This is a genomic window from Veillonella parvula DSM 2008, from assembly GCF_000024945.1.
Classification (GTDB): Bacteria; Bacillota; Negativicutes; order Veillonellales; family Veillonellaceae; genus Veillonella; species Veillonella parvula.
This window is the reverse complement of the sequence record NC_013520.1, coordinates 1332230-1389900: the sequence shown is the minus strand read 5'-3', so window position 1 is coordinate 1389900 and position 57671 is coordinate 1332230. Positions and strand designations below refer to the sequence as shown.

Genomic DNA, 57671 nt, shown 5'->3' with positions numbered 1-57671 from the left:
AGGACAACCGCGATTTGTCTCAAATTTATGATTTGCTTGCCGTTCGTGTAATCGTTGATAGCATTCCTGATTGTTATGCGGTACTTGGCATTGCACATAGCTTGTGGAAGCCATTGCCTTATCGGTTCAAAGATTATATTTCCATGCCGAAGTCTAATATGTATCAATCTTTACATACAACCGTTATCGGCACGATGGGGCAACCGGTAGAGATTCAAATTCGTACCTGGGAAATGCACCGCGTATCTGAATATGGTGTGGCTGCTCACTGGCGATATAAAGAAGGAAATAAAAACGGCGATAAAGAATTTGATCAAAAGGTTGCATGGCTACGCCAGGTTCTTGAATGGCAAGATACTAGTAATCCAACGGAACTCGTTAACGCTTTAAAATTGGACGTTTTCTCTGGTGAGGTATTTGTATTCACGCCAAAGGGTGACGTTGTTAAGTTGCCAATAGGCTCTGTACCGCTTGACTTTGCCTATCGAGTTCATACCGATGTAGGTCATCATTGTGTTGGTGCTAAGGTAAACGGCAAAATTGTGCCGTTGGATTATACCTTGCAAAATGGTGATATTGTTGATATCATCACATCCAAAACAGGTCGTCCTAGCCTTGATTGGTTGAATATCGTAGGTTCTTCTGAAAGTAAGAGTAAAATTCGCAATTGGTTCAAGCGTGAAAATAAAGCTGAAAATATTGAAAAAGGCTTAGAAGCTCTTGAAAAAGAAGCAAAACGATTGAATCATAATTGGAAAGAATTATGTGCAGACAACCGTTTACAACATGTAACGAAACAACTTAAAGCCGGTACAGAAGAGGAAATGTTTGCAGCCTGTGGCTATGGCGGCATTCCTGTAAGCACGGTTCTCTTGCGTTTGATTGAACTTTATAAAAAGTCTAAAGAGGTAGAGGAATCTAAGCGCAGTACAGAGCAAATTATTGAGAAATTAAAATCTCAAGGACAAAAGAAAACTAAAAATGGCACTGGTGTTCTCGTAAAAGGTGAAGCTGGTGTGATGGTGCGTATGGCAAAATGCTGTAATCCTGTACCTGGTGATGATATTATAGGTTACATAACCCGTGGTCGTGGCGTTTCTATTCATCGCTGTGATTGCCCTAGCATGGGCCATTCTCCTGAAGACTTAGAGCGGATGATAGAAGTCTCTTGGGACGGTTCTTCTGGCGAATCTTTCCACGTAGGCATTGATATTCAAGCTTATGATCGAGCTGGTATTCTCATGGAAGTTATGGCGGTGCTTTCAGAATTGAAAATCACCATTACTAACATCAATGCTAAGGTTCAAGAGGATACAAAAAATGTAAGCATCAATTTGGTGGTTGATATCCGCGATATTTCACAACTAGATTTCGTAATGACTAAATTGCGTCGTATTCGTGAAGTTTATACTGTTCAACGTAGTAAAGGAGGGGCTTAATGAGCGAACAACAATTAGTACTTATGCGCATGCCTTTAGGTCCATTAGGAACAAATTGCTATGTTATCGGTGATAAAGCGATAGGTGAAGCTTTCATTATCGATCCTGCAACAGCTGAAGTACTAGATGCGCTAAAAAAACATGACTTAAAGCCTAAGGCGGTTGTACTGACACATGGTCATGGAGATCATATTGGTGGTATTCAAGAGATTGTGAATACCTATCACGTACCTGTATATATTCATAAGGGCGATGTACCGTATTTATCTGATCCTGAACTTAATCTTAGTGCTTATAGCAATCCAACGCCAATTATGGTAAAAGCGGAAATCATCGAGGTTAAACAAGGTGATCACATTACATGTGGTGATATTGATCTTGAGGTGCTTGAAACACCAGGTCATACGCCAGGAGGTGTGTGTTATTACATGGAAGGTCTTGTGTTTGTAGGGGATACTTTATTCAGAGATTCCGTAGGCCGTACAGATTTTCCAAATGGCTCTTATGAGACTCTGATATCATCTATTAAGACTCAGCTTTATACATTGCCTGATAATACAATGGTTTATCCTGGTCATGGACCGGAAACAAATATAGGGTATGAAAAACAATACAACCCATTCGTTGGTCAGTAGGTTTAAACGAATTATTTTTTACAGTCGAGGGGAAATTTATCATGAACACAACATTAGAAAAATTAAAAGAACGCATTAAAGACAAAAAGTACAAATTGACAACTCAACGTCAAACAATCTTGCAAGCATTTATCGATGCTGAAGAAAATCATTTGAGTGCTGAAGATGTATATGTTCTTGTAAAAGAGGTGGCACCTGATATCGGGTTGGCAACAATTTACAGAACTCTTGATCTCTTCACTGAACTTGATTTGTTAAAACGTCTTGATTTTGGTGATGGCCGTAATCGTTATGAATTAAATGACGAAGAGTTCGCTCATTTCCATCATCATTTGATTTGCGTAAAATGTGGTAAAGTATCCGAGTTTGAAGATGACATGCTTGAAACATTGGAGTCTATCATCGCTAAGAAATTAAACTTCCGTACCATTGATCATCAATTGAAAGTATATGGTTACTGTAGTGATTGCCAAAATCATATGACTGAAGCAGAATTAGAAAAGCTTGAGCGTATGTCCCATCATGGTTAATGGATATCTATATACGGGTCCATTACCACTTGGCTCCGTAGTAGCTCATAACTGTGGCGCGGCAGGACTCTTTTCTGATAAGGTACATCCAGAGGTTATCCTTGAAGCGCATGAAGTGGAAGGAATATATACATTAACTGTTACTATTGGTGATACAATTAAGATTTTTGAAGGCCCTGTTTCCTCTATGGGGCGTCGTCAAATTGGACAAGCCTTGTTGCGCTATTTGCGTGAATATCAAGGCTTACCTGCTGAGGCTCCATGGGGAACCATGGTAGGTGTGCGCCCTACAAAGCTACTACATAAATATATAGATACATATGGCTCTGTCCACGCAGCAACTCGTCACATTAGGGACGAGTTTTCTGTGTCTATGGAAAAGCTTGCTACTTTGGGGGCCATTGGCGAATATCAACGTCCGTTTCTATCTGATACAGACGATAAAAAGGTAAGTCTCTATTGTGGTATTCCTTTCTGCGATACGCGTTGCGTATATTGCTCGTTTCCATATGGTCTTTATCAGGATTATGCTGGTAAAAGTCAATTTCTAAGGGCTTTAAACCGTGATATAGAAGATATGAAATCTATCGTTGATTCCTATGGCCTAACAGTCGATACTCTCTATATGGGCGGTGGTACTCCGACAGTGCTAGAGGATGAAGACTTTCACCAGGTCCTAAAACAGTTATCTCTACTCGTATCTGAAGGACATGAATTCACTGTAGAGGCCGGGCGGCCAGATTCTGTTAATCCTACTAAGCTACGTTCCATGCTTGAGCTAGGTGTGAATCGCATTAGCATTAACCCGCAAACGATGCAAGATGATATTTTGCGTCGTATTGGACGCGGTCATAGCGTACGGGATGTTGATGAACTTTTACAATATGTAAAAAACAATACATCATTAGCCGTAAATATGGATTTTATCGCAGGTTTGCCTAACCAAACGATGTCAAACATGATAGAGAATATGGATTATGTATGTCAAAATCTGCCGGAAAATGTTACAATTCATACGTTAGCATTAAAACGTGGTAGCCCGTTGTACGATTTACATATGGAAGATGATATTCCTGAAGAAAATCTCGTAGCGGAAATGGTACAATATGGTAAAGAGCGTCTTGAAGCGGCTGGTTATATGCCATATTATTTATATCGCCAACAATATATGAGAGGGCAGTTAGAGAATATCGGCTATACCTTGCCTGGCAAAGCATGCGAATACAATATTCAGATCATGGAAGAACGCCAAAGTATTCTATCCATGGGGCCCGGTAGCTCGTCTAAGTGGATGCGAGCCCCTGAATATCGTCAGCTTAAACAGCATATGCCAAAAGACGTAGATGTTTATCACGTAACGATAGATGCACTTTTAGAGAAACGACATAAAATTTGTGAAAGATTTTGGGAGGTTGTGTAATGGCTATAAGAAAACCAAGAGGTACACAAGACTTTTTGCCAGAACAGATGATAAATTGGCACTATATTGAACAACGTATGCGCGAAATTTGTAAAGTATACGGCTTCAATGAAATTCGCACACCTGCCTTTGAAGAAACTAAATTATTTTTGCGAGGTATCGGTGAAACTACAGATGTAGTACAAAAAGAGATGTACACCTTTACCACTGGTGATGACGGTGGTTCTAGCTTTACCTTACGCCCTGAAAATACGGCGTCTGCTGTGCGCGCATACTTAGAAAATAAAGTATATGGTAAAGAAGGTCTCACAAAATGGTATTATATGGGCCCTATGTTCCGTCATGATAAACCGCAAGCAGGCCGTTACCGTCAATTTCACCAATTTGGTGCTGAGGTATTAGGCTCTCAATCTCCAGTGGTAGATAGCGAAGTTATCTGCATGGTTGTACAGTTGTTAAAAGATTTTGGCCTTAAAGATCTCAATGTAGAGGTAAACTCTGTAGGTTGTCCGACATGTCGTCCTGTATATCGTGAAAAATTAATCGCCTTCTTTGAACCTAAAAAGGAACAATTATGTAGCGATTGCCAAGAGCGTTTGTACAAAAATCCTTTGCGTATACTGGATTGTAAAAATGAAACATGTAAATCCTTGTCTATAGGTGCTCCTGAAATTCACGAACATTTATGTGAAGAGTGTCATGATCACTTTGAAGAATTAAAGACTTATTTAACAGCTGCTAATGTACAATATACTTTAAATCCTCGTCTCGTACGTGGCCTTGATTACTATACAAAAACAGCCTTTGAGGTACAATATACTCCTTTAGGTGCTCAAAGTGCCGTAGCCGGTGGTGGTCGTTATGATGGTCTCGTAGAAGAGCTCGATGGACCGCATACCCCAGCTATCGGTTTTGCTATGGGCATGGAGCGCTTATTATTAGCTCTTGAAAAACAAAACCTATTGCCTGAACCAACTGTAGAACCATCTGCATTTGTAGTAGCTCTTGGTGATGCGGCTAAGGTAGAGGCTTTCAAAATTTGCCAAAAACTTCGTAGTCTTGATATTCCTGTTGAAATGGACGGGCAGGGCAAAAGTATGAAGGCACAATTAAAATACGCTAACAAAATTAATGCGAAATATGTTATTATATTGGGTGATGATGAATTGGTTCGTAAAGAAGCCATAATTCGATTCATGGATACTAGTGAACAAGAGACTGTATCTCTTGATACAGTGGCTGAACGTATAACTTCTTTGGTGAAAGGATGACAATTAGAATGGAAACAATGCAAGGCTTACACCGTACGCACGGTTGTGGCACCATCTCTGAACAAGAGGTAGGTAAAGAGGTCGTATTATGTGGTTGGGTTGAACGCCGTCGTGACCATGGTGGTTTGATATTCTTAGATTTACGCGATCGTTCTGGCGTAGTACAAGTAGTAGCGTCCCCAGATCACAACGTAGAATCGTTCCACAAAGCAGAGGATGTTCGTAATGAATATGTTCTTTGCGTGCGTGGTACTATCACAAAACGTGATGATTCTGCCATTAATCCAAACCTTCCTACAGGTGCATACGAAATGTTCTGTGAAGAGTTGCGCGTATTGAACTCCGCTAAGACTCCTCCATTCTATATCCAAGATGATATTGATGTAGATGAAAATATCCGTTTAAAATATCGTTACCTTGACTTGCGTCGTCCAGAAATGCAACGCAACTTGATTTTGCGTCACAAGGTAACTAAAGCAATGCGCGACTTTTTTGATAGCCGCGATTTCTTGGAAATTGAAACGCCAATGCTTACTAAATCTACGCCAGAGGGCGCTCGTGATTATCTAGTGCCTTCCCGTGTAAATGCTGGTACATTCTACGCGTTGCCACAATCTCCACAAATTTTCAAACAAATCTTGATGGTTGCTGGTTACGAAAAATATTTCCAAATCGTTCGTTGCTTCCGCGATGAAGATTTGCGTGCAGACCGTCAACCTGAGTTCACTCAGCTTGACTTAGAAATGTCCTTCGTTGATGAAGAAGATATTTATGCATTGCTTGAAGAAATGATTGCTCATGTATTTAAAACTGCATTAGGTAAAGAAATTTCTTTGCCTATGCCTCGTATTACATGGGACGAAGCAATGGATAAATACGGCTCTGATAAGCCGGATCTTCGTTTTGATATGGCGTTTACTGATGTAACTGATCTTGTAAAAGATACAGAATTCAAAGTCTTCCGCTCTGTTATCGACAATGGTGGCGTAGTTAAAGGTATCGTTGTGCCTGGTGACGCTGGCATTCCTCGCCGTGAACTTGATGATCTTGTTGAGTATGTAAACCGTTACGGCGCTAAAGGCCTTGCGTGGGCTTGCTTCAATGAAGATGGTTCTATTAAGTCTCAAATCATGAAGTTCTTAGGTGAAGATACAATCCGCAATATTGGTGAAAAAATGGGCGCTAAAGGTGGTGACCTTGTATTGATGATTGCTGATAAACCTGCAACTGTGGCACGTGCATTAGGCGAATTACGCCTTGAAATGGCACGCCGTATGAACATGATTGACCAAGATAAATTGGCATTCACATGGGTAACTGATTTCCCTATGTTCGAATATAACGAAGACGAAAAACGTTATGTTGCAATGCATCATCCGTTCACAATGCCACGCCATGCGGATCTTGATAAATTAGAATCCGATCCTGGCAGTGTAAAAGCGATTGCTTACGACATGGTATTGAATGGCGTAGAAATCGGTGGCGGTTCCTTGCGTATCTACCAAGCTGACGTACAAGAAAAAGTATTCAAAGCAATTGGTTTGTCTATTGAAGAAGCAAGATCTAAATTTGGCTTCATGCTTGATGCATTCCAATACGGTGCACCTCCTCATGCAGGTTGTGCATTTGGCCTTGATCGTCTTGTTATGTTGATGGCAAAACGTCAATCTATCCGCGACGTAATCGCATTCCCTAAAACCCAATCTGCTTCTGATATCATGAGCCAAGCTCCATCTGAAGTAGAACCTAAGCAATTAAAAGAGTTGCATATTAAACCAGATGTAGAAGAAGAACAAGAGCAATCTTTAGTGTAAAAACATAGGCAAGAATTGATTGAAATCGAAATGTCAAGACTTGTTAATTGCTAATCTTTCTGATACTATTTAAGTATAAGATATCCCTGCCATGTGCGTGTGATATCGCAGTTTTGAGCCAACACATTTACTTTGGGAGTCTGACTCTCGTCTGAACGTTACGCCCTTACGGGACAATTGCAGGATGAGGAGGACACCCACCTGCCCTTGCAGGATCAAAACGCGGTACATTACGGCATGGTGGGGCTTTTTTGCGTGTAAAAATAGACTGAAATATCATATACTATAAATATATCTTTTGTAAGAACTAAAATTTTTTAAAGTCTTAAAAGTCCTAAATGTCATAAATGTCTTATAAATATTATTAGTGATACCAAGTTACTGATATCATTGGGCTTTTATGACGAGTAAGACATTGTTTTTTGATTGAATAGTTATAGATATTAAAATACGATAGTTAAACTGGGTGCGAATTGAGGTGATAGAATGGATAGTTTATTTGATATGACACCTACAAATACATACGAGCCCCTTCCTGTACGAATGCGTCCTACTAAACTGGATCATTTATATGGTCAAGAGAAGGCCATAGGGAAGGGGACTTTCTTGCGTGCTATGGTAGAGAAGGATACAATACCATCTATGCTTTTTTATGGGCCTTGTGGAACAGGTAAGACGACGTTAGCCGGAATCATAGCTAAGGTGAGCAATAGTCATTTTGTAAACCTGAATGCTACTAACGCTGGTATTGGTGAGTTGAGAACCATCATTGAAGACGCTCGTAAACGGGTTCGTTCTTTACAGCAACGAACAATTCTATTCCTTGATGAAATTCATCGCTTTAATAAAAGCCAACAAGATGTGTTGTTACCCTGTGTAGAGGATGGAACTATCATCCTTATTGGTGCTACTACAGAGAATCCGTTCTTTGAAGTTAATAGACCACTTTTGTCTCGTTTGCGTCTTATTACATTAGAAGCACTTACTCCAAAGGCTATTGGTCAAATTTTACGTCGCGCCATTACTGATGAAGCGGTAGGCCTTGGCAAGCGTCATCTGCAGGTAACCGATGAAGTTTTGGAAGATGTGGGGATTTTCGTCAATGGTGATGGACGTATGGCCCTTAATATTCTTGAACAAGCCGCAGCTATGGTTCCCGATGAGGGAACGATTACTATTGAGGTTCTCGAAAAGGTCGTAGGTCGTCGCATATATACATATGATAAAAAAGGCGATAGTCATTACGATACAATTTCAGCTTTTATTAAAAGTATGCGTGGTTCTGATGTGCAAGCAACGGTACATTATTTAGCGCGTATGATTGAAGCTGGAGAGGATCCTAATTTCATTGCTCGTCGTATTGTTATTTGTGCAGCAGAGGATGTTGGCCTTGCGGATCCACAAGCTCTTATACTCGCCAATGCAGCGGCTCAAGCGGCTCATATGGTAGGCTTTCCTGAGGCGCGTATTATATTATCCGAAGCTGCGTGTTATGTTGCTCTTGCACCTAAAAGTAATTCTGCTTATGTAGCTATTGATGCAGCTATATCTGATGTGCGACATAAGGATTGTGGACAAGTACCTGATCATTTGAAAGATAGTCACTATAGCGGGGCTAGTAAATTAGGTCATGGAAAAGCTTATAAGTATGCTCATAACTATCCTAATGGGTATGTAAAACAGCAGTATTTACCAACGCCTCTAATCGATGCAACTTACTATAAGGGTATAAAGAGAGGGACTGAGGAACAGTTACTTCACGACTGGGAGAAACGTAGTAAAAATTAACTTAATATTACGATATATGCTATAATATAATGATAAGTTAATTTACTGTAATGTTATATAAGTAAGGGGTTTGTATAGATTTATGGCAGAAGAAAATACTTCCACCAAAAGACGCACCACACGCCGTAAGCGAACAAGTACAAAACAGCAATCAAAGTCTCAAAGCTTTTCTTTGCGCAGCGAAGTGAAAGGTCTTATTGTCATTGCCTTTGCTGTGATTTCTTTTCTCGGCTTTTTCGGCTTTGAACTCGGCCTTGTAGGGCAGATTTTAACAGGTGTATTCCGTTATGGCTTTGGCCTAGGCGGTATCATTCCTTGTTTATGCGTTTTCTGGTTAGGTTGGAGATTATTATATAAGGATACATTTATTTCCATTACAAAACGAGGCGTTGTAATGACCTTGTTTTTCCTATTTTTGTTAGCTCTTGTTCCTTTGTGGCGCGTTCCTGAGGGGCAGGAACTCATTACTACACAACTGGTTAATCAAGGTGGTGTCGTAGGTGGGGCAATTGCTACATTTCTTCGTACACTATTAGGCAACTTAGGGGCTATTATTCTTGATGTATTCTTACTCATAGCTTTTGGTCTTCTTGTGACACGTTTATCTTTGCGCAGTGGATTACAAAAGGCTGCGGACAAAACGCAAGTTGGTCTAGATGTAGCTAAAGAGGTAGCTGCTGAGAAGGTCGCTGTTGCAAAAGAAGTTTTTGATGACTGGAATGAACAGCGTAAAGAAGCGGCAGAACAGCGTAAAGCTTATAACAGGGAAAAAGACACACGCTTTGCTGACGCAGCAGATCAAGCATTAGATACATTGGAAAAACAAAGCATCGCTACTGGAAGAGATCTCTTTGACTCTAGCACGACTGTAGATGTTGATACTCCTGAAGATACAGTTACTACTGTGGAGTCGCCAAAACCTCCTACATCTTGGAAGGAATTGGCTGAGATAGAAGCACGTAATCGTGCGGCTGAGCAATTGGCTAATATTTCTGAAGCATCTGATGATGCTAAGTCTTATGAAGCTGATGACTTTGAACAATTCTCTGATACACATAGATCTACGAGTGATGATTATGTATATGTTCCCGATGAGGACTATGCATATACACCAGATGAAGAATATACGGATGAGTTTGGAACTGCAGCAAACTCTGATGACGAAGAACCAGAATTCTCCTATCAAAATACAACGATGGATCCATTGGAAACTAATCATGGTGCTATCGCTTCTGTTGTGCCAGGAACGGGTGCGGCTGCAAGTTCCGTAAGTGCTGGGGCCGGTATATCCGGCATGGGCTTACAAGTACCGTCCATTATTAGTACTACAGAAGATACGGCACAAGTAGCTGTATCTAAAGATGGCCAAATTCATCGTTCCTATGATAGACCGTACCACTTCCCAAGCCTAGATATTTTGGCGAAAGGGAAGGGAAGTCAAAACAATGGTGAAGAAGTAGCGCAAAATGCGATGATGCTTGAACATGTATTGAGTGACTTTGGTATTACTGCTAAGGTTGTTAATGCTACACAAGGTCCAACTGTTACGCGTTATGAAATTGAACCTGCACCAGGCGTGAAAGTGAGTCGTATCGTTAACTTAACAGATGATATTGCCCTCAATTTAGCAGCGCAACATATCCGTATGGAGGCTCCGATTCCAGGTAAATCTGCCATCGGTATTGAGGTGCCTAATAAAATGACAGAAGCTGTTCATTTACGTGATGTACTTGATTGTAGTGACTTTAAAGATGCTCGTGGTGGTATTCCTGTCGGTCTTGGTAAGGATATTGCAGGTAAACCTGTTATTACGGATCTTGCTAAGATGCCTCACTTGCTCGTAGCTGGTACGACTGGATCTGGTAAATCCGTATGTGTAAATACATTGATTTCTAGTATTCTCTTTAGTCGTAAACCGGAAGAGGTTAAGTTATTATTAATCGACCCTAAAATGGTTGAATTGTCTATTTACAACGGAATTCCTCACTTGATGGCTCCGGTTGTAACGGATATGAAAAAAGCGGCAGCTGTATTGCGTTGGGCCGTTCGTGAAATGGAGGCTCGTTATAAGGCGTTTGCTGCATCTGGTAAACGCGATATCAAGAGCTATAATGAAGCGCATCCTAAGGCTGCTATGCCGTTAATCGTGTTGATTATCGACGAGTTAGCTGACCTTATGATGACGGCTCCTGATGATATTGAAGAATCTATTAGTCGTTTAGCACAAATGGCTCGTGCCGCAGGTATTCACATGGTTCTTGCTACACAGCGGCCATCTGTTAACGTTATTACTGGTTCTATTAAGGCCAATGTACCGAGCCGTATTTCCTTTGCTGTAGGCTCTCAAATTGATTCCCGTACCATTCTTGATATGGCAGGGGCAGAGAAACTATTGGGGAAAGGTGATATGTTATTTGCTCCAATTGGCGCGAATAAACCTATTCGTGTACAAGGGGCCTTCATTTCTGATGATGAGGTAGAAAAACTTGTAGAGTTTGTAAAAGCTCAACGAGAACCAGAATATGATAATACGGTAACTCAAGATGTGGAAAAGGAAGCTGAAAAAGAATCTTCTGATGCTAATGATGTTTACCGCGATGAATTATTAGAGCGAGCTGTTAATCTCGTTATGGAATCTGGTCAAGCTTCCGTATCGATGTTGCAACGTCGTTTCCGTATAGGTTATACCCGTGCGGCACGTCTTGTAGATACAATGGAAGACCTTAAAATCGTTGGCCCTAGCATGGGCAGTAAGGCTCGAGAAATTTTAATGAGCCCTGAACAAGCTAAGGCTAGATATTTCTCCGATTCTAATGACGAGCAATAATGAGCTAATTACTATATGAATATTACGTAGATTTAGAAAGGAACGAAAATGGCTGAATTAGGCGAGGAATTACGACGTGAACGGGTAAGACGTAATCTAACCTTTAAAGATGTGGAGCAAGTGCTACACATTAAAACAACCTATTTAGAAGCTATCGAAGATGGCAACTATGATATCATTCCTGGTCAAGTCTACGTAAAGGGCTTTATTCGAAACTATGGCAACTACTTAGATCTTGATGGGGACCGCTTGGTAAAAGTATATCAAGGACAAGTAGGTGACATAGATACTTTTTCCTTGCGTTCTGTTACGAGACGGAAGGCTCAAGCGACTCCTAATTTGGTACAAAGTGAGTTCGTTGAATACCAAACATCTAAAAAGCGTATGTCTTTAGAAACGCGTCAACGAAAACGTCAACGCTCTATTGTACAAGAACGCATTATTTTGGGGATTATTCTATTTTGTATGGCATTATTTTTACTATGGTTATTCCTTTTCTAATGATTGATTAGGAAGGATAGAAAGGCATTTACACAGTCAATGGATAGATTTTTAGTAACAGAACCTTCAGAGATGAAGGAACGTGGCTGGGCCGAATTAGATTTCGTTCTCATCAGTGGGGATGCTTATGTGGACCATCCATCCTTTGCTCCTGCGGTTATTGGTAGATACTTAGAATCCAAAGGCTATCGTGTAGGCATTATAGATCAACCAGATTGGAATGATGTAGAGGATTTCAAAAAACTAGGTAAACCGCGTCTAGCATCCCTTGTTACGGCAGGGAATCTAGACTCAATGCTCAATAAATTTACGGCAGCAAAGAAAATTCGTCGTCAAGATGATTATTCTCCAGGTGGTGAATCAGGTCATCGTCCAGATCGTGCTACCTTGGTATATGCTAACCGCATGAAGGAGGCTTACAATGATGTACCTCTTATTATCGGTGGTATAGAAGCGTCTTTGCGCCGCTTTGGTCATTATGATTATTGGTCAGATACGGTACGTCGCTCCATCTTAGTAGATTCCAAGGCAGATGTACTTGTCTATGGTATGGGAGAACTTCAAATCGTTGAACTAGCCGATGCCTTAGATCAAGGTCGATTTAAAGAGTCCTTGCCGTCTATACGCGGTATTTGCTACATGGCAAAGGAAATTCCAACCATCGACTATGTAGAGTGCCCATCCTATGAAGCTATTAAGGCGGATAAGATGGACTTTGCCGATGCATTCCGCATTCAATACGATGAACAAGATCCGTTCTATGGTCGTATTGTAGTCCAAAAACATGGTGATCGATATCTCATTCAGAACACACCTGCTTTACCATTGACGCAGGATGAAATGGATGGTGTCTATAACCTGCCATATATCCGAAAGTGGCATCCTAAATACGATGATAAGGGTGGTGTACCAGCGTTAAGCGAAGTTCAGTTTAGCCTTGTAAGCCAACGCGGCTGTTTTGGCAGTTGTTCTTTCTGTGCCATCACGAATCACCAAGGTCGTATTATCCAAAATCGTAGTCATGAGTCTTTGATTGACGAAGCACATAAGATGATCAAGATGGACAACTTCAAGGGGTATATTCATGATGTAGGGGGCCCTACGGCAAATTTCCGCCATCTGGCTTGTGATAAACAGGCTGTTTATGGTGCTTGTAAAGGGCGTACCTGTGCGGCTCCAGAGCCTTGTGAAAACTTGAATACAAATCACGATGATTATATTGCTTTACTGCGTAAACTACGTAAGCTAAAAGGTGTAAAAAAGGTATTTGTTCGTTCCGGTTTGCGCTATGACTATGTATTGGCCGATAACAATAAAGACTTTGTGCGGGAACTTTGTGAGTTTCACGTAAGTGGTCAGTTAAAGGTCGCCCCAGAACATGTATCTAAACGCGTTACCAATATGATGGGAAAAGCTGGTAAGGAAGAATTTCTAACCTTTAAGTCTTGGTTTGAAGAGGCGAATAAAAAGCTTGGTAAAAAGCAATATTTAGTTCCGTACTTTATGAGCTCTCATCCAGGTTGTGCGTTAGAGGATGCTATTGAATTGGCGGAATTTTTACGAGACCACCATATGTACCCTGAGCAAGTACAGGATTTTATCCCTACACCGGGTAGTCTTTCTACTTGCATGTATTATACGGGCATTAATCCACTAGATGGAAAGCCTGTATATGTTGCTAAAAAGGGGCGAGATAAAGCAAAACAACGCGCTTTGATGCAGTTTAAAAATATTGAAAACTATGATCTTGTTAAAGAGGCTCTCATAGAAGCCAACCGACGTGATTTAATTGGCTTTGGCCCGGAATGCTTAATTCCACCGCGCCCAATTAGTGGAAATTCTAAGCGTATTAGCCAATCTAGTAAATTCCGTAATGGCAAACGAGATTGCGAACCTAGGAATCAATGCCGGACTGCCAAAAGGCGTAGTAGAGATGTGACTAAAGTTCGTACATCTAATAAAAGTTTTGGTGGTCGTTAAACCTAGAGAGTAGCTCTAGCTACTCTCATTTTAAGATACTTTATGTCTTATAGGAGGCATATATGAAACGATGGATTGCTCCGAGCATCTTAGCATTATTTGTGGTAGGAATGTTGATTTATGGTATAAACTTTTACCAACAAGAACAAATAGAACAGGCCAAAGAGCCTATTCGTGGTGAAATTATAGTCTATACAGATTTGCCTAATACTTTGACAGCTATGCTTGCTGAGCGTTATGAAGAGGAACAAAAGGTAAAAGTTACTGTAATGCCTCTTACAGAGGAACAAATGTCGCTACGGTCGGCTTCTACCGTGGCTGATACTTCTGGTGATTTGGTGCTAACTTCTGAAGATAATCTCGTAGTTGGTGCCAATGCAGGTAAATATATGCCCATCGTCAATGAACGTATTGACGAGGTACGTGATAATCTAAAGGATCCAAATGGCTATTGGGTTGGTCTCTGGTACGATCCAATCGTATTTGTTCAGAATGATACCTTCCATAATGGCATTGGTAAATATATTACTACATGGGAAACATTGGGAAAACAAGGTGATTGGTCTATCGTTATGACTGATTTTGTAGCATCTCAGAATGCGGCCAATTTGCTATACAATATGGTAGAGTACAAAGGGGAACCAGAGGCTCTTGAATACTTGTATAGTTTGAAGCCTCATGTGGTTCAACATGCTAAATTTTTGTCTACTCCAATACGCTTAACTGCGCTAGGGGAGACAAATATTGGTATTGGTAACTTGTCTGATGCGGCGCAATATAGTCATCATGGGTATCCAATTAAGATCATTTATCCTAAAGATGGTACGTCTTATTATGTGACTGGTGCTGCTGTTTTAAAAAATTCAAAACATAAAGCAGATAGTGTAGAGTTTATTAATTGGTTACTATCCTCTAAAACGGCGAAATATATGGTAGAAAAGAATTTTACCTATATATTTACTAATCCTGAGATGGATGAGCCAAAAGATTCTATAGGGCATGATTTAGTGTTATGGCCTGTGAATGGTGGTTATACCCTAGAAGGTAAAAAGTTATTGTTAAATCATTGGGTTAGCCAGGTACGATTCCGTAAGGACTAAGTCAGTTGTATAAATCCAAGAAATAAAAAAAGAATCTAGTGACGAAAGGATATGGAATGGGGAAAAAATTAGGATATGTTAGCCTAGGTTGTGCTAAAAATTTAGTAGATACAGAGGTAATGTTAGGATTATTGCGAGATAATGGCTATTCAATTACAGAAGACTTAAGCGAAGCAGATCTTATCGTTGTAAATACCTGTACTTTTATTGAAAAAGCTAAGGCTGAGTCTATTAATACCATCCTTGAGGTTGCTCAATATAAGGAAGATGGTGCTTGTAAGGGCCTTATCGTAGCAGGTTGTCTTAGCCAACAATATCAGGATGAATTATTCCAAGAAATTCCTGAAATTGATGCATTAATCGGTACCGGTGCATGGGATCAAGTTATGGTAGCCGTTGATGCTATTGAGCACGGCAATCGTAGTTGTATAATGGAAAATATTACGAATATCTATGATGAGCGCATGCCTCGTATTCAAACAACACCTCGTTATAGTGCATATGTTAAAATTGCGGAAGGCTGTAATAACGGGTGTACATTCTGTATTATTCCAAAGGTACGCGGTGCATTCCGTAGTCGGACTATCGAGTCTATCAAGGCTGAAGTGGAACGATTGGCAGCGACAGGGGTTAAGGAAGTTGTCCTTATCGCTCAAGATACAACAAGTTATGGCATCGACCTTAATAATGGTAAACCATTGTTGACTACATTGTTAAAAGAATTAACAACTGTAGAGGGCATAGAATGGATTCGCATGCTATACCTATATCCGACATTCTTCTCTGATGAATTGTTAGATATTATCGTTAATGAGCCAAAGCTTTGTAAATATGTAGATATTCCATTGCAACATGTTAATAACGATATCTTGAAACAAATGAATCGCCGAGACGATCGCAATGATATTGAGCGTTTACTTAAGAAAATTAGAAATGCGCCGACTCATATTACATTGCGCACCTCTATCATCGTTGGATTCCCTGGTGAAACAGATGAACAATTTGAGGAACTTTGTGACTTTGTAAAAGAAATCAAATTTGATAACATGGGCGTATTTACATATTCTCAAGAGGCTGGTACACCAGCGGGTGCTCGTGAAGACCAAATACCAGAAGAGGTCAAAGAAGAGCGTTATCACGTTCTTATGTCCATCCAAGCTGCTATCTCTGAAGAGAACAATCGCGATTTAGAAGGTACCATTGATTATGCGATGGTAGAGGAAATCGAAGAAGGCGAGAATAACACATTGCTTGCAAAAGGTCGATTGAAATCTCAAGCACCTGATGTAGATGGTAATATGTACATTGAAGACTGCGGTGAAGACATTCAACCTGGTGATATTCTTAAGGTACAAGTAGAGCAAGGCTTTGCTTATGATGTAGTAGCTACAGTTGTAGAATAATACACAGTTCGATACATTCGATTGTGGAGGTGATCTGATGATTGTAGAACTTATTTCTACAGGTTCAGAATTATTGCTAGGTGATACAGTAAATACGAATGTATCATGGCTAGCACAAGAGTTAAATAAATTAGGATATACCATTGCCCATCAATCAGTAGTAGGTGATAATCCTAAACGAATGGCTGAAGTCTTTCAGCTCGCTAGTACAAGGGCTGATATCGTTATTAGTACTGGTGGGTTAGGACCTACGCAGGGTGATATTACACGTAATGTACTTGCCGATTCAATTGGTAGACCTATTGTGTTTAATCAAGAGGCCATGAATGAGCTTGAACGGTTTTTTAAAAGTGTAAACCGTACTATACCTGATGCGAGTCGGCGAGAGGCACAATTACCAGAAGGGGCGAAGGTATTATATAACCCTGTTGGAGTTGCACCAGGTGTAGTCGTTGAAGATGGTGACACTACATACATACTTCTGCCTGGACCTCCTGGAGAAATGAAGGGCATGTTCCAAGAGAGTGTAGTTCCTTATTTAAATGGTCGATTTGGTTCTCAAGGGGTTGTTACATCTTATCGTTATGGTGTATATGATATTCGTGAAATTGATTTAGAAAGCACCTTGATGGATCTCATTAAGAAGCAATCTAATCCGACGATCGCTTTGCTCATTAAAAAGGGCTACATTGAGGTTCGTATCACTGCTAAGGCTGAAACATTAGAAGCGGCCCAAGACCTACTAAATCCTTGGGATGCAATCATACGAGAGCGTTTAGGCTCTCGCGTAGGACGCGACTTAACGATTTCTATGGAGGAAACTCTAGGCCGTACCTTGCTAGAGGAACACAGTACGATTAGCACTGCTGAATCTTGTACATCAGGATTGGTTGGCAAACTACTGACTAATGTCAGTGGTAGTAGTGAGTACTATATGGGTGGTGTCATTTCGTATAGTAATGATGTGAAACATCGTGTTTTAGGTGTACCACAAGATATGTTAGATGCGTATGGTGCTGTTAGTGAGCAAGTGGCTAAGGCTATGGCAGAGGGGGCACGAATTGTTGGTCAAACAACATATGCTGTTTCTACGACAGGCATAGCTGGTCCTGGAGGCGGTACGCTAGAAAAGCCTGTTGGTCTTGTTTGGTTTGGTGTTACTGGTCCACATGGTACGGTAGCCCATAAAGCTAATTTAATTGGCAATCGAGAAGATATTAGACAAAGTGCAGCAGAGCTAGCACTTTACTATGTTTATACTTATATAACAGAAAAGGGGAAATAAAATAATGGCTGTAGATGGTAGACAAGCAGCGTTGGATAACGCATTAAAACAAATTGAAAAAGATTTTGGTAAAGGTGCTATTATGCGTCTTGGTGAGGCGGCAGATCGCATGAATGTAGAGGTGATTTCCTCTGGTTCTCTAGCTATTGATATCGCTGTTGGTGTAGGTGGTTTTCCTCGTGGTCGTGTAATTGAAATCTATGGTCCAGAATCTTCTGGTAAAACAACAGTAGCTCTTCACGCGGTAGCAGAAGCTCAAAAACAAGGTGGCATTGCAGCATTTATTGATGCGGAGCATGCGATGGATCCTGTATATGCTCGCAATTTGGGTGTAGATATCAATAATTTGTTGATTTCTCAACCAGATAATGGAGAACAAGCTCTTGAAATTACAGAAGCCCTTGTTCGCAGTGGTGCAGTAGATATTGTTGTAGTTGACTCCGTAGCAGCATTGGTACCTAAAGCGGAAATTGATGGTGAAATGGGTGACGCTCATGTAGGTTTACAAGCTCGTTTGATGAGTAAAGCCTTGCGTAAATTGACTGGTATCATCAGTAAATCCAAAACAGTTGTTATCTTCATCAACCAATTACGTGAAAAAGTAGGTGTTATGTTTGGTAATCCTGAAACAACAACTGGTGGTCGTGCGTTGAAATTCTATTCCTCTGTGCGTCTTGATGTTCGTAAAGGAGAATTGATCAAAGCAAATAACGAAAATGTTGGTGCTCGCACAAAAGTCAAAGTTGTTAAAAATAAGGTGGCACCTCCATTTAAGACCGCTGAATTTGATTTGATGTATGGCGAAGGTATTTCTAAAACTGGCACACTTATTGATATTGGTACAAATATGGAAATTATTAATAAATCTGGTGCTTGGTATTCTTATAATGGGGAACGTATGGGCCAAGGTAAGGAAGCGGCTAAACAATACTTGTTAGATAATCCACAAATAGCTGATGAAATCGATCGCATTATTCGTGATACATTAGCTGTTGGTACTGAAGAAATCGATGTAATCGGTGAAGAAGTAACTGAAGAAGTATAATCATGAGTGACGAAACGATGCAAGCTGCTATGGACCAAGCGTATCGATTCCTAGCTCAACGCTTTCTTAGTTCTTATGAACTGACACAAAAAATGAGACGTAAACAATTCGAGGACCCTATCATTGAGAGGGTCCTTGAGCGCCTTAGAGATTATGATTATATTAATGATGAACGTTTATCTGAGCAAGTATTAGCCTATTTGATGAAAGAACAGAAATACGGTGTTTATGTGATTAAGCAAAAAATGAAACTTCGAGGACTTGCGATTCCTCAAGAAATTTCTGCTTATGATGAGGTAAAAGCTGCTTATCGGGTGGTAGAGAAAAAATTTGGTTCTATTCTTAATGAAGAGCGGGCTCCTCGGGCAAAGGTATTTAATTTTCTCAAATACAGAGGTTTCTCAACAAGCACAATTCAAATTGTATGCAATGATTTTTATGAATAAATTATGCTTTTTGAGAGGCCTTACTAAGCTTGTAAAATCTTGACAGAAAGGGCTTTGAAGTCTAAAATTAATAATAGCCTTATTTATTTATATGATGATATGGCTAATTGATAATTTAATGCATAAAGGGCATAAAAAGGAGCATGAAAGCTCAATTTTGAGAACTTAAAAGGAGGTGAAAGAAATTTTAGAGTATAGTCTAATTGCAGTGGTAATGGTACTGATTGGACTAGGGGTAGGCTATTTTTTAAGAAAAAATATTGCTGAAGGAAAACTGAATCAAGCTGAGCAAGAGGCTGCACGCATCATTGCAAATGGTGAACGCACAGCTGAGTCTAAAAAGAAAGAAGCTTTATTAGAAGCGAAAGAAGAAATTCATAAGCTCCGTTCTGATGTGGAACGAGAAAATAAAGATCGTCGTTCTGAACTTCAACGTATGGAACGTCGTATTCTTCAAAAAGAAGAATCTTTGGATAAAAAATTAGACAATATTGAGCACAAAGAGGAAGCTTTACATCGCAAAGAAGCTGACTTAGCCCAAAGCCGTGAAAAGGTAGAAGCTTTGTATGAAAAACAAATGGCAGAATTGGAACGTATTTCTGGCATGACGTTCGAAGAAGCAAAAAATATCTTGTTAACGAATGTGGAACAAGAAATTCGCCATGAAACGGCGATTATGGTTAAGGAAATGGAGCAGCAAGCTAAGGATGAAGCGGAGAAAAAAGCGAAAGAAATTATCTCCTCTGCCATCCAACGTTGTGCAGCTGACCATGTAGCGGAAACTACCGTATCCGTAGTGGCATTGCCTAATGATGAAATGAAGGGTCGTATTATCGGTCGTGAGGGCCGTAACATTCGTGCACTCGAAACATTAACAGGTATTGATTTGATTATCGATGACACGCCAGAAGCAGTTATTCTTTCCGGCTTCGATCCAATTCGTCGTGAAGTGGCTCGTATTGCGCTGGAAAAATTGATTGTAGATGGTCGTATCCATCCAGCTCGTATTGAAGAAATGGTTGGTAAAGCTCGTAAAGAGGTGGACCAAACTATTAAAGAGGCTGGTGAACAAGCGACATTTGAAGCTGATGTTCACGGCTTACATCCTGAAATTGTTAAGATTTTAGGCCGTTTGAAATATCGTACTAGTTATGGTCAAAACGTATTGAAACATTCCATTGAAGTATCTCATTTAGCAGGTTTAATGGCAGCTGAACTAGGCTGTGATGTAACTTTGGCTAAACGAGGTGGTTTGATTCATGATATTGGTAAAGCATTAGACCGTGAACTTGAAGGTTCTCATGTTCAAATCGGTGTTGATGTGGCTCGTAAATATCGTGAAAGTGCAGCAGTAATTAACTGTATTGGTGCTCATCATGGTGATGAAGAGTTCCAAACTGTAGAAGCTGTATTAGTAGCTGCTGCTGATGCTATCTCCGCTGCCCGTCCAGGAGCACGTCGAGAAACATTAGAAAACTACTTAAAACGTTTATCTAAATTGGAAGAAATCGCTGAATCCTTCGAAGGCGTTGAAAAATGTTTTGCTATTCAAGCCGGTCGTGAGATTCGCGTTGTAGTAAAACCGGATAAGATTGATGAAGCTGAGTCTACATTACTTGTTCGGAATATCGTAAAACGCATCGAGTCAGAACTTGAATATCCAGGCCAAATTAAGGTCGTAATTATTCGTGAAACTCGCGTTGTGGATTACGCAAAATAATATGCTATAAGCGATAAGTATAGGCTGCAATGTTTTCATTGCAGCCTATTGTTATCAAAGTTTCGGTAATTACATATTGCTATATACGGCGTATAGGAATCATCATGTATATTGCGTTTTAGATGATGATTCCTATGATTCGTATCAAGCTTTTTTATATTTTTTTATAATTTAATTGATTAAAATGCTTTACAAATAGAGGATTTTTTATTTGTATATAGAATTAATATATATATATGGGGAAGGAGGCGTTGGCTATGAGCCGATATTTTGAAAATGAACTGATTGAACAAATCAAAGATGCTAATGATATCGTGTCAGTTGTATCCGAGCATGTAGCCTTAAAGAAACGCGGCAAGAACTATTGGGGTTGTTGTCCATTTCATAATGAAAAAACGCCATCCTTTAGCGTAGCCCCTGAAAAGGGTTTTTATTATTGTTTTGGTTGCCATGCATCAGGAAATGCTATTAAATTTCTTATGGAGTTAGAGCATTTAACCTTTGTAGAAGCTTTAGAGCGGCTAGCTAATCGGGCTAATATTCCATTGCCAGAGGCGAAACTTTCACCTGAGCAAAGAGCTAGAGATGAAAGACGCAAAAAACTGTATGAAGCTTCTGATTTAGCGGCTACTTTTTTCCATAACTGTCTTACTCAAACTTCTATTGGTAAAGTGGGATTAGATTATTTGAAAAAGCGAGGGCTCACACAAGCGACCATAGAAACATTTAAGCTTGGTTTTGCTCCTGATGGTTGGGATAAGTTATATCGTGCCTTTCATGACCGTGGTATTGATGATTCCATTCTCTTGGAGTTGAATCTTGTCCGAAAGAATCAAAAGGGTCAATTTTATGACTTCTTCAGAAATAGAATTATGTTCCCCATTATGGATGGTAAAGGGCGAGTAGTTGCTTTTGGTGGGCGTGTTATGGATGATAGTACACCAAAATATTTAAACTCTCCAGAGTCATCAATCTTTGAAAAAGGTAAACTCTTATTTGCTTTTGATAAGGCTTATAAATCTATTCGTGAGGAAAAACAAGCTATTCTTGTAGAAGGCTATATGGATGTTATATCTGCTCATAATCATGGTGTTACTAATGTAGTCGCATCGTTGGGGACTGCTTATACAAGAGATCATGGACATATCTTGATGAGGCAGGCTGAAGAAATCGTGTTAGCTTATGATATGGATGGTGCTGGTCGTCAGGCGGCTGCTAGAGCTATTGAATTATTGCAAAATACGGATTTTAAGGTGCGTGTCCTTGCCATGCCAGACGGTAAAGATCCAGATGATTATGTGCGTAATCATGGGGGACAGGCATTTAAGGAGTTAGTTGCTAAAGCTGTTAAGCCTCTTGATTATCTATTAAGTGAGTCTTTAATTAAACACGATACAAATGATACAGAAGGTAAGCAGGCTGTTATGGCAGATGTTTTCCCATATATTGCAAATATAGATAGTCAAACACAGAGAGATGATGCTTTAAAAACATTGGCATTGCCATTATGGCTTGATAATAGTACTATTTTTAGATACTTTAGAGATTATGTGAAAAAAGGACAAATTGAATTAGTGGATACTGCATCAACACCTTTGCCAACACAGGATTTACCAAAGGGGGATGCGGAAAAATTATTGTCCTTAGCTTTCACCGATGGCGAAGTATTACAACATATGATGAGCTATTTGCCATTAGAGGACTTTGAAAAAATTGAATATCGAGGTATAATAGAAAAGCTATTCACCTTGTATAAGTCCGAAGGTCGTCTAGATGAAACTGCAATTCAATCTGTTTTATCTTCTCAAGAATACGATATTTACTCTAGGTTGGTCGTCATGAGTGACGATGAATATAAGGTACAAGTGCCTGCATTAATCCGCAAGATAAGACTCCATTCATTGCGTGAACAGTATAAAGCGCATTCAATTATGGCGGATCAATTAAAACGAGCAGGAGATTCGACGTTTATTAGCGAATTACATAAGTGTCAGGAAATACAGAATTTAATTAGAGAATGGTCTAAGTAAATCATTAATGGTTAAAAAGGAGAGCGCTGTGGCTAAGAAAGTACAAAAAAGTCAAATAGAGGAGATTGTTGAGCAACTTCTTGAAAAAGGCCGTAAGAGCGGTGTGTTGACACAATCCGAGATTTCAGATGCTCTTCATGAGCAGACGGAAATTACTGCGGAACAATTAGATGATATTTATACGACTTTGGGTAAACTGAATGTTGAGATTGTGGCAGATATTGATGCAGATGATACAGATAGTCATACAATTGAAACAGATGAAGATGAAGACGAAGTTTCTAGTGAGAAGAAAATTTCTATCGATTTAAGTGTTGATTCTGGTGTTAATATCGATGACCCTGTACGAATGTACCTAAAAGAAATTGGTCGCGTACCATTGCTTTCAGCTGACGAAGAAATCGTATTAGCTAAGCAAATCGAAGCTGGTGCACAAGAGGATGCTACATATAAGGATATTCAACTTAGCAAAAAGGCTAAGAAAAAATTGGTAGATGCTAACTTGCGACTAGTTGTAAGTATTGCGAAACGTTATGTAGGTCGCGGTATGTTGTTCTTGGATTTAATCCAAGAAGGTAACTTAGGTCTAATCAAAGCGGTAGATAAATTCGACTATACTAAGGGTTATAAATTTTCTACATATGCTACTTGGTGGATTCGTCAAGCGATTACGCGTGCTATTGCAGACCAAGCTCGTACGATTCGTATTCCTGTACATATGGTAGAAACAATTAATAAATTGATTCGTATTTCTAGACAATTGTTGCAAGATAAAGGTCGCGAGCCATTGCCAGAAGAAATTGCTGAAGGTATGGGAATTACTGTAGAGCGGGTGCGTGAAATTCAGAAAATTGCCCAAGAGCCAGTATCCTTGGAAACTCCGATTGGTGAAGAGGAAGATTCCCATTTAGGGGACTTCATCGAGGACCAAGATGCAATTGCTCCAGACGATGCAGCTAGCTATATTTTATTGCAAGAGCAGATTGAAGATGTATTTACATGTTTAACTGATCGTGAGCAACAAGTATTGATTTTACGTTTTGGTTTGAAGGATGGTAAGCCTCGTACATTGGAAGAAGTTGGTCAACATTTTAATGTTACACGTGAACGTATTCGTCAGATTGAAGGTAAAGCGCTTACTAAATTGCGCAACCGCGGTAAACGTGATAAAATCAAAGACTTCTTATAATATTTTGAAACTCTTAAGGGTTGTAATGCAGTGTTGTATAGCACTGTATTACAACCCTTTTGTGTTATAATAAAAAATAATAATATCTTACAATAAAAAGCATTTTATGATAAGACTTATGTAGTAGAGAAGGGTCTCATGTAATAGCGATAAGTCTTATGTAATAGATATAAGTTGAAAGCTTATGTGATGGATAGGAGATATAATGTTTACAGTTACTAAACGGTTAGAGGTGAGTGCATCTCATCAATTACAACTAGATTATCCGAGTAAATGTCAAAATCTTCATGGGCATAACTGGATTATTACAGTTCATGCTCGTTCTGAAGAGTTAGATCATAACGGGATGGTCATCGACTTTACGATTATTAAAGAAAAAATTCATGGTCGCTTGGATCATCGCCATATCAACGATGTACTAGGCGACATTAATCCCACTGCGGAGAATATGGCAAAATGGATTGCTGATGAATTGGGCCCAAAATGCTTTAAAGTAGAGGTTCAAGAATCTGAAGGGAACACAGCTATTTATGAACGTGATTGAGATTTTTGCCTCTATTGATGGGGAAGGTAGTCGGCAAGGCTTGTTGACTACATTTTTACGCCTCCATGATTGCAATATTCGCTGTTCCTATTGCGATACGACTTATAGTTATGGCATTGATAGTGTCTTTACAGAGATGACTGCAGCTGAGGTGGCGAATGTTATTGAAAGCTTAGGTAATCATCGCATTACTATTACTGGTGGGGAGCCCTTATTGCAAGAAGCCGCTGTAGTAGAGCTAATCGATGAGTTAAATCGTCGGAAGGCTGAAACAATGCAGGATAATACATCAGGTCAAGCTGGTTCAACTTGTATTATTGATATAGATAAATTTGATAAACGAGAGATGCTTAATGATAGCCTTTATGATTTCAATATTGAAACAAATGGCACGATTATACCGAGCTTTCACAGAGATAATGTGTGGTTTACCTATGATTATAAAACACCGTCCTCTTTAGCCGAAGAGTCTATGAATGTAGATATATTCAAGGTGGCTACAGAACGAGATCTCATAAAGTTTGTCGTTGGCTCCCCAGAAGATTTGGATTGTATGCGTCGCATAATTGAACAATATCCTACAGTGGCTCAAATATATGTATCGCCTGTATGGGGACAGATTGAGCCGGCATCGATTATCGATTATATGAAAGCATATAATTTACAGAATGTACGATTTCAACTGCAAATCCATAAATTTGTCTGGGATCCAGATGCAAAGGGTGTATAGTATTGTTAGGATGTGTAGTGTCAGTATCTTTTCTAATGCATAGTATGATATGAGGTCTGATGGAATCTTGATATAAAGGGGTAAATATGGATACAAAAAAAATAGAATCACTTATATATCAGTTGTTAGAAGCATTAGGTGAGGATCCTAATCGGGACGGTTTGTTAGAAACACCGAAACGGGTGGCTCAAATGATGGAAGAGGTATATGAAGGCATTCAGTATACAAATGCTGAAATTGCAGAAATGTATGGTAAAACCTTCGCTGTAGATACAAATCAAATGGTAGTAGTAAAGGATATTACTTGCTTCTCTCATTGTGAACATCATATGGCATTGATGTATGATATGAGTATCAGTATTGGGTATATACCAAAAGGTCATGTCATAGGTTTATCTAAGATTCCTCGCATAGCTGAAATGTGTTGCAAGCGTTTACAATTGCAAGAAAAAATTGGTGAAGATATTGCGGAAGTAATTTCTTTAGCGACAGGGTCTGATGATGTTATTGTGCACATTATATCGTCCCACAGCTGCATGAGTGCAAGAGGCATTAAATCTACAGATAGCCAAACGACTACACTAACTACTAAAGGCGTATTTAACGAAGATCATATGATTCACCGTTTTATGCTAATGAAACAGTCTTAAGATTTGAGTTGCCTTGACTAAATGATAGTCTATTCGGTATAATTAATAGGCTAGAAACTAACTGAGGGCCTATAGCTCAGGGGTAGAGCAACCGGCTCATAACCGGTCGGTCCCTGGTTCGATCCCAGGTGGGCCCACCATTATGTTGATATCTACCGTCCTTGAGATTTCAAGGGCGGTTATTTTTATATGTAACTCATTTTGAGGCAACATAATAGAGATTATTTCAGAATAGTATTGTGTCTATAGATATATAAACAAGAACAAATAAGTAAGAAAATAATCAAGAATTAGTAATTAAGAATAAATAATTAGTGATAGTAGAGGAAGTTATGGAACCTAGACCTATGATGGACCGCCTAGAAGCGGTATTCTCAATCGTACCTAAGGCCCACGCCATTGCAGATATTGGCACCGATCATGGCTATTTAGCGGTAGAGCTCATCAACCGTCAACGCGCTGAATATGTCATTGCCGGTGATGTACATAAAGGTCCGTTAGAGTCTGCAAGATCATATGTTGAGTCTTGTGGACTAGCCGATAAAGTAGATTGTCGTTTAGGCGATGGTCTTAAAGTGACAGGAAAGGGCGAGTTGAACGGCGCCATTTGTTGTGGTATGGGCGGCTTTTTAATGCGGGATATTATAGATGCAGGACCAGAACCATTAGAGTTCTATGTACTCCAACCACAGAATGGACAAAAAGAATTACGTCAATACATGGTTCAAAAGGGATATGTTATCGTTCTAGAAATCATCGTAGAAGATGCAGGTAAGCTCTATACAGCGTTTTTAGCAGTACGCAATGATTGTGTAGAAGCTTATACAGGTATGACTGAATATGTAGATGTTTATCAAGCGTTACCGAAAGATTCCTTGTTGTGGTCTGTAGGGGCTTTATTGGAACAAGACAGACCACCACTTTGGATGAAATATATAGAGTATTTAATATATCAACGACAATGTGCATTAGATGATATGACAGAGAAATTAAGTTATACTGATAAATATCAGGATTTAGAGCAGGAAGTTAATTTTCTTCGTAATCTTTTATAGAATAGAGAGGAAGTGATTTTATGACGACGGTTCAACAAATTATTACTGTAATGGAACAACTAGCACCCCGCTCCTATGCAGAGTCTTGGGATAATGTAGGACTCATGGTGGGCGATCGGAATGCAGTTGTTACAGGTGTTGTGACTACATTAGACGTAACAGAAGAGGCCGTAGAATATGCTATTGAACAGAATTGTAATTTAATTGTTAGCCATCACCCATTGATCTTTAAAGGATTGAAACAGATATCATGTGATACTGCTCAAGGGCGTACAATCAATAAGCTGATTCAACATAAAATTGCCGTATACAGTGCACATACAAATCTTGATATTGCACCAGGCGGTCTCAATGATATGTTGGCAAAGCAATTGGGCCTCACAGATATTAAGGGCTTTATTAAAACTGGTGAAGAGGCGCTCTATAAGGTGACCACCTTTGTACCTGAAAGCTCGGCTGATGCGGTTCGTATGGCTATGGGCGATGCAGGGGCAGGCCGAATTGGTAATTATGAGTATTGCAGTTTCAGTACCCATGGTGAAGGGCGCTTTGTTGGTAATGAAGATTCTCATCCTGTCATTGGTTCAGCTGGTGCTTTGACAGTGGCTCCTGAGGTACAAGTAAATGCTATAGTCGATGGTACGCATTTAAGCGAAGTCGTAGCGGCTATGAAATCAGCTCATCCGTATGAAGAGGTGGCTTATGAGGTTTTAAATATAGTTGAGCCTACTAGTTCAACTCAATATCTAGGCCGGGTAGGTCGCTTGCCTAATGCATTAAACTTAGATTCTTTCCGTGAATGGATACAAGATGCTTTGCCTGATGCCAATATTCGCTTTGCCGGTGTTGCGCCAGAAACAATTCAATCCATTGCGCTATGCTCCGGAGCAGGTGCTGAATTTATTAAAGATGCTGCTCGATTACATGTAGATGCCTATATCACAGGTGATGTGAAGTATCATGAGGCGCAAATGGCTAAGGAGTTGGGTTTGCTCGTAGTTGATGCGGGTCATTTTGGAACTGAGTCTATAGTGGCGCGTGGTTTGTGTGACTATTTAATCTCTGTAGGATTTACTGTTCCTGTGAAAGCTTTTACAGAACAAAATGATTTCTTCTTTGTGTAATGATGCATTTTCTTGCAACAAATTGTTAGCTATGATAAACTGAATTGAAGCAAGTATGAAAGACGATTGCGAGTCTATAAGACTCGAGGAAAGTCCGAGCTCCATAGGGCAGGATGCCAGATAACGTCTGGCGAGGGTAACCTTAGGGAAAGTGCCATAGAAAAGGAAACCGCCACGTAAGTGGTAAGGGTGGAAAGGTGAGGTAAGAGCTCACCAGCAGTCTGGTAACAGGCTGGCTCGGTAAACCCCATCCGGAGCAAGACCGAATAGGGAAGGGTTAAGGGTGGTCCCGCCTACCTTCCGGGTTGTGTCGCTCGAGCGTGCAGGCGACTGTACGCCTAGAAAGATAATCGTCACCGCGCAAGTGGAACAGAACTCGGCTTATTGATTGCTTGCTTCTATATTTAACATATAATTGATAGTATATAAGATTGTAGATCTTTGTTAGGAGAACTTCATGGCAATTACAGCAATTACTAGTGTACAAGAATTTGATGAGAAAGTGCTTGGCGCTAAAGGTTTAGCTATTGTTGATTTTTGGGCTGGTTGGTGCGAACCTTGCACCGTTATGCGTCCAGAGATTGAAGACGTAGCAGAGCGTTTAAAAGGTCAAGTAGAATTCTTTAGTGTTAATGCAGAAGATAAAAATCTTCGTGGTATTTTGTTAAAAGAAGATGTTGATGGTATTCCATCCTTAGTATTCTTCCGAGATGGTAAAATGCTTGATTCCCTTGTGGGTTATAAAAAAGCAGATATGCTTGAGTCTCTAATAAAGGAAGTTATCTAATTAATTAATAACTAGGAATTCGTAGAAAATAAATAACATGAGGCTGTATATAAGAAAAGTTAATTTCTTATATACAGCTTTTTTGTTAAATTTTATAGTTTTCAAAAATGTTAAGTGATATAATAAAATAGTAAAAATATGATTGTCATCATGCTGGTTGAACTTCGTCAAACTGATTGAGTGAGCTCATAAAAATGATTTCTGTCATAAACGTTGTAGTTTATTAAGTAATATAATTATATTGCGCAAAGTTGTTGTAAGGAGGCTATATTCCATGAAGAATCGTATAAATAGTTTGTGGACACTCTTCCAAGAACGCCGTTTGAGTCGACGCACATTTATGAAATCCTGTGTAGCACTCACTGCTATTTTAGGTCTACCTCCAACGATGTTAGACACCTTTGTTAAGGCTGCCGAAACAACTGAATTACCTACGGTGATTTGGTTGCATGGTCATGAATGTACTGGTTGTAGTGAATCTTTTATCCGTTCATCCTCTCCCTTTACTTCTGATGTTATTTTGAACATGATTTCTCTTGAATATGATGATACTTTGGCGGCAGCGTCTGGTGCACCATTAGAGGAACATTTAGAAAAAATCATCAAAGAAAAAGCCGGTAAATATATCTTGGCTGTTGAAGGTGGCGTACCACTTGATGAAGATGGTGTTTATTGCACAGTAGGTGGACGTACATTTAAAGAATCCCTATTAGAAGCAGCTAAAGGAGCTGCAGCAATCATAGAATATGGTTCTTGTGCTTCTTGGGGCGGTATACAGGCGGCAAAACCAAATCCAACAAATACAGTTTCTGTATCTTCCGTTGTATCTGGTAAGCCTATTATCAAGGTTCCTGGCTGCCCTCCAATTCCGGAGGTTATGACTGGTGTAATTATGCATTATGCATTATTTGGTCAAATTCCACCTCTTGATTCTCAAGGCCGTCCTAAACAATTTTATGGCAATCGTATTCACGACACATGCTACCGTCGTGCCTTCTTTGACTCTGGTCTCTTCGTTGAAAAATTTGACGATGATGCATCTAAATCTGGTTGGTGCCTATACAAGGTAGGTTGTCGTGGACCTCAAACATATAATTCTTGTGGTAATCTACGTTGGTGGAATGGTTTATCCTATCCAATTCAATCCGGTCACGGTTGTATTGGTTGCTCTGAAAAGGGCTTCTGGGATAATGATGTGTTCTACAAACGATTACCAGATATTCCATTGGCTAATACTATCACAACTGCTGATACAATCGGTACAGTAGCTGCCGTTGGTGCCACTGCAGCGGTTATCGTTCATGGTGCAGCAACTCTTACGCGTAATAAAATTCTTGATATGAAAGAAGAAAAACGCTTAAAAGAACAAGGCTTATGGGATGAAAAGAAACATAATAATGGAGGAGGTCACTAATGAAACGCGTAGTAGTAGATCCGATTTCCCGTATTGAAGGTCATTTACGGGTTGAAATAAAAGTTGATGAAGCGAGTGGTAAAGTAGAGGACGCATTGTCTTCTGGTACTGCTTGGCGCGGTATCGAACTTGTTGCTAAAGATCGCGATCCTCGTGACCTTTGGGCGTTCGTACAACGGATTTGTGGTGTATGTACTACAACACATGCGTTGGCAGCATTACGTGCGGTAGAGGATGCAATTGGAATTACAATTCCTAAAAATGCAAACTATATACGTAATATCATGCATAGTAGTCTAGATGTGCATGATCATATCGTGCATTTCTATCACTTACATGCGCTTGATTGGGTTAGTCCGGTAGCAGCTCTTAGTGCAGATCCTGCTAAAACCGCTCAATTACAAAATGATGTATTAGCAACTTATAATGTGAGCGGTTTAGCACCTGCGGAAACGGCATCAAAAGACTCAGCCTATCCTAAAGAGTTTCCTAAGGCTACTACAGCATACTTTACGGCTGTACAACAAAAGGTTAAGAAAATAGTTGAATCAGGCCAATTGGGGATTTTCTCCGCTCAATGGTGGGATCATCCTGATTATAACTTGTTACCTCCAGAAGTTCATTTGATGGCCGTATCTCATTATTTGAACATTCTTGATCGTCAACGGGATATTGTAATTCCTCATGTTGTATTTGGTGGCAAAAACCCTCATCCTCATTACATTGTAGGTGGCATGCCATGCTCTATTTCTATGAATGATATGAATGCCCCTATTAATACGCAACGCCTTGCTGCTGTAGAGCAATCTATTGCATTGACTAAAGACTTAGTTGATAATTTCTACGTGCCAGATCTATTAGCTATCGGTAAAATATATGTAGAAAAAGGTATGATCGATGGTGGTGGCCTTGCGAAGAAACGCGTTATGTCCTATGGCGATTATCCTGATGATACGTACACCGGTATTTCTAATGGTGACTATCATAAGAAATGTATTGTTCGTTCCAATGGTGTTGTTGAAAACTTTGCGTTAGGTGTAGATAAAGCAACATTTATCCCATTAGAAGGTAAAGATTTTATGGATCCTCAATACCTTAGTGAAGAGGTTGATCATTCCTGGTTTACATATCCAGATGGAACAAAAACACTTCATCCTATTGAAGGTGTTACTGATCCTAAATTTACAGGTCCTAAATCTGGTACAAAAGAAAAATGGGAATTCCTTGATGAAGATAAAAAATATTCTTGGATTAAATCTCCAACTTTCAAAGGGAAAACTGCAGAGGTTGGTCCATTAGCAAAATATATTGTTGTGTATACAAAGGTAAAACAAGGCATAATCAAAGACCCAACTTGGGCTGAATCTATGATTGTTCGTCAAATTGATACAGTATCACAAGTATTGGGTGTACCAGCTCATGTATGGATGACTACTATGGTAGGACGTACAGCATGTCGTGGCCTTGATGCACAAGTAGCGGCAAATATTAGCCAATACTTCTTTAACAAACTTGTATCTAATATTAAAAATGGTGATACTACAGTAGCGGATATGACTAAGTTTGAACCAAATACATGGGATAAAGATGCTAAAGGGGTTGGCCTTGTAGATGCGCCTCGTGGTGGTTTGGGTCACTGGATACATATTAAAGATGGACGCTCTGCAAATTATCAATGTATAGTACCATCTACATGGAATGCGTGCCCTAAGACTGCAGCTAATGAACATGGTGCCTATGAAGATTCTATGATTGATACACATGTAAAAATTGCGGATAAACCACTTGAAATTTTGAAGGTAATTCACTCCTTTGATCCATGCCTAGCATGTGCAACCCATTTATACAATAAAAAAGGCGAAAAAATTGTTTCCGTCAATACAGATGCATTGTGTAAATAAAGGGTGGTGGGCTTATGTTAATACATACTGACAAAAAGGCGTATGTCGTATTTAGTCTATGGCTGCGCATATTCCACTGGACTATGGTACTTAGTGTAACTGCATTGTTCTGGACTGGCTTATATATCGGTGATCCAGGCTTTGCTGCGATTACGGGTAACCCTGAACCAACCTTTGCTATTGATGGCTGGTTCTCTATGGAAACTATGCGTCGTATCCATTTCATTGCAGGTGTTATCTTAACGTTCTCCTTTATCTTCCGTTTTGCAGGCGCTCTTTGGAACAGAGGGGATAGATTATTACCTAAATTCCGTCAAAAACGGTATTGGTACGGTCTTAAAGAAACAACATTGCACTATTTAATGATTCCTCAAAAACATGAACATCATTGGCTTCGTAATTCCTTAGCTAGAACTGCGTATATGATGGTATACATTATGTTCTTCTTTGAAATTTTAACGGGTTTTGCAATGTATTCGATGGTTAACCCTAATGGTATTCTAGGAACTTTATTTGCACCAGTGGTTACATTATTTGGTGGTGAATACAAGGTCCATGTTATCCATCACTACATTGCGTGGGGATTCTTGTTCTTTACTATTGTTCACGTGTATATGGCATTCCGAGAAGATGTTATGGAGGAATCCGGCGAAGTATCTGCTATGGTTTCAGGTATGAAATATTACGCTCATGATCCAATTGATATTGAAGACCTTAATGGTAAACGTCGTCGTGGGGAACGTATTGATAAACCATCTGGTACTACATATCGTCCAAGTGATCCTAATGATCCTAGAGAAAGAGAATTACAAGAAAATGACTAATACAAGTACTGATATCATCAGTGGCTTGGAACAATACGCGGACTCAGAGGGTCCGCGTATTGATTTAAATAGCCTTTATGATGATGGAGACAATGAAATTATCCTACTTGGAGTCGGCAATATTTTGCTTACCGATGAGGGATTAGGTGTTCATGTAGTAAAAGAATTGAAAGAATCTTTCACATTTACGCCTGCGATTTCTATTATTGACGGTGGCACTATGGGAATGGAATTACTTACGTATATGCGTGGTATGAAGAAAATCCTTCTTGTAGACGCTATTAATGGCGGAGATGCTCCAGGAACTATATATGAATTTCCTCATAAGGAATTAGAACAATATTTTACGGAACATATTTCTGTACATGAAGTAGGAATGCAAGATATTTTACGTATCCGTGCTATTCAAGAGGATCCATTAGAAGATGCAGTGGTTATCGGTGTAGAGCCGGAATCATTGGAAATTGGTTTTGAACCTAGCGAGCCGGTACAATGCGCCTTGCCTGAGGTTAAGAAACGTGTTTTGAATGTACTACGAGAATGGGGCGTAGTAGCTGAGCCTAAAGCACAAAGTGAAAATTTCATATAGTATATAGATAGCTTATAGAATGTAAAGATAGTCTCTGTATAGGAGTATTTATGATTGAAAATTATGGTAATGTTCGCGCCGTTTTAAATGAGTTGCGTTTGGCTCTAAAGAATTTGCGTGAAACTGGTGAGACATATTCGATTTATATTGAAAAAACGGGTTTAACAGAGGAAGAACAAGTTGAAGTATTAGAAACACTTGGACGCGGTCATATTACGATTAACTTTAATGAAACTGATCAACCTGTAGAATGGTATGAATCACAATTTTCTGGAATCTGGATTGGGACTTATAAAAATGGTCGTGATGACTCAATTTTACATACCGTAGAGATCGCTAAGTATCCAGTTGTAGCTGGTGCTTATATAGAGGATATGGAACTGGCGGAGGAAGATTTACAATCTTGGATTGATGCTGCTGGATTATAGTAAAGGAGAACCTTAACGGGTCTCCTTTTTATGAAAAATAGATGAAAATAGATGTTTCCGGTAAATTTGTGATAAAAATACATATAAATTTTTGATTAATAGTTAATAAAGTCAGAAATAATCATATTTACTTCCATATCATTAAAATAAATATTTTTTATAAATCGCTTCATTAATTAGGTTTACAAATAAATTAATATTATATTAATTTGCTATAGTTATATAAAAGATAAATGAAGTGTTTTATTGGTGTTTTATAGAGAAGTGGCTTATTTACTGGCTTTATAAACATTATTAGGCCTATTGTTAACCTTTAGCATTTGCCTTAATTTACTAATTAACATAAAATATGTGAGTAAAATACTTTGGAGGATTTATGTTACTTTCTATTGTAGTGCCTGTATATAACGAAGAGGAAAATATAGCGAACTTTTATAAAGCTGTAACTGATGTTATGTCAGGTCTCACATATGATTATGAACTAATCTTCGTGGATGATGGATCTAGTGATTCGTCAGCTATGATACTGCGTGAAATTGCATTCAATGACAAACATGTTAAAGTGTTATTGCTGGCTCGTAACTTTGGGCATCAAACGGCACTTACATGTGGACTTGATTATGCTCATGGCGATGCAGTCATTACAATGGACGGTGATATGCAGCATCCACCTGCATTGATTCCTGAACTAGTTCGATTATGGGAATCAGGGTATGATGTGGTGCGTACCATACGCGATTCAACTGATGACGCTAGTTGGGCTAAATCTTTCACGTCTAAGTATTATTACAAACTAATGAACAAAATGGCCGATGTTCCTATTGTTGAAGGCGGGTCCGATTTCCGCCTCATGAATAGTAAAGCATTGGGCACGTTGAAACGATTCAGAGAACATGGTCGATTTTTACGTGGTATTGTCGGCGCCTTAGGGTACAGACAAGCAGAGTTGCACTTTGTGGCACCACCTCGATTTGCAGGTGTCTCAAAGTTTAGTGTGCGTAAAATGATTCGATTTGCTCTGGATGGTGTAACCGCTTTTTCAAGGGTGCCTTTACGGGCCGCCTTGTATGTAGGTGTACTTTGTGGTGGAATGAGCTTTTTGCTCATTTTACATCTTTTGTATGTATATCTTACAGGACAAGCTTTGAATGGGTGGACAACCTTGGGCGTATCAATCTTGTTTATTGGTGGAATTCAACTCGTCGGACTGGGAATTATTGGCGAGTATGTAGGTCGTATTTTTGAAGAGGTGAAGCAACGGCCTTTGTATTGGGTTAAGTCAGCTATAAATTTTGAAGAGCATGAAGAGGCTCCGTTACTCGGACCAAGTAGTGCAGATGTTTTTATGGCACCAGAGGCTTATACCAACAAGAGCAAAGAAGACTAGCTGTATTTGTGAATGCAAATAAATAGACGGTTAGTATATTTTGAATAAATAACTTACTTTAAAAGTTTTTTGGAAAGGAAGCATATGAAGTCAAAATATAGTAAGGTTAAAATAACGGCATTAACATTAACTTTTGTGTGTGCCACAACAGCCATGGTTGGCGCAACAACATTACAATATGGTGATAAGGGCAAAAGTGTTACAGCGGTTCAACAACAACTAATTAAACACGGCTATAATGCTACAGATAAAAATGGTGTATATGGTAAGGAAACGAAGTGGGCAGTTCGTTTGTTCCAACAAGATCGTGGCCTTCCAGTGGATGGTATCGTAGGCCCTGCTACGTATAACGCATTGATGGGTGCTCCTCGTTCTACGAAGGCAGTATTGACTCAAAATGCAGCGACTAAAGCAGTAGCAACGAAATCCGCTTTTACAAACAGCAACGCGACATCCCGTCGTATCGCTGGTCAATCCATTAATGGCAAGAACGTTAAATTAAACAATATTACGAAAAATGAAACACCTAGCAGCATTCACGCAATCTTGGCAGAAGCTGACAAATACCGCGGTGTACCCTATGTATTTGGCGGTACTACTCCAAGTGGCTTTGACTGCTCTGGTTATGTTAAATATGTATTTGAAAAACAAGGTATTTCCTTACCACGTTTGGCAGATGAACAGTATAACGTAGGTGTTGAAGTTTCTCGTGCGAACTTGAAAGCAGGGGATTTGGTATTCTTCGAAACATATGAACCAGGTCCATCTCACTCTGGCATTTATATTGGCGATGGCAAGTTCATTAGCGCCACTTCCAGTCGTGGTGTTGCAGTAGCAGATCTTGATACTGGCTATTGGGGTGAACGTTACATCGGCGCAAAACGCGTTGTACGCTAATTTAATAACTAGCTATAAAAGAGGCTATACGAATCAATTTTGTTTTGTTGATTTGTATAACCTCTTTTTATGTTTATTATTTACGATTTAACTAGCATTGACTAAATTTGACCTTTACTTTTATTGTAAAAAATATGGATTAAAATTTATATCTTTCACGGTCTGATTGGATTGGTGTGAAAGTGCGTGAATTCCGCATAATCTCAATGTTTTTGATAGATTTTATATCGTTTTTGAGTTATAATGAAGAGTAAATAATTTTAGGAGGAATATACACATGAAGGGTAATGAACTGCGTCAAGCATACTTGCAGTTTTTTGAAAGTAAAGGACATTTAAAATTAGATAGTTTTTCTCTTATACCAGAAAATGATCCGTCTTTGTTATTGATCGGGGCAGGTATGGCGCCATTGAAGCCTTTCTTTACAGGTAAATTGGTACCTCCTTGTCGTCGTATTACAACATGCCAAAAAAGTATGCGTACCGGTGACCTTGAAAACGTAGGGCGCACAGCACGGCATCATACATTCTTTGAAATGTTGGGGAATTTCTCTTTCGGGGACTACTTTAAAAAAGAAGCTATTCATTGGGCGTGGGAGTTTTTAACTGAGGTTATTAAACTCGATAAAAATAGATTATATGTTACTGTATATCCAGATGACCAAGAGGCATATGATACATGGCATAATGATTGTGGTGTAGAAGAGAGCCATATCACGCGTCTCGAAGATAACTTCTGGGAAATTGGCGAAGGCCCATGTGGTCCAGATAGCGAAATCTTTTTTGATCAAGGTCCTGAACATGGTTGTGATGACCCTAATTGTGCGCCAGGCTGTGATTGCGATCGCTATCTTGAAATTTGGAACTTAGTGTTTACTCAATTCAATAAAATGCCAGATGGATCTTATGAACCATTACAACATAAAAACATCGATACAGGCGCCGGTCTTGAACGATTGGCTTCCGTATTACAAGGCTGTAAAACAAACTTTGAAACCGATTTGATTTTCCCAATCATCGAAGCCACTGCAAAACGCGCTGGTGTTACATATAACGAAGATCCAAATACAGATGTTTCTTTAAAAGTTATCGCTGACCACGCTCGTGCTGTCACTGCATTGATCTCCGATGGCGTATTGCCATCCAACGAAGGTCGCGGCTACGTATTGCGTCGTATTTTACGCCGTGCTGTACGTCATGGCCGTTTACTTGGTATTGAAGGTATCTTCTTAACACCACTTATTGATGTAGTCGTAGACATTCTTGGCCCTGGTATTACATCTATTGCTGAGAAACAAGACTTCGTTAAACGCGTGGTTCAAAACGAAGAAGAACGCTTTAACCAAACCTTGGAACAAGGTCTTGAGTTATTAAACTCCTTAATCGATACATTAGCCGCTGAAAAGGCAACTGTAGTTCCTGGTTCTGAAGTATTCAAACTATATGATACCTATGGATTCCCTTGGGAATTAACAGAGGAAATCGCTTCTGAACGTGGTTTTACAATCGACCATGAAGGCTTTGAAGCTGCTATGAAAGAACAACGCGAACGCGCTCGTGAAGCTCGTGTAAAAGAAGATGCAAAGGTAGCAACACCAGACATTACATTCTTGAAAGATGAAGAACTTGTTGAAGATGAAGCAGAAACTGCATCCTCCGTATTAATGCTTGGTAAAGGTTCTGAACGCTTGCAAACAGCAGCTGATGGCGATGAAATTACTGTTATCGTACGCACTACTCCATTCCATGCTGAAGGGGGCGGTCAATTAGGTGATACAGGTTTTATCGTGGGCCCAATGGGTAAGGTAGAGGTTCATAATACAAAACGTTTACCTGAAGGCACTGTATATCATATCGGTACTGTTATAGAAGGTTCTATTTCTGAAGGTGACGATGTAACGCTTGAAGTGGATACAAATCGTCGCGCAGCAATGGCCCGCAACCATACAGCAACACATTTATTACATGCAGCATTGAAAAAGGTTCTTGGCGAGCATGTTAACCAAGCTGGTTCTCTAGTAACTCCTGATTACTTGCGTTTTGACTTCACTCATTTCTCTCCTGTAACACAAGAGGAACTTGATCAAATCGAAGTACTTGTAAACGAAGAAATTTTAAAAGCTACGGACCTAGCTATTGCTGAAATGTCCATGGACGAAGCAAAAGCGAAAGGTGCGATGGCACTCTTTGGTGATAAATATGGCGATGTAGTTCGCGTTGTAGAGGTTCCTGGCTTCTCCGTTGAATTATGTGGTGGTTCTCATGTAGGCAACACAGCTTTCATTAGTTCTTTCCGTTTAACATCTGAAGCTGGTATCGGTTCTGGTGTACGTCGTATTGAAGCGATTACAGGTCGTGCAGCTCTCGATGCAGCAAAACAAGATCGTTTGACTATTGAACGCATGGCAAGCGAGCTTAAAACTAAAGCTCCTCAAATAGAAGAACGCTTACACCAAGTATTAGCAGAAGCTAAAGAAACTGCTAAAGAATTAGAACAAATTCGTAAAGAAGTTTCTGCTGCTGGTGCAGCTGATATCATTGCGGGTAAAGTTGTAGTAGGTGATGTTGAATTTGTTGCTGCCGCTGTAAAAGCGTCCTCCATTGATGAATTGCGTGATTTAGCTGATATGGGCCTTGATAAAATGAATGGCTCTGGTGTGGTTCTTGTAGGCGCTGTTATGGGCGATGATAAGGTAAACTTTGTATGTAAAGTATCTAAAGATGTCGTTGCTAAAGGTGCAAAAGCAGGTAATATTGTTAAAGCGGCAGCTCAAGTAGCTGGAGGTAATGGCGGTGGCCGTCCAGATATGGCACAAGCAGGTGGTAAAGAGCCAGCTAAATTAATGGAAGCATTAAAAGCTGGTGGTGAAGCCTTAAAATCTATGTTACAATAGGCATATAATTTTATAATTATACTTGTATCTGTTATAGAAATTTTTCATAATGCATAAAAAGTTACTGACTTTGTAGCTTTAATTCAAGTATAATAGTAGGTGAGATTCCACTTTTATGGTGAAATCTGCCGATGTAATAAAAAGGAGGGATACGATGAACGTTTCAGATGAAACCATGTTATTCCGTAAAGTAGACGATGAACCGATGACCGCTGAAGAGGTACTTACGCGTGTTTATCAATCTATTCAAGAAAAAGGTTACAATCCAATTAATCAAATCTTAGGGTATCTAATCTCTGGAGACCCTGCGTACATAACAAGTTATAATAATGCGCGTTCCGATATCCGTCGTTTAGAGCGTGATGACTTGATTGAAGAATTGTTGAAAGAATACGCAAAGGCTAAACAACTATAATGAGAATTATGTCATTAGATGTAGGCAGCCGTACTATTGGTATTGCCTGTAGCGATGCACTGCTCATGACAGCACAAGGTATTGAAACCATTCGTAGAACATCTCTAGAAAAAGACTTTAATCGCTTACAAGAACTCATTTCTGAATATGAAGTACATGAACTTGTGGTAGGTATGCCGAAAAATATGAATGGTACAAAAGGTGAACGGGCTGAAAAGACTGAAGAATTCGTTGCAAAGATGAAGGAAGTCATCGATTTACCTGTTACATATTGGGATGAGCGGTTATCTACTGTTATGGCTGAACGTCAACTCATTGCGGCTGACGTGAGCCGTAAAAAGCGTAAATCCGTTATCGATAAAATGGCAGCGGTTGTAATTTTGCAAGGATATTTAGATCGCTTGCAGTTTAATAAATAAGTATTTTCTTTAAGGAGGGTTTCCAATGGTTGACCAAAATTTTGAGGGTGAAGTGTATTATTTGGAATTCGAAGACGAACATGGTAATAAACAATACTTCACAGAAGATGTTATCTTGAGTCATGAAGGTCAAGAGTATGCCGTTCTTGTGCATGTACAAGATGAAGATGCTGATCATGAAGGTCAAGATGACACATACATGATCTTGGCTCGCATCGAAACAAACGAAGAAGGCGTAGAAGAATACGTACCTTTGGATGAAGAAGATGAAAACTTTGAAACTCTAGTAAATTTGTATGAAGACATGGATGAAGACGAATAATCGTTTTTAGCATAAATTTAGCGCATTGTCAGTGGACAATGCGCTATTTTTATTTTGTTATACATTATCATTGTTTTACAAAGACGAGACTTCATTTATGCTAAAGGCATAACAAATCCACAAAATTAATATATTATATAAAATGTAATAAGCGTAATCATTGCCCTTTTATATAGGGGAAATATAGAGTTTATGGTATAATGAATTGATATACTGTTATGTTACAGAAAGGAACTCAACAACGTGAGAAAAGCCTTAAGATATATTTTGATCCTAGTTATTGTAGGTATATTAATTATTGGTGGAGGCCTTGGTGCATTGTACTTTGTACCGAATACCTTTGCTCAAGATGATGGAACACAAGTAGTCGTTATAGAAAAAGGTCAAACGGGTACTGAAATTGCAGATATGCTTTTTGAAAGGGGGCTTATTCGCTCAACTCAAGGCTTTAAGCTTTGGTTATACTTGAGTGGTACCAATGATAAGCTTCAAACTGGCCATTATCAAATACCTAATAAGGTAACTGTGCACGAACTCATTTCTTTGTTACAAGAAGGTCATGTAGAATCTATTCGTGTTACAATTCCTGAAGGCTATACAGTTGGGGATATCGCTATCGTTCTTGAAAAGAATCAAATCATGAAGGCGAAGGACTTCTTGGCTGAAGCTAAAACTTATGTACCATACCCATACATGAAAGGTACAAAACCTGCTACATATCCTGTAGAAGGCTTCTTGTTCCCAAGTACGTATGAAATCCCCGTAGGGGCTACACCTCGTGATGTTATTCAAATGATGGCTGATGAAATGAATCGTTATCTCACACCAGCTGTGAAGAAACAAATTCAAGCTCAACATATGAGTATTCATGACTTTGTAACCTTGGCGTCTATCGTTGAACGAGAGTCGTTATTTGATGCAGACCGTCCAACCATTGCAGGGGTGTTTAAAAAGCGTCTAGCTCATGGTATTCCATTGCAATCTGATGCGACTATTTCCTATGTACTTGGTTATGCAAAGGAAAATGTAACGATTGGTGATACACAATTGCAAAGCCCATATAATACTTATGTATCTAAAGGTTTACCACCAGGACCAATTGCAAATCCTGGTAAAAAAGCTTTAGATGCAGTATTACACTCTGAAAATACAGATTATTTATACTTCGTAGCAGATAAAGAGGGGCATAATCACTTTTCTAAATCATACGAAGAACATTTAGCAACGGTTAATAAAATTTATGGCGCTGACACAGTAAAAAATTCTTCTGCTAATACTGAAGTAGCTGCACAAGCTGGTCCTAACTATGACGTAGCAGTAGCGACTACAGAGCCTAATTATAATTATAGTTCTGCAGAAGCAGTGGAAGCAGATTCTCAATATGTTGATGTAGAACCTAGTTATAAATACACACCAACTACAGTTCCTGCGGCTGAGGTCCCAGATCCTGTACCAGGTTCAACACAAAATCAATCATCGACGCAAGTTACGCCAACTGCTCCATCCTATGGAAATAATACAAATACCAATACGTATGTACCCACGACGACACCTGTACCTGAATCGATGCAGAACGTTATTCCTAATGCACAACAAGTACCACAAATTCAGGTAGAATCTGCAAATCCAGCTGAACGCTCTACGTTGGTAGTTCCTAGTGGTACTAACAATAGATAATGTAGGAGATTTAATCTACTTTCATGATATTAAATGATATTTTAAATGAACAGCGTATTTATGCGATGATTAATGATGTGCCGATTTTACGAGAATCTGAGGTTCATCTATTTGAAGAATTAATAGGTTTATACCGGCCCACCTCTGTGTTAGAGGTGGGCACAGCCATTGGTTACTCCGCTTTATTGATGGCACCATTACTCGACGAAGAGGAAGGGCATATCACCTCCATTGAATTGGATGATGTGCGCTATGAAATGGCGAAATACTATATTAACCAATCCGATTATACCGATAAAATTACATTGCTGAAAGGTGATGCGTCTCAAGTCTTAACGGAACTCACAGGCGAATACGATCTAGTGTTTTTAGATGGACCAAAGGGGCAATATTTAAAACAACTTGAACTTATTCTGCCACATGTGAAAGAAGGGGGCGTCATTCTTGCAGATAATGTACTCTTTAGAGGCTATGTAAGGGGCGATAAGGAACCGCCAAAACGGTTCAAAACTATCGTAAAACGGTTACAAGAATACTTAACATATGTTGAAAATAAAGAATTGTTTAACACCACCATTTATCCCATGGGTGATGGTATGAGTGTGAGTGTGTGGAAAGGGCACAACAAATAATGGCAGAACATTTTATGGAATTGCTTTGTCCTGCAGGTAATATGGACAAGCTTAAAATGGCTATTCGCTATGGTGCGGATGCCGTATATTGCGCAGGTAAACGTTTTGGCTTGCGCGCAGGTAACTCTAATTTCTCCGATGAGGAATTAAAGGAAGCTGTAGAATTTGTACATGCGCATGGCAAAAAGATTCATGTTACATGTAATATCATTCCTCACAACGAGGACTTTGAAGGTTTAGAGGACTATTTGAAATTCCTTGAAAGCATCGGTATTGATGCTATCATCGTTGCAGACATGGGGATTTTTAGCCTTGCTAAGCGCGTGGCTCCAGGTTTAGAGCTTCACGTAAGTACACAAGCTTCTACTACAAACTGGCATACAGTTCAAATGTGGAAAGAACTTGGTGCCACACGTGTTGTAGCGGCTCGCGAAGTATCCTTAGCAGACCTTAAAGAAATGAAGGATCATGTAGATATTGAAATTGAGTCCTTCGTACATGGTTCTATGTGTATTTCTTACTCTGGTCGCTGCTTATTGTCTAACTATATGACAGGTAATCGCGATGCTAACCGTGGTCAATGTTCTCAATCTTGCCGGTGGAAATATTCTCTTGTAGAATCAAATCGACCTGGTGAATATTACCCAATCGAAGAAGATGAACATGGCACATATATCTTTAACTCTAAAGACTTGTGCTTGATTCACCGTATTCCAGATCTTTATGAAGCTGGTATTGATAGCCTTAAAATCGAAGGGCGTATGAAATCAGTTCACTATTGTGCCACAGTGGCAAAAGTATATCGTACAGCGATTGATACATACCTTAAAGAAGGTAAAGATTGGTATGTTCGTCCAGAATGGATTGCAGAATTAGAGAAGATTTCCCATCGTCCTTATACAGATGGTTTTGCAGAAGGTCGTCCTGATGAAACGGCTCAAAACTATGGTAAATCTACGAATACTCAGAGTCATGACTTCATCGGTTTAGTTATGGGCTACAACGAAGAAGAAAAATACGTTGATCTTGAACAACGTAATAACTTCAAGGTGGGCGATAAGGTAGAATTCTGCCAACCGAAAGGGGAACTTGTTGAAACTGTTATCGAAAAAATGACAGATGAAGATGGCAATCCTATCGATGTAGCACCTCACGCACAAATGAAAGTACGTATCTATATGGATACACCACTTGAACCGTACTCCATGATGCGCCGTGAGTGCAAACCTAAAGAGGATGAATAGTTTATGAGTGGTATAGCCTTAGAACCGAGTAAATCAATCGGTGCATTTCCAGATGTACCCGACTTAACCACCTCTGGAGAAGAAGCGTATGTGTACTTTCACATTGATCCTAAGCATACGAATTTCATCAATCGCATCATTGAAGGCTATGAATATTTAGGTGTTATGACCTCTGTAGATACGAGTGGGCGGTGCATGTTGCGCTGCACACCATCTACAAGACCTTTGGCGCTTGAAGTATTAAGTAGTTTATCCGACTATGTCACTATAGAAGATAAAGTATAATTTTTATTGTAAATCGTATGAGGGAATTTTATGACTATACTAGATTTACAATTACATCAAATGTATACAAATTGTAGAGAAATGAGAGTATATCTATGAAACAATCTATTTTGAAACGCACATTATTAACAGCTTGCCTTGGAGCATCTATGGCAGGTGTAGCTATGGCGGGTCCTGTAGGCCCTGTAATCATTCCTCAAGCCGGGGATGTGGTTGTTATCAATCATGGTCCTGATATGACTTTCACAGGAAATATCAATTTTGATGTTGAAAGCCAAACTAACAACAATTTACAAATTGGTTCTACTGTGATTCCTAATGTGGTATACGGTGCGGCTTTCAATAAGTCTGGCGCACCAGATACTATCATCCCGGCTCAAACGTATGTATATGTAGGCACAAAAGACGGGGCGAATGCTTTCACAGAAGCTAGCGATGCAGACAAAAAAGGGGCAAGTTGGAATGTGGAAACATTGAAAAAAACTAAATCTGGCGATGTACAATTGGCGAGCCGTGGCGTGCCTGAAAAACCATTGGCTAACCAAGTGGCGACCATTAAAGATTCCATTATGCTTAGCGCTGTAGACCTCAGTACTACAGAGGTGGGCCGCAATAGCAAGGGCGTTTTATATATGACCGTGCCTAAGGAATTGAAATTGACTGCTGACACAGGCATTCCTGATGATGTACGTGAAACGATGCCAGCCATGTTCCGGGGCAAAATGGGAGACTCCCTCATGGTAAACCTCATGCCTCTAAATGAGGAAGAGAAGCAACAATTAGCGGCAAATCCACATAATGCGAATACTATCGTATTCAACCGTGGTATGAACATGGCAAAAATGATTGGTTCCTCTGCGCGTACAAGTAAGGTGTATACATACATGAAGGACCATTATTTGAACCTTGTTATTGTAGCGAAAGATTACGATGATAACGGTGCCCGTGGTAGCGGTGTTATGATGGTATCTAAACAAGATAACTCTAATGACGTGCTCTTAACACTCTACAAAGGTCCAGACCTTTCTACTAGCAAATTGGAAAAAGTAATTGGAGCTATGTTGTCTACAAACTTCAAACGTTAATTTATAAATAATGCATATAAAATGGCTCGAGATTCTGATATGTTCCGCCTTTACTGGTTGTCTAGTAAAGGGGAGCATATCATTCGCGGGCCGTTTTCTTTAAAATATAAATGTATCAATATAAATGAAGAGAAGATTTACAATTTATGGATTTAAAAAATTACAATTTATAGTTTTCAAGAAATTTACAGTTAAACTGTATTGAATTTTTTAGTCCTCTATGATACTATAATCTAGTAAAAGTGATGCAAAGGACATGATTCTTTTATCCCTGTGTACCAGAGAGAGGCTAATGCTGGAAATGCCTTACACATATATTAGAGTTACCCCCTTTAAACTGATTTGTCGAACCTAAGTAGGCAAATACGGTCGCCACCGTTATCGGGCTTAATGAAGTGAATTAACTATACACATATATTGGTATAGGTAGTTAACTAGGGTGGAACCGCGAATGATCTTCGTCCCTTGTTTGTAGGGATAGAAGGTCTTTTTTTATTACCCAATTTTTACAAGCTAATTACTCAATGTTTATGTATTGTGTGGTAAGTAGGTATATTGGTGAAAGTAGAAAATCAAAGCTATCCTAGTTTATAAATTGGAGGAAAGAAAAATGGCAGATGTAAAAATTATTTTACCTGATGGTAGTGCAAAGGAATACGCTGCTGGCACTACTCTTGGGGAAGCAGTAAAACAACTATCTAACAGTTTGGCTAAAAAAGTACTAGCTGCAAACGTAAATGGCGAATTAACAGACCTTCGCGAAGAACTTGTAGATGGCTCTGAAGTTGCGTTCTTAACATTCGAAGATGAAGGGGGCAAACATACTTTGCGCCATACAGCTTCTCATATCTTGGCACAAGCGGTTAAACGTTTATGGCCTGAAGCTAAATTGGCTATCGGTCCTGCTATCGATAAGGGCTTTTACTATGATATCGATATGGAACATATTTTGACTCCTGAAGATTTGGGTAAAATCGAAAAGGAAATGAGCCGTATTGTAAAAGAAAATTTACCGATTACTAAATCCGTTATGCCTCGTCAAGAAGCTATCGAATTCTTTAAAGCTAAAAATGAAGATTACAAGGTAGAATTGATTCAAGATCTTCCTGAAGATGCTGTAATCTCTTGCTACTCTCAAGGCGATTTCATCGATCTTTGTGCAGGACCTCACGTGGCATCTACTGGTAAGGTGAAAGCTTTCAAATTACAAAGCATTGCAGGTGCATACTGGCGTGGCGATGAAAAAAATAAAATGTTACAACGTATTTACGGTACAGCATTCGAGAAAAAAGAAGAACTGGATGCATACCTTCACATGCTTGAAGAGGCGGCTAAACGAGACCACCGTAAGCTTGGTAAAGAACTTGGCTTGTTTGTTATCAAAGAAGAAGGTCCTGGGTTCCCATTCTTCTTGCCAAAAGGCATGGCTCTTCGCAACGAATTAGAAAACTTCTGGCGCGAAGTTCACCATGAATTTGAATACGAAGAAATTCGTACACCAATTATCTTGAATAAACAATTGTGGGAAACATCTGGTCACTGGTTCCATTACCGCGAAAATATGTACACTACAATTATTGACGAAGAAGAATATGCAATTAAACCAATGAACTGCCCAGGCGGTATCTTGGTTTACCAAAACGAAATGCATTCCTATCGTGACTTCCCATTGCGTTACGCTGAACTTGGTCTAGTTCACCGTCATGAATTATCTGGTGCATTACACGGCTTGTTCCGGGTACGTGCTTTCACACAAGACGATGCTCACGTATTTATGTTGCCATCTCAAATGCAATCTGAGTTGATGAAAGTTATCGAATTATTCGACCGCATTTATAGTCAATTTGGCTTGAAATACCATGTGGAATTATCCACTAAACCTGACAATGCAATGGGTGATGATGCGATTTGGGAAGCCGCTACAGAAGCATTGCGTAATGCTATCGAAGCAAAAGGCATTCCATACGTAATTAACCCTGGTGATGGTGCATTCTACGGTCCTAAACTTGACTACCATATTGAAGACTCCTTGGGACGTACATGGCAATGTGGTACTATCCAATTGGATATGAACTTGCCAGAACGTTTCCAAATTGAATATGTTGGCGAAGATGGTCAAAAACATCGCCCTATTATGATTCACCGTGCATGCTTCGGATCCATGGAACGTTTTATCGGTATCTTAACTGAACACTATGCAGGTGCATTCCCAACATGGATGGCTCCTGTACAAGTTAAAATCTTGCCTATCTCTGAAAAACACGTTGAATATGCTAAGGACTTGGCAAAACAAATGCACCGCGACTATGTACGCGTGGAAGTAGACGATCGCAGCGAAAAAATCGGTTATAAAATCCGCCAAGCACAAATGGCAAAGGTTCCATACATGCTTGTGGTAGGTGATAAAGAGGTCGAAGAAGGCACAGTTAACGTTCGTAAACACGGTGGTGACGAATTGGGCTCCGTACCATTCGAAGAATTCTTCAATTCTATTAAAACTGAAATTAAAGAACGCAACTAATTATTTACTCTCCTAGTAATTATAATGTTATAAATCCCCCTCACATCTTGCACAATTTAAATTAGTCTGTATAATTTAATAGTGATGAGATTATAAGAGGGGGATTTTGTATTATATTCGCTTTAATTGTTACCTGTGAGTAGCGAAAGGAAATGACTATGAAAGAAGTAAATTCATACGGCTGGAAAGCTGTTATTGGTTCCTCTATTGGCTATGCCATGGATGGGTTTGATCTCTTGATTCTCGGCTTTATGTTGAGCTTAATTTCAGGGGACTTAGGTTTGACCACAGGTCAAGCAGGTTCCCTTGTGACGTGGACCTTGGTAGGTGCTGTAATTGGTGGTTTTATCTTTGGTACCTTGTCAGATAAGTTTGGTCGTGTTCGTGTGTTGACATGGACTATTGTATTATTTGCTGTATTCACTGGCCTATGTGCTTTTGCACAAGGGTATTGGGATCTTCTCATATATCGTACAATTGCCGGTATCGGCTTAGGCGGTGAATTCGGTATTGGTATGGCCTTAGCAGCCGAAGCATGGCCTGCACAACACCGTGCAAAAGCGACGAGCTATGTTGCCATCGGTTGGCAGTTAGGCGTATTGGCCGCAGCACTGTTAACACCCGTATTACTCCCTTATATTGGCTGGCGTGGTATGTTCATGGTTGGCATTATTCCTGCCTTTGTAGCCTGGATCTTCCGTGCGAAATTACATGAACCAGAAATCTTTGTTCAAAGTAAAGAAATTAAGGAATACTCCCATACGAACTCATTCAAGTTATTAGTAAAAGATGTAAGAACTACAAAGACCTCTATAGGTGTTGCTATTTTAACATCCGTTCAAAACTTTGGTTACTACGGTATTATGATTTGGTTGCCTAATTTCTTGAGTAAGCAATTAGGTTTTTCCCTTACTAAATCTGGTTTGTGGACTGCTGTTACCGTATGTGGTATGATGGTCGGCATTTGGTTATTCGGACGATTGGCTGATAAAATTGGTCGTAAACCGACATTTATTTTGTTCCAAGTATGTGCTGTGGCATCTATCTTGATTTACTCTCAACTATCTGATCCAACAGCTATGCTATTTGCTGGTGCTATATTAGGGGCCTCCGTAAATGGTATGATGGGTGGTTACGGTGCCTTAATGGCGGAAGCATATCCAACAAGTGCTCGTGCAACAGCTCAAAACGTATTATTTAACATTGGTCGTGCCGTAGGTGGCTTTAGCCCAATGGTAGTAGGCATGATTATCTCACTGTACTCCTACCAAGTGGCAATCGCTTTCCTCGCGATTATCTATGTAATCGATATTTTAGCAACAGTATTCTTAATTCCTGAACTAAAAGGTAAGGAATTAGAATAAATAAATAATTTTGAAAGCTTTACATTGAAAAGAACATAGACGTTTTATATTGAAACGCATATAAAAATCAAGAGGCTCTGTCATAAGACAGAGCCTTTTATAGTGTGTTTAATTTAAAATATTAGAATTATCTAGAATATTTGGTTTATTTAGAATATTTAGACTTAAGCAATTCCGATCCAGCGCCAGTATGTAAGTGCAAATACGAGCATCATTACATATCCAATAATTGTTAATGGAATGCCTGTAGTCATAAATGTTTTTACGTCGAATGTGTCGGTACCGTAAGCTACCATACCTTGTGGAGAGTTTACTGGTAATACTAGACCAAAGCAGATCGCATATTGCATGAGCATTGTTACGCCAAGTGGATTAAGTCCTTCTGCGGAATGTCCCATAACGATAGAGATTACGATAGGAATCATGGCAGAAGAGAGGGCTGTAGCTGATGCAAATCCAAGGTGGATTAAAATCAAAAAGGCAGCCATAATAGCAATCAAAAGGAATACGCTTGCTGTTTCAAGAGAAAAGGCATTTACGAATACTTGAGCGAGCCAGGTGGCCGCTTTCGTTTTAAGTAATACGGAACCAAGACCGATACCAGCCCCAAACATAACGATGGAACCCCAGTCGATGTTTGGCTGTGCAAATTTCCAGTCCATAATGCCAATTTTAGGGATAAAGAATAAGGCAATTGCTATAATTGTAGTTGTTGTAGTATCGATGGTATGTAATTTACCTCCCGTTGCCCACAATGCTAATAAACCAATAGAGATGCATAATAGTTTCTTTTCATCAAATGTCATTGGACCGATTTCTTTACGCATTTTAGCGAGTTGTACATCACCGCCAACGAGCTCTTTAAATTCAGGTTTAATAAAAGCTTGCGTTACAAAGTAAGTAATAATAGCCATAATTATGGAGAACGGTGCAGCTGCTGTAAGCCAATCAATCCAACTTACAGATGTGTTCATCTGTGTTTGCATAAACCCAACAGCTACGAGGTTTTGTGCGGCTGCTGTTTGAATCATAATATTCCAAAAGGTATCTGCTTGTACGGCGCCTACCATGAGGAGAGCGGCTACACGGCTTTTACGTTCAATACCTAAGTTTTCAACGATACCGATAATAATTGGAGCGAGACAAGCGATACGAGCCGTTGCACTCGGTACAAAGAAGGCTAGAATGAGACCTGTAATAATAACACCTAAATAGATGCGGCTTACCTTTGTACCTACACTAGACAATACGAGCATGGCTATGCGACGATCGAGACCCGTTTTACGCATGGCTACGGAAATAAACATAGCTGCACCTACGAGAATCATCGCAGGAGAAGAATAACCTGATATAATTAGTTTTAAGGCATTAGCTGTGCCCATAGCTTTCGTGGGCGCCTCTGGATTTGGAGAGAAGCCTAGTAATAAGGCCGTGAGTGCCGTAATCATGGTCGCACTTACCGGATAGGATACAGCCGATGTCATCCACAAGATGATAGCAAAGGCGAGGACACCAATCATGCGATGACCACCGGTAGATAATGTCTCTGGTGTTGGTAATAATAAAATGCTGCCTAAAACAATAAAGGCAAGAATAAGACCTATATTTTGAACTGTTGTACGCGCCTTTTGAGAAGGCAAACTAGTTGTTACACTCATAATAAAACCCCTTTCAATTTGTGTAATACCTATTACTATATAATATCTAGTTAGACAATACCCAGTTGGATAATACTCAGTTAGATAATACCTAGTCAGATAGAATATGTTATATATATTATTGTATCGTATTTTTCTATAGAATTAATAATTATATTATAGAAATATTGTATACATAAAGGGGGATAGGTGTCAGTAAGTATACCTATATACAGAACTTATAATCTCTGTTATACTGTAAGAGTTGTAATAATAAATTGCTGAGAGCAACCTAAGATTGTTGTTGACTTTCACTATCTAATTTGTTATTATAATTAAGTAATTTATGAAGCAGAGGCCATCCGCCACTCACCTAATACCAAGAAGTATGAGGTTAATATAGAGAATTCTATTCGGATGGTGTTTGCCGTCCGTTTTTTTTATTCTCTTGGAGGTGAACGCTATTAGCAAGGATACACCACGCATTAATGAAGAGATTCGTGCTCGTGAACTTCGTGTCGTAGGTCCTGAAAACGAACAAATCGGTATTATGTCTGGCCGTGAGGCTTTGGCATTGGCTGAAGAACAGCATCTTGATCTTGTGGAAATTGCACCTAACGCTAAACCACCAGTAGCTCGCATTATGAACTACGGTAAATATCGTTATGAACAACAAAAACGCGAGAAAGAAGCGAAAAAGAAACAAAAAATCGTAACTTTGAAAGAAGTCAAATTACGTCCACATATTGAAGACCATGACTTTTACGTAAAAATGAAAAACGCATCCAAATTCTTGGCGGAAGGCAATAAGGTAAAAGTAACCATCATGTTCCGCGGTCGTGAACTTTCACACCCTGAACTCGGCATGGCGGTATTGACACGTTTTGCTGATGAACTCAAAGAAACGGCGTCTATTGAAAAAGCAGCTAAGTTAGAAGGTCGTAACATGACCATGATTTTAGTAAGTAAATAAGGTATTGGGAGGATTATATTATGCCAAAAATTAAAACTCGTCGCGCAGCGGCTAAACGTTTCGCAGTAACTGGTACTGGTGAATTCAAGCGTGCGAAAGCTTTCAAAAGCCACATTCTTGAGAAGAAATCTCCAGCTCGTAAACGTAATTTACGTAAAGCTACATTGGTTGCAAAAGCTGACCACAAACGCGTAGCTAAATGCTTACCATACGCTTAATCGTTAACTATTAGATCGATATATCGTAATTTAGGAGGAATATACAATGGCAAGAGTGAAAAAGGGCGTTACAGCTCATGCACGTCATAAAAAGATTTTAAAATTAGCTAAAGGTTACCGCGGTACACGTTCCCGTTTGTTCAAAAAAGCTAACGAAACAGTAATGAAAGCGTTGTACTACGCTCGTCGTGACCGTCGTGCGAAAAAACGTGAATTCCGTCAATTGTGGATTGCTCGTATCAACGCAGCGGCTCGCATCAACGGTACAACTTACAGCCGTTTTATCGCTGGTTTAGCTAAAGCAGGCGTTGAAGTAAACCGTAAAATGTTGGCTGACTTGGCAGTTAACGATGCAGCAGCATTCGCTAAACTTGTTGAAGTAGCTAAAAACGCTTAATAACATAACAATATACATTGAGGACTCTCTTTGGAGGGTCCTTTTTTATGTGGTGAAAGTAATAGATTATCAATACTTTTATAATATGATATCCTATACATATAATGTGTGTGATAATATTAAAAGAGAGGATTTAAATTAATGAAAAAGTTATTTTCTATGTTATTGTTAGCATGTATAGTAATACCATTACAAATCCAAGCTATATCGATGGAAGCTATTAAAAATGATAAGAATAATATTCCTATTCTTACAGGGAAAAATGCCATTACGTATTTTGTAGACAAGAGTTCTATTAAAAGAATAGAAGAGAACCAGTTTATTTATAAAGCACAGGCAGTTGTATATGAGGTCGAAAATAATAATAGTCGTAGAACTAACTCATATATTCACAAGGTTTTAGTTACTTATCGATATGATATAAACCATTCTGTAGCCAGCGTATTACGTACTCCACAGTATGCACAAGACTATTCACTCCTCATATATGCTAAACAAGCTAGCTCTGGTATGAAATTAACGATAAATAGTGTGGAAGATTTTAATTATGAAGGTGTAGTCTTGGGGAATTTCGGTAATATTCCAGAACAATACGTTGATGTAGCTTTGCGTGATCCTAAATATGTTGTAGGTAATTATATCTTTAAAGAAGCTTATGGTACAGCTTATGAAAATATGACTCTTCATAAGAAATAAGATAAATGAGTTTATTTGAAATATGCAGATGGAAGATAATTAGGTATTATGTAAATCTGTCAATTGTGGATTGTTTTTATCAACGCAGCGGCACGCATTAATGTCACAACTTAGCGTCGTTTCATCGCTGGTTTAGTAAAGCAGGTGTTGAAGTTAACCGTAAAATGTTGGCTTACTTGCCAGTTAAATTATTTTATAAGGAGTGAACTCTATGACAGGACAAATGGAATCTCGATTTGAAGGATCTGTACTCGGATATATCGGGTATACTTTGGCAGCGTTTCTGATTACGGTATGTACCTTCGGCATTGCATTCCCTTGGGCGGAGGTTATGTTCCGAAGCTGGATTTGCCGTAATACGATTATTAATGGTAAACGACTTTACTTTGACGGAACTGGTACACAACTATTTGGTAGTTATATTAAATGGTGGTTCTTCACCTTTATTACCTTTGGCATTTATAGCTTTTGGTTGTTCAATAAAATGACACATTGGCGCGTTAAGCATACACACTTTGTCGAGTAATAGTATAAGAAATATATTTTAAGTATTAAAGCCTATAGTACATATTCAGTACTATAGGCTTTTGTCGTATCCGATATATTATTTTCTATACCCGCCACATCCTCTAGTATTAGAGTTTTGACCACAGTAACCTTGGCTAGTATTGTTACAAACTGTATTGTTATTATTACAGTTGTATTGAGCGTTTGTATTACAATTGTATTGAGTATCTGCATTACATTTATACTGAGCATTGGTATTGCAATTTGCTTGTGATCCATTGCATACATAATCATAAGCAAATCCTGTAGATACAGCCGCTGTCACGGCTAAAAGAGTCATGACAATCATACGTTTTGTAAACTTCATAGGTATCACCTCCTCATTTCTATACTTATATTGTACTACTAAATGTCAACTAAAATATGATATTCTATACATATATACTATTTGAGAGGCATTATGTGAAAGGATGAGAGTCTATTATGAAACGTATATTGATGGCTACACTATGTTTTAGCTGTGTTACGTTAGGAAGTCATGCGATTGATATTAATATACCAGGTGCGGATCCTACAATATCAAAGGATGCATATCAAAATTATCGCAAGACTGATTTAGATGTACACAAGATGGAACGTGAGGTTGAAGCAGAAATAAAAGATTATATGCCCAAAGCTGTGGTAGGTAATGGTGATATAGATTTAGATAAGGTAATTTATTCAAATCGTGAGTTAAACCATTCGTTAAATTTTTCTTCAACAGTATTTATTTTAAAGGAGGGTGGAGCAAATATAAAATTTACTATGCCATATCCAAGTAGGTATGGTAATACTGAAAAAATTTCAGATGGCACCTCTGCTTTCGAACAGGCAATAATTATGAGTCCTAATGGAATTATGGCCTATGAATTACGACATCAACCAGCTGGAAATAATTGGGAAGATAGTAAGATTCCATATAACAAGTTGACTATCGATGATATGAAAGCTATTGCAGAGAAAACAGCTGGAGTGTATAAAGCGCCTAATCCTTCTTTATATGCTGATAAATTTATGTATCCTATTATAGAAAAAGCCACATGGGATGTAACATATGCTAAGGGGACTCCGATGGTAGGGAGTATCAATTTTACAATGAAGGATACACCTACAATTTCCTATCATATCGGTTACAATTTGACACCTAAAAAACAGTTGAATTCATTGGAGAAACAAGGTGTAGATAAGACTAAAGAAATTATAATGTCACCTTTGGTAAACTATGTTCTACCATCTATTGAGCCAGCTAAGGATATCCTTTCTAAAAGTAAGACATTAAAAATTAATGATTTTACATTTTTAACACTAAAAACAAGTAAAATGGTACGGGTAGATAAAAGCGATTCGTATATGTACATACATGATAGCGATCATTATAAAGAGGGGATTATGGTGATGCCAATAGTTGATACTGATATGCAGCATCTAGAAAATATATTCCCAAAAGTTGTACGAAGTATCATTATGTCTGACAAATATTCGATGCGACAACCAATTCAATTTGCTACCGTATGGAATGATGCTATGCCATCTGTATACTTACAAATTAAGCGCCCTAAAACAATTTTGTATATGTTAATATCTCATGACAAACAATTTGTATATACGCATTTTATTATGTCTAATAATAGCAATCTATTGGTAAAAGACTATCGTGATATTGTGCAATATGTGGATACTAATAACATTAAGGACTACTATCATACATTCCAAAGTGGACTGGGGGCTAAGATGCCAAAAGAAATGGTTACTTATGATATTAAGAATACTAAGTAGTCGTTATTTATGAGTTGAATAATAATTAAAAATGAGCTTGTAGCACTATACTATTATAGTGCTACAGGCTCATTTTACAATATCAATTCTTTAAGACCCTATTTTGTTGTATTAGAACTTGTTTTATCGGCCGCTAGTGGTTGTTCTGCTAGAGCAACTTGAGGTTCGTTGTAAGTATAGCTTAATTGATGATTATAGGCTAATTTAAAGTAATTGGCTAACTCTTTATTTGTACAGTAGATGTAGCAACCTTTTTGACCACGTGTCATTAATGTACGGTATGTATTTTTTACAATTTCATTTGCAATACGATGTCCCTCCTCAGGATTTTCTTTTAAAAGTTTTTTGATACCTTTGATAGACTGATCTGTTTTAGCACGTTTATTAATATCTACGATGAGTTTGCCATTTTCATAACGTAAATCGTCACCGATAATAACTCCTACATACTCAAACTCAAGGCCTTGAGTGGTATGAATACAGCCCGCTTCATTAATAGAGTCTGGATCTATTGCATATGTGGTGGAATTTCCTAAGTTCCAGCTGATTCCAAAATTATGTTCCGGTATTTGGATATCTTTTACAAGAGAAGTCGTTCGACCTTCCTTAGGCCAATCCCAACAATAGCCTGCTAAAACTCGAGACTTATTGTTTATCTCATTTTTTGCTTTTATAGCAGCATACATAGCGTTAGGATCATCAAAAATCCTAAAGTCATAATCACCTTCAAAACCATCATAGTTTGCTGTTTCTGCAATTTGAAACACGTTGTCTAACCAAGCTAAATAGCCGTCAGAGCCATTACAACGGAACTGGGATTCTAGTGCGCCCTCATAAACAAGAGCCTTTTGCTCAGTACTAAACTTTAATATTTTATCGATAGTACCTGCATCTTTAAAAGTAACACGTTGATTTCGATCAATAAAGAAGACACTAAAGAGGGATGCATTAATAATTTCTTTGATTTGGTCTTCCCCTTCATTTTGGTACATTCCAGATTTTTCACGTAATCTATGTGCTTCATCAATAATTGCAATTTGAAGTGCATTTTTAGAGCGTGTATGGAATGTGCCACTACTTTGGAATAATGCTTTAATCTCTGTTTTTTTGAACCCTTTTTGTAACATGGTACTATATACATTTCGTGGCGCTGCATTAGATGTAATATACTGCGCCATATAGCCGTTATGGATACATTCAGCTAATAAGTTTATTGCTACAACACTTTTACCAGTACCGGGCCCGCCACGAACAATATACACCGTTTTTTGATTGTTCTTAATAGCATCTAGAGCAGCTTTTTTTATGCGTTCGAATTCAACCTTTTGATCATCGATGAGTACAAACTCTTTATTACCTTGCAGCATACTTAAAATAGAATCTTGCAGAGCTTTAGATGGTCTTAATTTACCATGCTCTATTGATTCCATAATGTTTGTAGTGTCAGGCTTTGGAATATACGTTTTAATAAAATCACGGAGCCTGTCCATTTGTCCTAATGTAAACATTGGAGATATATCTAATATTCCACGATAAATTGGATCTCGCAATTCTGGTGAAATACTTTCATCAAAGTTATGTAAAAAGGCACATGGATGAAGCTCAATAGGTCTAGTTTGTACATCTTCATTAAAGTTTTCAATGAGACTACAGTAAGACCACGCTTGATAGGATGGATGTGTGACTTCATGGAGTCCACCACGGAGATAGGTAGATACAATATTATCTTTATCAGTTACTTTGAAAGCTTCGCCCCATTGCTTCAACTCCACAATGACTACATGTTCTTTATTCTGTTGATCTAATCCGGTAATAATA

General features: G+C 39.0%; 51 protein-coding genes, 1 tRNA gene, 2 other RNA genes and 1 other annotated feature (2 of these 55 running past the window's edge). Of the genes, 51 read left to right on the top strand and 3 right to left on the bottom strand.

Going from position 1 to position 57671, the window contains the following annotated elements:
* The 45 genes from VPAR_RS06125 to VPAR_RS05915 all read left to right on the top strand — a co-directional run.
* Window positions 1-1439: the 3' portion of a RelA/SpoT family protein gene (locus VPAR_RS06125; RefSeq protein ID WP_012864580.1), read on the top strand. It extends 802 nt beyond the left edge of the window; the window shows 1439 of its 2241 coding nt (coding positions 803-2241); its start codon lies off the left edge, out of view; the stop codon is at window positions 1437-1439.
* Entirely contained in the window at window positions 1439-2074 is a 636-nt protein-coding gene (locus tag VPAR_RS06120) for an MBL fold metallo-hydrolase (RefSeq protein ID WP_008601381.1), read from the top strand. Before VPAR_RS06125 ends, VPAR_RS06120 begins: the two co-directional genes overlap by 1 nt.
* Before the next feature lie 41 nt (window positions 2075-2115).
* Window positions 2116-2604: a Fur family transcriptional regulator gene (locus VPAR_RS06115; protein ID WP_008601380.1), complete on the top strand. Its 489-nt coding sequence runs from the start codon at window positions 2116-2118 to the stop codon at window positions 2602-2604.
* On the top strand, window positions 2597-4024 hold the full coding sequence (gene hemZ / locus VPAR_RS06110) for a coproporphyrinogen dehydrogenase HemZ (RefSeq protein ID WP_012864579.1): 1428 nt from the start codon (window positions 2597-2599) through the stop codon (window positions 4022-4024). Before VPAR_RS06115 ends, hemZ begins: the two co-directional genes overlap by 8 nt.
* Window positions 4024-5295 (top strand): histidine--tRNA ligase, encoded by a 1272-nt coding sequence (gene hisS / locus VPAR_RS06105; protein WP_012864578.1) that lies wholly within the window; start codon window positions 4024-4026, stop codon window positions 5293-5295. The genes hemZ and hisS overlap by 1 nt, the downstream gene beginning before the upstream one ends.
* Window positions 5296-5303: 8 nt before the next feature.
* Window positions 5304-7109, top strand: a complete 1806-nt coding sequence (gene aspS, locus VPAR_RS06100) for an aspartate--tRNA ligase (protein WP_012864577.1) — start codon at window positions 5304-5306, stop codon at window positions 7107-7109.
* 80 nt (window positions 7110-7189) lie between these two features.
* Window positions 7190-7360: non-coding RNA, 6S RNA (gene ssrS, locus VPAR_RS09555), on the top strand.
* Between the two features lie 235 nt (window positions 7361-7595).
* Window positions 7596-8897, top strand: a complete 1302-nt coding sequence (locus tag VPAR_RS06095) for a replication-associated recombination protein A (RefSeq protein ID WP_004696415.1) — start codon at window positions 7596-7598, stop codon at window positions 8895-8897.
* An 82-nt stretch (window positions 8898-8979) separates the two neighbouring features.
* A complete protein-coding gene (locus VPAR_RS06090) occupies window positions 8980-11724 on the top strand; it encodes an FtsK/SpoIIIE family DNA translocase (RefSeq protein ID WP_012864576.1) in 2745 nt (914 codons plus the stop codon).
* Window positions 11725-11772: 48 nt separating this feature from the next.
* Window positions 11773-12225, top strand: a complete 453-nt coding sequence (locus tag VPAR_RS06085) for a helix-turn-helix domain-containing protein (protein ID WP_004696413.1) — start codon at window positions 11773-11775, stop codon at window positions 12223-12225.
* A 39-nt stretch (window positions 12226-12264) separates the two neighbouring features.
* On the top strand, window positions 12265-14205 hold the full coding sequence (locus VPAR_RS06080; RefSeq protein ID WP_012864575.1) for a YgiQ family radical SAM protein: 1941 nt from the start codon (window positions 12265-12267) through the stop codon (window positions 14203-14205).
* A 62-nt stretch (window positions 14206-14267) separates the two neighbouring features.
* Complete coding sequence (locus VPAR_RS06075) at window positions 14268-15305, top strand: ABC transporter substrate-binding protein (protein ID WP_012864574.1); 1038 nt, start codon at window positions 14268-14270, stop codon at window positions 15303-15305.
* 56 nt (window positions 15306-15361) lie between these two features.
* Window positions 15362-16708, top strand: a complete 1347-nt coding sequence (gene rimO, locus VPAR_RS06070; RefSeq protein WP_012864573.1) for a 30S ribosomal protein S12 methylthiotransferase RimO — start codon at window positions 15362-15364, stop codon at window positions 16706-16708.
* A gap of 37 nt (window positions 16709-16745) precedes the next feature.
* A complete protein-coding gene (locus tag VPAR_RS06065; RefSeq protein WP_012864572.1) occupies window positions 16746-17993 on the top strand; it encodes a competence/damage-inducible protein A in 1248 nt (415 codons plus the stop codon).
* A gap of 4 nt (window positions 17994-17997) precedes the next feature.
* Window positions 17998-19038: a recombinase RecA gene (gene recA / locus VPAR_RS06060; RefSeq protein WP_008601363.1), complete on the top strand. Its 1041-nt coding sequence runs from the start codon at window positions 17998-18000 to the stop codon at window positions 19036-19038.
* A 2-nt stretch (window positions 19039-19040) separates the two neighbouring features.
* Window positions 19041-19484: a regulatory protein RecX gene (locus VPAR_RS06055; protein WP_042466790.1), complete on the top strand. Its 444-nt coding sequence runs from the start codon at window positions 19041-19043 to the stop codon at window positions 19482-19484.
* 175 nt (window positions 19485-19659) lie between these two features.
* Window positions 19660-21204, top strand: a complete 1545-nt coding sequence (gene rny, locus VPAR_RS06050) for a ribonuclease Y (RefSeq protein WP_008601359.1) — start codon at window positions 19660-19662, stop codon at window positions 21202-21204.
* A gap of 257 nt (window positions 21205-21461) precedes the next feature.
* Window positions 21462-23234, top strand: a complete 1773-nt coding sequence (gene dnaG, locus VPAR_RS06045) for a DNA primase (RefSeq protein ID WP_012864570.1) — start codon at window positions 21462-21464, stop codon at window positions 23232-23234.
* A 28-nt stretch (window positions 23235-23262) separates the two neighbouring features.
* Window positions 23263-24423 carry an RNA polymerase sigma factor RpoD gene (gene rpoD / locus VPAR_RS06040; RefSeq protein WP_004696398.1) on the top strand — a complete coding sequence of 387 codons (1161 nt, stop codon included), beginning with the start codon at window positions 23263-23265 and terminating at the stop codon, window positions 24421-24423.
* A 205-nt stretch (window positions 24424-24628) separates the two neighbouring features.
* Complete coding sequence (gene queD, locus VPAR_RS06035; RefSeq protein ID WP_012864569.1) at window positions 24629-24967, top strand: 6-carboxytetrahydropterin synthase QueD; 339 nt, start codon at window positions 24629-24631, stop codon at window positions 24965-24967.
* Complete coding sequence (locus VPAR_RS06030) at window positions 24954-25697, top strand: 4Fe-4S cluster-binding domain-containing protein (RefSeq protein WP_012864568.1); 744 nt, start codon at window positions 24954-24956, stop codon at window positions 25695-25697. The genes queD and VPAR_RS06030 overlap by 14 nt, the downstream gene beginning before the upstream one ends.
* A gap of 86 nt (window positions 25698-25783) precedes the next feature.
* The gene (gene folE / locus VPAR_RS06025; RefSeq protein ID WP_012864567.1) at window positions 25784-26347 is read left to right on the top strand and encodes a GTP cyclohydrolase I; all 564 of its coding nucleotides are present in this window, start codon (window positions 25784-25786) and stop codon (window positions 26345-26347) included.
* A gap of 65 nt (window positions 26348-26412) precedes the next feature.
* A tRNA-Ile gene (locus VPAR_RS06020) sits at window positions 26413-26487 on the top strand.
* A 192-nt stretch (window positions 26488-26679) separates the two neighbouring features.
* A complete protein-coding gene (locus VPAR_RS06015) occupies window positions 26680-27402 on the top strand; it encodes a tRNA (adenine(22)-N(1))-methyltransferase (protein ID WP_012864566.1) in 723 nt (240 codons plus the stop codon).
* A 20-nt stretch (window positions 27403-27422) separates the two neighbouring features.
* A complete protein-coding gene (locus VPAR_RS06010) occupies window positions 27423-28526 on the top strand; it encodes a Nif3-like dinuclear metal center hexameric protein (RefSeq protein WP_012864565.1) in 1104 nt (367 codons plus the stop codon).
* A 49-nt stretch (window positions 28527-28575) separates the two neighbouring features.
* An RNA gene (gene rnpB / locus VPAR_RS09490) (RNase P RNA component class A) lies at window positions 28576-28926 on the top strand.
* A gap of 57 nt (window positions 28927-28983) precedes the next feature.
* Window positions 28984-29313: a thioredoxin family protein gene (locus VPAR_RS06005; protein ID WP_004698670.1), complete on the top strand. Its 330-nt coding sequence runs from the start codon at window positions 28984-28986 to the stop codon at window positions 29311-29313.
* 274 nt (window positions 29314-29587) lie between these two features.
* Window positions 29588-30727: a hydrogenase small subunit gene (locus tag VPAR_RS06000; protein WP_012864564.1), complete on the top strand. Its 1140-nt coding sequence runs from the start codon at window positions 29588-29590 to the stop codon at window positions 30725-30727.
* Window positions 30727-32628 (top strand): nickel-dependent hydrogenase large subunit, encoded by a 1902-nt coding sequence (locus tag VPAR_RS05995; RefSeq protein WP_004698603.1) that lies wholly within the window; start codon window positions 30727-30729, stop codon window positions 32626-32628. Before VPAR_RS06000 ends, VPAR_RS05995 begins: the two co-directional genes overlap by 1 nt.
* Window positions 32629-32642: 14 nt before the next feature.
* Entirely contained in the window at window positions 32643-33452 is an 810-nt protein-coding gene (cybH, locus tag VPAR_RS05990; protein WP_008601341.1) for a Ni/Fe-hydrogenase, b-type cytochrome subunit, read from the top strand.
* On the top strand, window positions 33445-34041 hold the full coding sequence (locus VPAR_RS05985; protein ID WP_012864563.1) for a HyaD/HybD family hydrogenase maturation endopeptidase: 597 nt from the start codon (window positions 33445-33447) through the stop codon (window positions 34039-34041). Before cybH ends, VPAR_RS05985 begins: the two co-directional genes overlap by 8 nt.
* Before the next feature lie 50 nt (window positions 34042-34091).
* Window positions 34092-34469, top strand: a complete 378-nt coding sequence (locus VPAR_RS05980; protein ID WP_012864562.1) for a hydrogenase expression/formation C-terminal domain-containing protein — start codon at window positions 34092-34094, stop codon at window positions 34467-34469.
* A gap of 376 nt (window positions 34470-34845) precedes the next feature.
* A complete protein-coding gene (locus tag VPAR_RS05975) occupies window positions 34846-35856 on the top strand; it encodes a glycosyltransferase family 2 protein (RefSeq protein ID WP_004696372.1) in 1011 nt (336 codons plus the stop codon).
* A gap of 84 nt (window positions 35857-35940) precedes the next feature.
* On the top strand, window positions 35941-36753 hold the full coding sequence (locus tag VPAR_RS05970) for a C40 family peptidase (protein ID WP_008714242.1): 813 nt from the start codon (window positions 35941-35943) through the stop codon (window positions 36751-36753).
* A 277-nt stretch (window positions 36754-37030) separates the two neighbouring features.
* The gene (gene alaS / locus VPAR_RS05965; RefSeq protein ID WP_012864561.1) at window positions 37031-39646 is read left to right on the top strand and encodes an alanine--tRNA ligase; all 2616 of its coding nucleotides are present in this window, start codon (window positions 37031-37033) and stop codon (window positions 39644-39646) included.
* Between the two features lie 154 nt (window positions 39647-39800).
* Window positions 39801-40061, top strand: coding sequence for an IreB family regulatory phosphoprotein (locus VPAR_RS05960; RefSeq protein WP_004696366.1), 261 nt, complete (start codon window positions 39801-39803; stop codon window positions 40059-40061).
* Window positions 40061-40480 carry a Holliday junction resolvase RuvX gene (gene ruvX, locus VPAR_RS05955; RefSeq protein WP_004696363.1) on the top strand — a complete coding sequence of 140 codons (420 nt, stop codon included), beginning with the start codon at window positions 40061-40063 and terminating at the stop codon, window positions 40478-40480. Before VPAR_RS05960 ends, ruvX begins: the two co-directional genes overlap by 1 nt.
* A 25-nt stretch (window positions 40481-40505) precedes the next feature.
* The gene (locus VPAR_RS05950) at window positions 40506-40802 is read left to right on the top strand and encodes a DUF1292 domain-containing protein (protein ID WP_012864560.1); all 297 of its coding nucleotides are present in this window, start codon (window positions 40506-40508) and stop codon (window positions 40800-40802) included.
* Window positions 40803-41045: 243 nt separating this feature from the next.
* Entirely contained in the window at window positions 41046-42479 is a 1434-nt protein-coding gene (gene mltG / locus VPAR_RS05945; protein WP_012864559.1) for an endolytic transglycosylase MltG, read from the top strand.
* A gap of 23 nt (window positions 42480-42502) precedes the next feature.
* Complete coding sequence (locus VPAR_RS05940; RefSeq protein ID WP_012864558.1) at window positions 42503-43111, top strand: O-methyltransferase; 609 nt, start codon at window positions 42503-42505, stop codon at window positions 43109-43111.
* Window positions 43111-44355 carry a peptidase U32 family protein gene (locus tag VPAR_RS05935; protein WP_012864557.1) on the top strand — a complete coding sequence of 415 codons (1245 nt, stop codon included), beginning with the start codon at window positions 43111-43113 and terminating at the stop codon, window positions 44353-44355. Before VPAR_RS05940 ends, VPAR_RS05935 begins: the two co-directional genes overlap by 1 nt.
* Window positions 44356-44358: 3 nt before the next feature.
* Window positions 44359-44640: a DUF4911 domain-containing protein gene (locus VPAR_RS05930; protein WP_012864556.1), complete on the top strand. Its 282-nt coding sequence runs from the start codon at window positions 44359-44361 to the stop codon at window positions 44638-44640.
* A gap of 95 nt (window positions 44641-44735) precedes the next feature.
* On the top strand, window positions 44736-45725 hold the full coding sequence (locus VPAR_RS05925) for a hypothetical protein (protein WP_012864555.1): 990 nt from the start codon (window positions 44736-44738) through the stop codon (window positions 45723-45725).
* A gap of 236 nt (window positions 45726-45961) precedes the next feature.
* Window positions 45962-46194 (top strand) — a binding site (T-box leader).
* Between the two features lie 141 nt (window positions 46195-46335).
* Window positions 46336-48246, top strand: a complete 1911-nt coding sequence (thrS, locus tag VPAR_RS05920) for a threonine--tRNA ligase (protein ID WP_012864554.1) — start codon at window positions 46336-46338, stop codon at window positions 48244-48246.
* Window positions 48247-48404: 158 nt separating this feature from the next.
* Window positions 48405-49610: an MFS transporter gene (locus VPAR_RS05915; protein ID WP_012864553.1), complete on the top strand. Its 1206-nt coding sequence runs from the start codon at window positions 48405-48407 to the stop codon at window positions 49608-49610.
* 164 nt (window positions 49611-49774) lie between these two features.
* Here the strand turns inward: VPAR_RS05915 and VPAR_RS05910 are convergent, their stop codons facing one another.
* The gene (locus VPAR_RS05910; RefSeq protein WP_012864552.1) at window positions 49775-51268 is read right to left on the bottom strand and encodes a DASS family sodium-coupled anion symporter; all 1494 of its coding nucleotides are present in this window, start codon (window positions 51266-51268) and stop codon (window positions 49775-49777) included.
* Between the two features lie 433 nt (window positions 51269-51701).
* Between VPAR_RS05910 and infC the strand changes: the two genes are divergently transcribed.
* The 5 genes from infC (at window position 51702) to VPAR_RS05885 (ending at window position 54057) form a co-directional block, all read left to right on the top strand.
* A complete protein-coding gene (infC, locus tag VPAR_RS05905) occupies window positions 51702-52220 on the top strand; it encodes a translation initiation factor IF-3 (RefSeq protein ID WP_008601314.1) in 519 nt (172 codons plus the stop codon).
* Between the two features lie 20 nt (window positions 52221-52240).
* Window positions 52241-52438, top strand: coding sequence for a 50S ribosomal protein L35 (gene rpmI, locus VPAR_RS05900; protein WP_004696338.1), 198 nt, complete (start codon window positions 52241-52243; stop codon window positions 52436-52438).
* A gap of 46 nt (window positions 52439-52484) precedes the next feature.
* Complete coding sequence (gene rplT, locus VPAR_RS05895) at window positions 52485-52835, top strand: 50S ribosomal protein L20 (protein WP_004696335.1); 351 nt, start codon at window positions 52485-52487, stop codon at window positions 52833-52835.
* A 141-nt stretch (window positions 52836-52976) separates the two neighbouring features.
* Window positions 52977-53531, top strand: coding sequence for a hypothetical protein (locus VPAR_RS05890; protein WP_012864550.1), 555 nt, complete (start codon window positions 52977-52979; stop codon window positions 53529-53531).
* A gap of 211 nt (window positions 53532-53742) precedes the next feature.
* Window positions 53743-54057: a DUF6693 family protein gene (locus tag VPAR_RS05885; protein WP_012864549.1), complete on the top strand. Its 315-nt coding sequence runs from the start codon at window positions 53743-53745 to the stop codon at window positions 54055-54057.
* 78 nt (window positions 54058-54135) lie between these two features.
* Here the strand turns inward: VPAR_RS05885 and VPAR_RS05880 are convergent, their stop codons facing one another.
* A complete protein-coding gene (locus tag VPAR_RS05880) occupies window positions 54136-54405 on the bottom strand; it encodes a hypothetical protein (RefSeq protein ID WP_012864548.1) in 270 nt (89 codons plus the stop codon).
* Between the two features lie 116 nt (window positions 54406-54521).
* On the opposite strand from VPAR_RS05880, the gene VPAR_RS05875 reads away from it, so the two are divergent.
* Window positions 54522-55853 (top strand): hypothetical protein, encoded by a 1332-nt coding sequence (locus tag VPAR_RS05875; protein WP_012864547.1) that lies wholly within the window; start codon window positions 54522-54524, stop codon window positions 55851-55853.
* A gap of 98 nt (window positions 55854-55951) precedes the next feature.
* Here VPAR_RS05875 and VPAR_RS05870 read toward each other — a convergent pair whose 3' ends face one another.
* Window positions 55952-57671 carry the 3' portion of a DUF2075 domain-containing protein gene (locus VPAR_RS05870; RefSeq protein ID WP_012864546.1) on the bottom strand. The gene runs 239 nt beyond the window's last position, so only the last 1720 of its 1959 coding nucleotides appear in the window; its start codon lies off the right edge, out of view; the stop codon is at window positions 55952-55954.

What these genes read in the sequence shown, in the direction of transcription:
- rimO (WP_012864573.1), top strand. Translation starts at nt 15,362, where the DNA reads ATGGGGAAAAAATTAGGATATGTTAGCCTAGGTTGTGCTAAAAATTTA.
- VPAR_RS05985 (WP_012864563.1), top strand. Translation starts at nt 33,445, where the DNA reads ATGACTAATACAAGTACTGATATCATCAGTGGCTTGGAACAATACGCG.
- folE (WP_012864567.1), top strand. Translation starts at nt 25,784, where the DNA reads ATGGATACAAAAAAAATAGAATCACTTATATATCAGTTGTTAGAAGCA.
- VPAR_RS05940 (WP_012864558.1), top strand. Translation starts at nt 42,503, where the DNA reads ATGATATTAAATGATATTTTAAATGAACAGCGTATTTATGCGATGATT.
- hisS (WP_012864578.1), top strand. Translation starts at nt 4,024, where the DNA reads ATGGCTATAAGAAAACCAAGAGGTACACAAGACTTTTTGCCAGAACAG.
- VPAR_RS05970 (WP_008714242.1), top strand. Translation starts at nt 35,941, where the DNA reads ATGAAGTCAAAATATAGTAAGGTTAAAATAACGGCATTAACATTAACT.
- VPAR_RS05930 (WP_012864556.1), top strand. Translation starts at nt 44,359, where the DNA reads ATGAGTGGTATAGCCTTAGAACCGAGTAAATCAATCGGTGCATTTCCA.
- rpmI (WP_004696338.1), top strand. Translation starts at nt 52,241, where the DNA reads ATGCCAAAAATTAAAACTCGTCGCGCAGCGGCTAAACGTTTCGCAGTA.
- VPAR_RS05950 (WP_012864560.1), top strand. Translation starts at nt 40,506, where the DNA reads ATGGTTGACCAAAATTTTGAGGGTGAAGTGTATTATTTGGAATTCGAA.
- VPAR_RS05980 (WP_012864562.1), top strand. Translation starts at nt 34,092, where the DNA reads ATGATTGAAAATTATGGTAATGTTCGCGCCGTTTTAAATGAGTTGCGT.
- ruvX (WP_004696363.1), top strand. Translation starts at nt 40,061, where the DNA reads ATGAGAATTATGTCATTAGATGTAGGCAGCCGTACTATTGGTATTGCC.
- cybH (WP_008601341.1), top strand. Translation starts at nt 32,643, where the DNA reads ATGTTAATACATACTGACAAAAAGGCGTATGTCGTATTTAGTCTATGG.
- VPAR_RS05975 (WP_004696372.1), top strand. Translation starts at nt 34,846, where the DNA reads ATGTTACTTTCTATTGTAGTGCCTGTATATAACGAAGAGGAAAATATA.
- VPAR_RS06095 (WP_004696415.1), top strand. Translation starts at nt 7,596, where the DNA reads ATGGATAGTTTATTTGATATGACACCTACAAATACATACGAGCCCCTT.
- VPAR_RS05995 (WP_004698603.1), top strand. Translation starts at nt 30,727, where the DNA reads ATGAAACGCGTAGTAGTAGATCCGATTTCCCGTATTGAAGGTCATTTA.
- VPAR_RS06005 (WP_004698670.1), top strand. Translation starts at nt 28,984, where the DNA reads ATGGCAATTACAGCAATTACTAGTGTACAAGAATTTGATGAGAAAGTG.
- VPAR_RS05960 (WP_004696366.1), top strand. Translation starts at nt 39,801, where the DNA reads ATGAACGTTTCAGATGAAACCATGTTATTCCGTAAAGTAGACGATGAA.
- VPAR_RS05915 (WP_012864553.1), top strand. Translation starts at nt 48,405, where the DNA reads ATGAAAGAAGTAAATTCATACGGCTGGAAAGCTGTTATTGGTTCCTCT.
- VPAR_RS06000 (WP_012864564.1), top strand. Translation starts at nt 29,588, where the DNA reads ATGAAGAATCGTATAAATAGTTTGTGGACACTCTTCCAAGAACGCCGT.
- VPAR_RS05885 (WP_012864549.1), top strand. Translation starts at nt 53,743, where the DNA reads ATGACAGGACAAATGGAATCTCGATTTGAAGGATCTGTACTCGGATAT.
- queD (WP_012864569.1), top strand. Translation starts at nt 24,629, where the DNA reads ATGTTTACAGTTACTAAACGGTTAGAGGTGAGTGCATCTCATCAATTA.
- VPAR_RS06030 (WP_012864568.1), top strand. Translation starts at nt 24,954, where the DNA reads ATGAACGTGATTGAGATTTTTGCCTCTATTGATGGGGAAGGTAGTCGG.
- VPAR_RS05935 (WP_012864557.1), top strand. Translation starts at nt 43,111, where the DNA reads ATGGCAGAACATTTTATGGAATTGCTTTGTCCTGCAGGTAATATGGAC.
- dnaG (WP_012864570.1), top strand. Translation starts at nt 21,462, where the DNA reads ATGAGCCGATATTTTGAAAATGAACTGATTGAACAAATCAAAGATGCT.
- VPAR_RS06015 (WP_012864566.1), top strand. Translation starts at nt 26,680, where the DNA reads ATGGAACCTAGACCTATGATGGACCGCCTAGAAGCGGTATTCTCAATC.
- alaS (WP_012864561.1), top strand. Translation starts at nt 37,031, where the DNA reads ATGAAGGGTAATGAACTGCGTCAAGCATACTTGCAGTTTTTTGAAAGT.
- VPAR_RS06080 (WP_012864575.1), top strand. Translation starts at nt 12,265, where the DNA reads ATGGATAGATTTTTAGTAACAGAACCTTCAGAGATGAAGGAACGTGGC.
- VPAR_RS06065 (WP_012864572.1), top strand. Translation starts at nt 16,746, where the DNA reads ATGATTGTAGAACTTATTTCTACAGGTTCAGAATTATTGCTAGGTGAT.
- VPAR_RS05910 (WP_012864552.1), bottom strand. Translation starts at nt 51,268, where the DNA reads ATGAGTGTAACAACTAGTTTGCCTTCTCAAAAGGCGCGTACAACAGTT.
- VPAR_RS05925 (WP_012864555.1), top strand. Translation starts at nt 44,736, where the DNA reads ATGAAACAATCTATTTTGAAACGCACATTATTAACAGCTTGCCTTGGA.
- VPAR_RS05890 (WP_012864550.1), top strand. Translation starts at nt 52,977, where the DNA reads ATGAAAAAGTTATTTTCTATGTTATTGTTAGCATGTATAGTAATACCA.
- VPAR_RS06055 (WP_042466790.1), top strand. Translation starts at nt 19,041, where the DNA reads ATGAGTGACGAAACGATGCAAGCTGCTATGGACCAAGCGTATCGATTC.
- VPAR_RS05875 (WP_012864547.1), top strand. Translation starts at nt 54,522, where the DNA reads ATGAAACGTATATTGATGGCTACACTATGTTTTAGCTGTGTTACGTTA.
- VPAR_RS06075 (WP_012864574.1), top strand. Translation starts at nt 14,268, where the DNA reads ATGAAACGATGGATTGCTCCGAGCATCTTAGCATTATTTGTGGTAGGA.
- VPAR_RS06010 (WP_012864565.1), top strand. Translation starts at nt 27,423, where the DNA reads ATGACGACGGTTCAACAAATTATTACTGTAATGGAACAACTAGCACCC.
- VPAR_RS06090 (WP_012864576.1), top strand. Translation starts at nt 8,980, where the DNA reads ATGGCAGAAGAAAATACTTCCACCAAAAGACGCACCACACGCCGTAAG.
- thrS (WP_012864554.1), top strand. Translation starts at nt 46,336, where the DNA reads ATGGCAGATGTAAAAATTATTTTACCTGATGGTAGTGCAAAGGAATAC.
- rplT (WP_004696335.1), top strand. Translation starts at nt 52,485, where the DNA reads ATGGCAAGAGTGAAAAAGGGCGTTACAGCTCATGCACGTCATAAAAAG.
- VPAR_RS06085 (WP_004696413.1), top strand. Translation starts at nt 11,773, where the DNA reads ATGGCTGAATTAGGCGAGGAATTACGACGTGAACGGGTAAGACGTAAT.
- hemZ (WP_012864579.1), top strand. Translation starts at nt 2,597, where the DNA reads ATGGTTAATGGATATCTATATACGGGTCCATTACCACTTGGCTCCGTA.
- aspS (WP_012864577.1), top strand. Translation starts at nt 5,304, where the DNA reads ATGGAAACAATGCAAGGCTTACACCGTACGCACGGTTGTGGCACCATC.
- recA (WP_008601363.1), top strand. Translation starts at nt 17,998, where the DNA reads ATGGCTGTAGATGGTAGACAAGCAGCGTTGGATAACGCATTAAAACAA.
- VPAR_RS06115 (WP_008601380.1), top strand. Translation starts at nt 2,116, where the DNA reads ATGAACACAACATTAGAAAAATTAAAAGAACGCATTAAAGACAAAAAG.
- VPAR_RS06120 (WP_008601381.1), top strand. Translation starts at nt 1,439, where the DNA reads ATGAGCGAACAACAATTAGTACTTATGCGCATGCCTTTAGGTCCATTA.
- VPAR_RS05880 (WP_012864548.1), bottom strand. Translation starts at nt 54,405, where the DNA reads ATGAAGTTTACAAAACGTATGATTGTCATGACTCTTTTAGCCGTGACA.